Annotated in this window: 32 protein-coding genes and 4 pseudogenes (1 of these 36 running past the window's edge); 23 read left to right on the plus strand and 13 right to left on the minus strand. The window is 46.8% G+C overall.

The window, feature by feature from the left end; translation table 11 throughout:
• Positions 1-719 precede the first annotated feature (719 nt).
• A complete protein-coding gene (locus QUB51_RS17225) occupies positions 720-1,748 on the plus strand; it encodes a glycosyltransferase family 4 protein (RefSeq protein ID WP_333234344.1) in 1,029 nt (342 codons plus the stop codon).
• A gap of 55 nt (positions 1,749-1,803) precedes the next feature.
• Here QUB51_RS17225 and QUB51_RS17230 read toward each other — a convergent pair.
• The 3 genes and pseudogenes from QUB51_RS17230 to QUB51_RS17240 all read right to left on the minus strand — a co-directional run.
• Positions 1,804-1,942, minus strand: a pseudogene (locus QUB51_RS17230) (transposase); the annotation flags it as partial.
• 133 nt (positions 1,943-2,075) lie between these two features.
• Positions 2,076-7,943 (minus strand): protein kinase domain-containing protein, encoded by a 5,868-nt coding sequence (locus QUB51_RS17235; RefSeq protein ID WP_333262458.1) that lies wholly within the window; start codon positions 7,941-7,943, stop codon positions 2,076-2,078.
• Positions 7,944-8,167: 224 nt separating this feature from the next.
• The gene (locus QUB51_RS17240) at positions 8,168-13,564 is read right to left on the minus strand and encodes an AAA family ATPase (RefSeq protein WP_333262462.1); all 5,397 of its coding nucleotides are present in this window, start codon (positions 13,562-13,564) and stop codon (positions 8,168-8,170) included.
• Positions 13,565-13,767: 203 nt separating this feature from the next.
• Between QUB51_RS17240 and QUB51_RS17245 the strand changes: the two are divergent.
• Positions 13,768-14,463: pseudogene (locus tag QUB51_RS17245) on the plus strand (IS1 family transposase); the annotation flags it as partial.
• Between the two features lie 79 nt (positions 14,464-14,542).
• Here the strand turns inward: QUB51_RS17245 and QUB51_RS17250 are convergent.
• The gene (locus tag QUB51_RS17250; protein ID WP_333057711.1) at positions 14,543-14,935 is read right to left on the minus strand and encodes a hypothetical protein; all 393 of its coding nucleotides are present in this window, start codon (positions 14,933-14,935) and stop codon (positions 14,543-14,545) included.
• Between the two features lie 571 nt (positions 14,936-15,506).
• Here QUB51_RS17250 and chlP point away from each other — a divergent pair.
• A complete protein-coding gene (chlP, locus tag QUB51_RS17255) occupies positions 15,507-16,727 on the plus strand; it encodes a geranylgeranyl reductase (RefSeq protein ID WP_333057710.1) in 1,221 nt (406 codons plus the stop codon).
• Positions 16,728-16,874: 147 nt separating this feature from the next.
• Here the strand turns inward: chlP and QUB51_RS17260 are convergent, their stop codons facing one another.
• On the minus strand, positions 16,875-17,417 hold the full coding sequence (locus QUB51_RS17260; RefSeq protein ID WP_333208277.1) for a Dps family protein: 543 nt from the start codon (positions 17,415-17,417) through the stop codon (positions 16,875-16,877).
• 355 nt (positions 17,418-17,772) lie between these two features.
• Here QUB51_RS17260 and QUB51_RS17265 point away from each other — a divergent pair, with 355 nt between their 5' ends.
• The 3 genes from QUB51_RS17265 (at position 17,773) to QUB51_RS17275 (ending at position 20,341) form a co-directional block, all read left to right on the plus strand.
• Positions 17,773-18,018, plus strand: a complete 246-nt coding sequence (locus tag QUB51_RS17265; RefSeq protein WP_333057709.1) for an Asr1405/Asl0597 family protein — start codon at positions 17,773-17,775, stop codon at positions 18,016-18,018.
• A gap of 73 nt (positions 18,019-18,091) precedes the next feature.
• A complete protein-coding gene (locus QUB51_RS17270; RefSeq protein WP_333057708.1) occupies positions 18,092-18,754 on the plus strand; it encodes a (2Fe-2S) ferredoxin domain-containing protein in 663 nt (220 codons plus the stop codon).
• A 255-nt stretch (positions 18,755-19,009) separates the two neighbouring features.
• Complete coding sequence (locus QUB51_RS17275; protein ID WP_333262466.1) at positions 19,010-20,341, plus strand: hypothetical protein; 1,332 nt, start codon at positions 19,010-19,012, stop codon at positions 20,339-20,341.
• A 38-nt stretch (positions 20,342-20,379) separates the two neighbouring features.
• Here the strand turns inward: QUB51_RS17275 and QUB51_RS17280 are convergent, their stop codons facing one another.
• Entirely contained in the window at positions 20,380-22,542 is a 2,163-nt protein-coding gene (locus tag QUB51_RS17280) for a flavin-dependent dehydrogenase (RefSeq protein ID WP_333208274.1), read from the minus strand.
• A gap of 181 nt (positions 22,543-22,723) precedes the next feature.
• On the opposite strand from QUB51_RS17280, the gene QUB51_RS17285 reads away from it, so the two are divergent.
• Positions 22,724-22,963: a hypothetical protein gene (locus tag QUB51_RS17285; protein ID WP_333057703.1), complete on the plus strand. Its 240-nt coding sequence runs from the start codon at positions 22,724-22,726 to the stop codon at positions 22,961-22,963.
• Positions 22,964-23,004: 41 nt separating this feature from the next.
• A complete protein-coding gene (locus QUB51_RS17290) occupies positions 23,005-23,568 on the plus strand; it encodes a Uma2 family endonuclease (protein WP_333057701.1) in 564 nt (187 codons plus the stop codon).
• A gap of 77 nt (positions 23,569-23,645) precedes the next feature.
• Here QUB51_RS17290 and QUB51_RS17295 read toward each other — a convergent pair whose 3' ends face one another.
• Positions 23,646-24,725: a M23 family metallopeptidase gene (locus tag QUB51_RS17295; protein ID WP_333234031.1), complete on the minus strand. Its 1,080-nt coding sequence runs from the start codon at positions 24,723-24,725 to the stop codon at positions 23,646-23,648.
• A gap of 160 nt (positions 24,726-24,885) precedes the next feature.
• Between QUB51_RS17295 and QUB51_RS17300 the strand changes: the two genes are divergently transcribed.
• The gene (locus QUB51_RS17300; protein ID WP_333262469.1) at positions 24,886-25,587 is read left to right on the plus strand and encodes a phosphatase PAP2 family protein; all 702 of its coding nucleotides are present in this window, start codon (positions 24,886-24,888) and stop codon (positions 25,585-25,587) included.
• 11 nt (positions 25,588-25,598) lie between these two features.
• On the opposite strand, the gene QUB51_RS17305 is transcribed toward QUB51_RS17300, so the two are convergent.
• On the minus strand, positions 25,599-26,483 hold the full coding sequence (locus tag QUB51_RS17305; RefSeq protein WP_333057695.1) for an aspartoacylase: 885 nt from the start codon (positions 26,481-26,483) through the stop codon (positions 25,599-25,601).
• A gap of 126 nt (positions 26,484-26,609) precedes the next feature.
• On the opposite strand from QUB51_RS17305, the pseudogene QUB51_RS17310 reads away from it, so the two are divergent.
• From QUB51_RS17310 to QUB51_RS17320, 4 genes and pseudogenes are all read left to right on the plus strand, one after another.
• Positions 26,610-27,011 (plus strand): annotated as a pseudogene (locus QUB51_RS17310) (IS4 family transposase); the annotation flags it as partial.
• A 944-nt stretch (positions 27,012-27,955) separates the two neighbouring features.
• Positions 27,956-28,207, plus strand: a pseudogene (locus QUB51_RS30435) (IS4 family transposase); the annotation flags it as partial.
• Between the two features lie 362 nt (positions 28,208-28,569).
• A complete protein-coding gene (locus tag QUB51_RS17315; protein WP_333262473.1) occupies positions 28,570-29,463 on the plus strand; it encodes an isoaspartyl peptidase/L-asparaginase family protein in 894 nt (297 codons plus the stop codon).
• Positions 29,464-29,852: 389 nt separating this feature from the next.
• Positions 29,853-31,121, plus strand: coding sequence for a carbamoylphosphate synthase large subunit (locus QUB51_RS17320; RefSeq protein WP_333054826.1), 1,269 nt, complete (start codon positions 29,853-29,855; stop codon positions 31,119-31,121).
• A 439-nt stretch (positions 31,122-31,560) separates the two neighbouring features.
• On the opposite strand, the gene QUB51_RS17325 is transcribed toward QUB51_RS17320, so the two are convergent.
• The 3 genes from QUB51_RS17325 to hisD all read right to left on the minus strand — a co-directional run bounded on the left by QUB51_RS17325 (position 31,561) and on the right by hisD (position 36,051).
• The gene (locus QUB51_RS17325) at positions 31,561-33,600 is read right to left on the minus strand and encodes an ATP-binding protein (RefSeq protein ID WP_333262476.1); all 2,040 of its coding nucleotides are present in this window, start codon (positions 33,598-33,600) and stop codon (positions 31,561-31,563) included.
• A 366-nt stretch (positions 33,601-33,966) separates the two neighbouring features.
• Positions 33,967-34,395: a universal stress protein gene (locus QUB51_RS17330; protein ID WP_333262480.1), complete on the minus strand. Its 429-nt coding sequence runs from the start codon at positions 34,393-34,395 to the stop codon at positions 33,967-33,969.
• Positions 34,396-34,737: 342 nt separating this feature from the next.
• On the minus strand, positions 34,738-36,051 hold the full coding sequence (hisD, locus tag QUB51_RS17335; RefSeq protein ID WP_333262483.1) for a histidinol dehydrogenase: 1,314 nt from the start codon (positions 36,049-36,051) through the stop codon (positions 34,738-34,740).
• Positions 36,052-36,932: 881 nt separating this feature from the next.
• Between hisD and rpsT the strand changes: the two genes are divergently transcribed.
• The 7 genes from rpsT (at position 36,933) to QUB51_RS17370 (ending at position 49,933) form a co-directional block, all read left to right on the plus strand.
• Entirely contained in the window at positions 36,933-37,238 is a 306-nt protein-coding gene (rpsT, locus tag QUB51_RS17340; protein ID WP_333262486.1) for a 30S ribosomal protein S20, read from the plus strand.
• A gap of 294 nt (positions 37,239-37,532) precedes the next feature.
• A complete protein-coding gene (locus QUB51_RS17345; RefSeq protein WP_333262489.1) occupies positions 37,533-38,312 on the plus strand; it encodes a TatD family hydrolase in 780 nt (259 codons plus the stop codon).
• Complete coding sequence (locus QUB51_RS17350; protein WP_333054818.1) at positions 38,281-38,463, plus strand: hypothetical protein; 183 nt, start codon at positions 38,281-38,283, stop codon at positions 38,461-38,463. Before QUB51_RS17345 ends, QUB51_RS17350 begins: the two co-directional genes overlap by 32 nt.
• Before the next feature lie 452 nt (positions 38,464-38,915).
• Positions 38,916-42,302: a DNA-directed RNA polymerase subunit beta gene (gene rpoB / locus QUB51_RS17355; RefSeq protein ID WP_333054817.1), complete on the plus strand. Its 3,387-nt coding sequence runs from the start codon at positions 38,916-38,918 to the stop codon at positions 42,300-42,302.
• 162 nt (positions 42,303-42,464) lie between these two features.
• On the plus strand, positions 42,465-43,553 hold the full coding sequence (locus QUB51_RS17360; protein ID WP_333054816.1) for an HNH endonuclease: 1,089 nt from the start codon (positions 42,465-42,467) through the stop codon (positions 43,551-43,553).
• An 83-nt stretch (positions 43,554-43,636) separates the two neighbouring features.
• Positions 43,637-45,511 carry a DNA-directed RNA polymerase subunit gamma gene (locus QUB51_RS17365; protein WP_333054814.1) on the plus strand — a complete coding sequence of 625 codons (1,875 nt, stop codon included), beginning with the start codon at positions 43,637-43,639 and terminating at the stop codon, positions 45,509-45,511.
• 291 nt (positions 45,512-45,802) lie between these two features.
• On the plus strand, positions 45,803-49,933 hold the full coding sequence (locus QUB51_RS17370; RefSeq protein ID WP_333208268.1) for a DNA-directed RNA polymerase subunit beta'': 4,131 nt from the start codon (positions 45,803-45,805) through the stop codon (positions 49,931-49,933).
• 310 nt (positions 49,934-50,243) lie between these two features.
• Here the strand turns inward: QUB51_RS17370 and QUB51_RS17375 are convergent, their stop codons facing one another.
• Positions 50,244-50,639: a response regulator gene (locus QUB51_RS17375; RefSeq protein WP_006632892.1), complete on the minus strand. Its 396-nt coding sequence runs from the start codon at positions 50,637-50,639 to the stop codon at positions 50,244-50,246.
• Positions 50,640-52,716: 2,077 nt separating this feature from the next.
• On the opposite strand from QUB51_RS17375, the gene QUB51_RS17380 reads away from it, so the two are divergent.
• The 3 genes from QUB51_RS17380 (at position 52,717) to QUB51_RS17390 (ending at position 57,187) form a co-directional block, all read left to right on the plus strand.
• Positions 52,717-55,269, plus strand: coding sequence for a DNA topoisomerase (ATP-hydrolyzing) (locus QUB51_RS17380; RefSeq protein ID WP_333054812.1), 2,553 nt, complete (start codon positions 52,717-52,719; stop codon positions 55,267-55,269).
• Positions 55,270-55,421: 152 nt separating this feature from the next.
• Complete coding sequence (locus tag QUB51_RS17385) at positions 55,422-56,909, plus strand: ATP-binding cassette domain-containing protein (protein WP_333208267.1); 1,488 nt, start codon at positions 55,422-55,424, stop codon at positions 56,907-56,909.
• Between the two features lie 125 nt (positions 56,910-57,034).
• Positions 57,035-57,187: a chlorophyll A-B binding protein gene (locus tag QUB51_RS17390; RefSeq protein WP_333054810.1), complete on the plus strand. Its 153-nt coding sequence runs from the start codon at positions 57,035-57,037 to the stop codon at positions 57,185-57,187.
• A gap of 212 nt (positions 57,188-57,399) precedes the next feature.
• On the opposite strand, the gene rpoD is transcribed toward QUB51_RS17390, so the two are convergent.
• Positions 57,400-57,671, minus strand: the end of a protein-coding gene (rpoD, locus tag QUB51_RS17395) for an RNA polymerase sigma factor RpoD (protein WP_333054809.1). It continues 895 nt past the right edge of the window; the window shows 272 of its 1,167 coding nt (coding positions 896-1,167); the start codon falls outside the window, past its right edge; its stop codon occupies positions 57,400-57,402.

The raw sequence follows: 57,671 nt of genomic DNA on the forward strand, positions 1-57,671 counted from the left end.
TAACTTACAATTTTAATTGTTATTGTGGGATGGGCGTCCCGCCCGTCATGAGTGGACGGGCGGGACGCCCATCCCACAATCTTGTGGAAGTTATTTAATTCTCATTCCTTAACCCAAGCGTATTGGGTAATGATTGGGAGCTCGCTTTAATTAAACATAAAATCCGATCGCTTTTAGAGTCCCGACAACTAGGCGCGAAGTTGAGGTTCTCCGTATTCTGTTTTTATATGTGGTATTACTTAGCAAATCCGGCTTAATACCCGGTCGGTTATCTTAGTGCGTAAGAGCCGGGATGAGAGTATGTGTAGCAGCCATTTAAATCACCACGTTATCTAAAACGCTTGGAAAACCCTATTTAGTAGGACGCCAAACATATGGGAAAAATTATTAGTGCGTTTTGGATGCTCCTGTTTTATTCTTTACAGTAAAATTACATAATTTTTGGTTCAGGGTCTTGTCAGTGAATTCACTTAAATGTTATCTTATCAGCATACAACCACTGTCAGACTGCCGAATCTACTTTTCAATCAAACGAGACTGGTCTCTAAACCGAGCCGGATTATTCTATATCCGTGTTTAGAAACAAGTAAAAAAACTTTACTTAACTCAAGATGAATCCCATGTTAAAACTGAGTGCTTTATTCCCAATCCATTGCAATGACCGAGCCATCAGCCACGTATTTTTTTCAGTGTGCAAACAATGGCAAAACCCTGAGCTGATGGCTCGCATGGTTGTCCCGAGTTGCGATAGCTCCTGTCGCGACTCAAATATAGTTGAAGCAATTCCGTCATTGCTGAAAAAACTGTATTACAGCAGCCATAGTGCTCCCAAAATTAAGGCAGAGAAGCGTTTTCTCAAAGATATCAAAAATTTTGATGTTGCCTACTTGTGGCCCGGTCTCTCAGTAGATACTGTAAAGAGCGTTAACAAGCAGAGTAAGCCGATTTTTTTGGAGCGAGTTAATACTTGTCAAAGGCAAGCTAAGAGTATCCTTGACGATGCTTACTCTCGCTTGGAATTGCAACCTCAACACACAATTACCCCAGAAACAATTAAGAACGAAGAGCAAAAACTCAAGCTAGTTGACTTCCTGTTTTGTCCCAGTCCGGCAGTAGTAAAATCGTTTCAAGACGCCGGAGTTCCTGAAGAAAAACTGCTGTTAACCACTGAAGGTTGGTCGCCAGAGCGTTTCCCCAATTATCAATTCCAAAAACCGCCTTCAGAGGAAGTTAACGTCCTTTTCCTAGGCTTTGCCTGCGTCCGCAAAGGGGTTCACCTACTGTTGCAGGCTTGGGAGCGAGCTGGGATTAAGGGAAAGCTGACTATTTTTGGCAGACTCGAACCGGCGATCGCTCAAACTTGCAGCCATTTGCTGGAACGTTCTGATGTAGTTCACTTTGATTATGCTTTGGACTACAGTTCTGCCTATCGCCAAGCTGACTTTTTTGCCTTACCCAGTCTCGAGGAAGGTAGCCCACTCGTCATCTATGAAGCGATGGGTCATGGTTTGCCTATTCTGGCTTCACCGATGGGAGGAGGCGGTGTTGTGCGTGATGGCATTGACGGCATAATTCTTCCTCCCTACGATACTGACGCCTGGGTGGAGGGACTGCGCCAACTATCTAATTCTCCTGATTTGCGCGCTAAAATGGGAGCCGCCGCCCGCCAGCGAGCTTTGGAGTTGACTTGGCCACAAGTTGCTGCTAGGCGCGGAGAGCAGATTCGGCAAAAAATGCAGGCAAAATAAAAACTAAATAGGAAAGGACTGACCAAAAAAATGGGATGCAAGCCCCTTCTTCTGTGGCCGGCTTTTCTTGATTTCTGATATACTCCTTCAAAACTTCTTTCTTACGCACCTCCAGCAGAAACAGCAAAATAACTAGGACTCCATAATGCTTCTTTGTGGGGTTTTTTGTGTCTAGCCTGCCCGTACCGACGGCTTAAAGGTTGAGTCGAATTTAGGTGATAGGTGGAATGAATCGGCTAATGAGCAGTGCGTTGAGCTAAGATTGCACCCAGCCATAGAAAAGGGGTAAAACTTTTGACTATGACATAAAATTATTTTGCAATAGGTCTAATGTAAATTGTGTAGCCTGTCTTTGATTTTTGTGCGAGTCAACAATGCAGACTCACAGCGTTCCCAGTAAATTTTAGCAACGCGATCGCCCTGATTCTGACGCCAACACTCTTCAAAAAGCCGCGCCGCTTCAAAGAACTTCCCTTCCGAGTAAAGTGCCCTAGCTTCTGCAAACAATTCCAGCGTAGCTAACTTCGCCTGTTTAATTTCTGGTGAATCTGCATCAAACACCTCATAAATCGTCACAGCTTCAGATTTTCCCTTGACTTTTACCGTATCGAGAGTGCGGATTGCGTACTGGGAAGGATTTTTCAGGCGCCCATAAGTGGGCTGCGTAATTAACAGCGCCACCCCATAATTTTTTGTCAAACTTTCCACACGAGAAGCTAAATTCACCGCATCGCTGATGACCGTCCCGTCCATGCGATTTGGTCCTCCCACAGTTCCCAGCATCAAAGAACCCGTATTAATCCCAATCCCAATCTGAATCGTCGCACAGCCAGCGTTAGCGCAGTATTCATTGTATTCAGCGAGGCGGTGCAGCATAGCAATTCCCGCTTTCACCGCATTATCCGCCTCGCCGCTAAACAGCGCCATAATCGCATCGCCAATATATTTGTCGATAAACCCGTGATTTTCATTAATGACTGGTTCCATGCGAGAAAGATAAGAATTTATAAATTTGAAATTATCCTCCGGCGTCATAGTTTCCGAAAGCGTGGTGAAGTCGCGAATGTCGGAAAACAACACCGACATTTCTAACTGCACTTGGTCGCCCAATTCCACATCAATAATGCTTGATTTCTCTAAAAACTGGAGGAATTGATTGGGAACGAAGCGCTCATAAGCTTTGTTGAGTAGAAACAGTTCAGCGGTAAATCTGATTCGCTCTGTTTCCGCTTTTTTGCGATCCGTGATATCTTGAAAGGCTACAATTGCATAAGAAATATTGTCCTTTTCATCATAGATGGGAGTACCCCAAGCCTCGATCGGAATAATCTTGTTGCCTTGGTGGATTTCCATATCCTCAGCGGTGGCACTTTCGCCCCTCAACGCTCGCACAATCGGCAATTCAGCAGAGGAATATTCCCGATCTGTACCAGCTTTATACACTTGATAAACCTCGGATATTTGTTCGCTGGTGACGTTAGGAATAACTCCTTTACCTAATAATTGAATAGCAACACGATTATTATAGTAAGGTTTGCCAGAAGCATCCAGCACTGACACCCCGACTGGAATTGCTTCTAAAAATTGAGTCAGCCTGTTTTCACTTTCGCGGATTTCTGTATAGAGTTGAGAATTTTGAATCGAGATAGCCGCTTGTCCCGATAACAGTTTTAATAGTTCGACTCTTTCAGGGGTAAAAGCTCCGGCTGTTAGGTTATTTTCTAGGTAAACAATACTAATAATTTGAGATTGGTTAATCAGCGGCACGCATAAAATTGATTTGGGCTGATTTTTTCGGATGTAGGGGTCGTTGGTAAATTGTCCCTCTCGGACAGCATCATCAAGTACCACGCTTTCTTGAGTACGACTCACATAATTGACAATTGCGGAGGAAAGTTCTTGACAGGTTTCAACGGGGATTGACTGCAACACGGTGACGAGTTCGGAGTTTATGGATCCTTCAGCTTCAACTAATAGCTTTGCCTGGTTTGATAAAATGAGATATCCTCTTTGCGCCCCCGCATTCTCAATCAAAATTTTCATCAAGTTAGACAGTAGTTTATCCAGCAAAATTTCACCTGAAATTGCGGTTGCTGCTTTCATTACTGTGGTTATATCTAAGTTAGTAGCCAAACCAGTGGTCGTAACTTTTGCGCTAGCTTTAGTGTTTTTTGTTCCCACCTGAATAGGTTTTAATAAGGGGGAGTATCGCCTTTCTAAATCTTTTATTTTAGCAGTAGATCCCCATTGGATATAACAATAATACGCCTCAATCATGTAGAGTTGAGCCAATTTTTCTTTATCCCATTCTAGGTAAAATTTGGCTGCGAGTTCGTTGGCAAGGGCTTCTTCGTTGAGAAATTGATTTTCTTTAGCGAGGAAGATGGCGCGATCGTACATTTCAATCGCCTCAGCTTTATTACCCAACACCCGTTGCCGTTCTGCCTCAACTAAATACCATTTATGCAGATAATTCATCGGAGCATTTTGCGCCCACTCTTCGAGGGTGGTTCGATCAATTTCTACTAAGCCAAGAATTTCTGTTTGCTCAATTGCTGGCTGTGTGGGGAAGAGTGCCAAGTGTGTCAGAGCTGCATAGAAATGGAAAATGGGAACAAGAACTAATCCCGATACTGCCATTAAATACTGTTTGGCTTGAGCAATGTAATCGATCGCAGCCGTGTAATTGCCATAGCAGTAAGCAAGCAGCAGTTTGTAGATGTAGGCAGTAGCGATCGCCGTGAATTCATTAACCTCATGGTGTTTAGGAATCATCACCGTTTCATCGTAGGCAGAGCCGATTAAGCAATCCGACAGAATCCCGTCTTCCCTCAAGTTCAACACCATCTGCTGCGTCATATCTAAATAAACCTGAGCAGAATATTGCTTTACCTGCGCCATGACAGCACTGTAAGCTGCTATTTCGGGTTCCCAGGTATCCAGTTCTACCCCACTGAAAAAGTTGGTATGAAAGTAAAAACCTAGGTTGTTGCCAGCGTGTAGAAAATCGCCAGTTTCTATGCTAGCCGTATAGCCCTCTTTCAGTGTTGATATCGCTGCTCTCATAGCTTCCTGATGATGCTGAATCATGGCCCCAAACAGAACTAAAATGACGGGCTTGAATTCCTGAATATTAAAGTGTTCGAGCAATGAGAGTGCTAATTTGCCAAAGGCATAGCCAGTTTCTACTTGTTTCAAAAAACTACACAACACTATACCGTGAATTCCATACCCCTCGCTTGATGCCGGTGCATTTCCAAAAGAGAGCGATAAACTCACCATTGTCGAGCTAAGCAGTGGTAGTAATTCTGGCAGTCCCTGGTAAATGGGTGAAATTAACATTCCTAACAGTTGCATAGTTGCCTGAGTATGAAGATCGGTCATCACAGGCAGGTTAATCAATTCTTCTACCCTTCTTCCCTGGAGTTGACTGGCAAGGGTTTGTAGAGCTTTGTTAATCAAAGCTTCGTCAGGTTCGGGAGGCAGTTCAACTCCTAATTGCAAGAGTGCATCTCTACCCACTGCGATCGCCTCCAACATCTTGCCCTGGGCTGCATGAGTAGCGATTTGAATTTCGTAAATTTTAATTTTGTCTAAAATCGTCTTAGCTTCTTGCAATACCAATGCTGCCATCTGTTCCATACCCTCAAAGTCAGCATTCAAATAGGCAGCTTCGGTAGCAGCAACATAGAGATTCAGGGTCAATTCATACTGAAGAAGCCAGCAGTTGGCTGTTAGTAGATCAATCCCTGTTTGCAGATAGACCATTGCGGCTGCGTAGGCGGTAGAATTTCTGGCCTTACCTCCCGCTTCTAAGTTGAGTAGGGCTAAGGCTTCTCGTTCGCTTAATTGATTGATTAACTCAATTCCTTGATTTAAATGCCCCACAATATCAAAGAGTTTTTCTTCTCTTTCTATGTCCGAATATTTGTGTAGGAGTAACTGTCCAATTTTGAGATGAGTAGCTTTTTTTTTGTTTTCGGGTATTAGGGAATAAGCTGCTTGCTGGACGCGATCGTGCAGGAACTTATAAATTGGGTTAGCCACAGACTCAGTAGGGGATTGAGCATCTGTTTGAAGGAAGTTATAGCCTTCTTTGATCAGTATAATAAGTCCTTCTTGCAAGGCTTTCCAGAGTGCTGATTCCGTTTCTTCGGGTAATTCTTCGCTGACTATTGCCAATGTCTCTAAATCAAACTGTGCCCCAATGCAAGCCGCCAACTTGAGAACATTCTGAGTTTCTTTCGGCAACTTCTGCAATTGCGCCGCCATAAACTCCACCACATCCGAGGCGTGGGTAAGTCTAGCTTGAGCAATATCGCACTGCCACCCCCCTTTACTTCCCCCCTTAGTAAGGGGGGACACAGGGGGGTCAAAGATAATTTGACCATCTTCATACAGCGACTTGAGGAATTGAGTCGAGAAAAAGGGATTACCTTGGGTTTTTTGATAAACCAATTCTGTCAAGGGCCCGGCCAAAGATAAATCGCAAATCAGCGTATCTGCTACCAACTGATTGAGATATGCTAAACTCAACGGTTGCAGGGTAATCGTATTCACCACTGCCCCAGACTTCACAATCTCATCCACAGTCAACATAAACGGATGAGTCGGTGATACCTCATTATCCCGATAAGCACCCAATACTAACAGATGCCCCCTATCCTCCATTAACAGTTGTAGCAACTTCAGGGATGCCGAATCCGCCCACTGCAAATCATCTAAAAATATCACTAAGGGATGTTCGGCGGTGGTAAATACTTGCACAAATTTCTGCATCAGCAGATTGAAGCGATTTTGGGCGGCACTCCCGGACAATTCTAGTGCAGGACTTTGAGCGCCAATGATGTGTTCTAATTCAGGAATTACGTCAATCAAGACTTGCCCACTCTCGCCTACTGCGGTGAGAATCATGGTTTTCCATCTGTGTAACTGAGCGTCACTTTCTGATAATAATTGCCCCATCAATTCCCGAAATGCTTGCACAAATGCACTAAAGGGAATATTTCGTTGAAATTGGTCGTATTTGCCTTTGATAAAATAGCCACGCTGTCGGGCGATCGGCTTGTGGACTTCATTAACTACTGCGGTTTTACCAATCCCAGAAAATCCAGCTACTAGCATCATTTCACTGCCGGATAAATGCGATCCCCCCCCGCCCTGGGCGGGCACGGGGGCACCGCCCCTACTAACGGAGTCACATGAAGCCCCATTTATTAAGGGGGGCTGGGGCGATCGTCTTGATGCAATCCGTTCAAAAGCAGCTAATAGATTATCAACTTCACTTTCCCGGCCGTATAACTTTTCGGGTATCAGGAAACGGTCTGTAATATCTCGCTTTCCCAAGTCAAATTCTTCTATGCTATCGGTTTGTTGTAATTGAAGCAGACACATTTCTAAATCATGCTTTAGCCCCCCGGCTGTTTGATAGCGGTTTTCTGCGTTCTTCGCCATCAGTTTACTGACAAGTTGAGACACAATTAGGGGAATTTTTGGCTCTATTTCGTGCGGAGGAACTGGCTGTCTAGCAATGTGGCAGTGAACAAGTTCTAAAGTATCTTCAGTCTCGAAAGGTAGTTTTCCTGTCAACAATTCGTAGAAGGTGACACCGAGGGAGTAAAAGTCAGTACGGTAATCGAGAGTGCGATTCATTCTCCCCGTTTGTTCTGGTGAAATATACGCTAATGTGCCTTCTAAAATGTTGGGGTTTTTCAGGGTGGGCGTTTCTCGCGTTAGCTGAGTGGATATGCCAAAATCAATAATTTTTAATTGTTCTGTTTCCGGGTTGTAAACAATATTTGAGGGATTAATATCTTTGTGGATGATGTTGGCGCTGTGAATTTGCCCTAAAATTTCAGTTGTGGCGATCGCAATTTGTAAAAATTCTTCAAGAGTAAAGGATCGCTGCTGCATCCAAATTGTCAAGGATTCCCCGCCAAAGTCCTCAACAAACATCACGAGGCTATTTTGGTATTTTTGCAAGTCATAGACTCGCACGACTCCCGCCTCTTTCAACTCTTGGGTGATGCGGTATTCGGTGCGGTAGCGCACCAATTCTTGAGGTGTGGGGTAGCTTTCTTTGAGGAGTTTGAGGATAATTGGCTCTTTATCTGCTTCCCGAATGGCCCGGTAAACCAGAGAGTTGGCGCTTTCATAGAGAAGTGTCTGGACGGCAACGCCTGGAATCGAGAGCATATTGGTTTTTTTTGCTAAAAATTAAAGCTAACTCAAAACGCACCAGCTTTCTGTATACAATAGCGCGTTAGAAACGAAAAATTTTTGTTTTTGTAACAAATGTTTAGTTTTTCCGGTAGCACCCTGCAAATACTTTGTGGTAGCCCCGATCGCGATCGCCTAGTTTGTAGAGTGTCTCAACAGTCGATCGCACTTTTGGTGTAATTTTCAGGTATAGCAACCGCTTAATGTAAATTGTGTAGCCTGTCTTTGATTTTTGTGCGAGTCAACAATGCAGACTCACAGCGTTCCCAGTAAATTTTAGCAACGCGATCGCCCGGATTCTGACGCCAACACTCGGAAAACAGTCGCGCCGCTTCAAATAACTTCCCTTCCGAGTAAAGTGCCCTAGCTTCTGCAAACAATTCCAGCGTAGCTAACTTCGCCTGTTTAATTTCTGGTGAATCTGCATCAAACACCTCATAAATCGTCACAGCTTCAGATTTTCCCTTGACTTTTACCGTATCGAGAGTGCGGATTGCGTACTGGGAAGGATTTTTCAGGCGCCCATAAGTGGGCTGCGTAATTAACAGCGACACCCCATAATTTTTTGTCAAACTTTCCACACGAGAAGCTAAATTCACCGCATCGCTGATGACCGTCCCGTCCATGCGATTTGGTCCTCCCACAGTTCCCAGCATCAAAGAACCCGTATTAATCCCAATCCCAATCTGAATCGGCGCATAGCCCGAATTAGCGCGGTTTTGAGTGTATTCAGCGAGACGGTGCAGCATAGCAATTCCCGCTTTCACCGCATTATCCGCCTCGCCGCTAAACAGCGCCATAATCGCATCGCCAATATATTTGTCGATAAACCCGTGATTTTCATTAATGACTGGTTCCATGCGAGAAAGATAAGAATTTATAAATTTGAAATTATCCTCCGGCGTCATAGTTTCCGAAAGCGTGGTGAAGTCGCGAATGTCGGAAAACAACACCGACATTTCTAACTGCACTTGGTCGCCCAATTCCACATCAATAATGCTTGATTTCTCTAAAAACTGGAGGAATTGATGGGGAATAAATCGCTCATAAGCTTTGTTGAGTTGAGCCAGCCTGCTTTCATTTTCGCGTACTTCTGTATAAAGCTTAGAATTTTGAATCGAGATAGCTGCTTGTCCAGATAATACTTTTAATAGTTCCACTCTTTCAGGGGTAAAAGCTCCCGCTGTCAGATTATTTTCTAAGTAAACAATACTAATGATTTGAGATTGGTTAATCAGTGGCACACATAAAATTGATTTGGGCTGATGCTTTCGGATGTGGGCGTCGTTGGTAAATTGTCCCGATCGCGCAGCATCATCTAGTACCACGCTTTCTTGAGTGCGACTCACATAATTGACAATTGCGGAAGAAAGTTCTTGACAGGTTTCAACGGGGATTGACTGCAACACAGTGACGAGTTCGTCATTGATGGTTCCTTCAGCTTCAATGAACAGTTGTCCCTGGCTTAACAAAATTAGATAGCCTCGTTGCGCCCCTGCATTTTCCATCAAAATTTTCATCAAGCTAGACAGTAGCTTATCTAGCATAATTTCTCCAGAAATCGCCTGAGAAGCCTTCATGACTGCGGCAATATCTAGGTGATTTCCCGAACCAGTCGTTGTCATTGCTACGGTAGTTTGAGTGTTTTTCCTTCCCGGTTGAGTTACCGCGAATAAGTGAGGATATCGCGTTTCTAAATCCGTTACCTTAGCAGTGGCTCCCCATTCAACATAACAATAATACGCCTCAAATATGTAGGCTTGAGCAACTTTTGTTTTGCCCCATTCCGAGTAGAATTTGGCTGCTAGTTCGTTGGCCAGGGCTTCGTCATTAACATATTTGTTTTCTTTGGCTCCCGAAATTGCGCGATCGTACATTTCAATCGCCTCAGCTTTATTGCCCAAAACTCGATAGCGTTCTGCTTCCACTAAATACCATTTATGCAGATAATTCATCGGAGCATTTTGCGCCCACTGTTGCAGCGTGCTTTGATGGGTTTCCACTAAGCCAAGAATTTCAGTTTGCTCAATTGCTGGCTGTGTGGGAAAAAGTGCCAGGTGCGTCAGGGCAGCATAAAAATGAAAAATGGGAACAAAAGCCGATCCAGATACTCCCATCAAATACTGTTTGACTTGGGAAATATGGTCTAGGGCAGCCGTATAATTGCCATAGCAGTAAGCAAGCAGCAGTTTGAAGATGCAGGCACAGGCGATCGCCGTAAATTCATTATCCTGATAGTGCTTGGGAATCATCACCGTTTCATCGTAGGCAGAGCCTATTAACAAATCCGGCCGAGTATGGGTTTCCCTCAAGTTTTGCACCGTCTGCTGAATCATATCCAAATAAATCTGAGCAGAATATTGTTTCAACTGCGCCATGACAGCCCTGTAACCTGCTATTTCTTGTTCCCAAGTGTCTAGTTCTACACCAGCGAATAAATGAGTATAAAAGCAAATATATATGTTGTAGCCAGCATCTACAAAGTCGCCGGTTTCCATACCAAACCTATAGCCCTCTTTCAGCGTCGGTATCGTTGCCAAAAGAGATTCTTGGCGATGCTGAATCCAGCCACCAAACAAAAGTAGAACTGTGGACTTGAATTCGGGTACATTCAACCTATCCAGCAATGAAAGTGCCAATTGCCCAAAGCCATAGCCCGTTTCCACCTCTTGTAAAAAGGCACAGAAAACCATCCCGTGCATCGCATAACCCACCGTCGATGGGGGCGCATTTCCAAAGGAGAGTGATAAACTCACCATCGTGGAGCTCAGCAGGGGCAGCAAACCGGGCATTCCCTGGAAAATGGGTGGAAACAACATACCAGACAATTGCATAGCTGCCTGAGTCTGTGGATTTGTCATCACAGGTAGATCAACCAATTCCTCAATCTTTCTGCCGCCGAGGAGAGCCGCAAGGGCTTGTAGCGCTTTGCCAATCTTGGCTTCATCAGGTTCGGCAGGGAGTTCAATCCCCAATTGTAAGAGTGCCTCTCTTGCTACTGCGATCGTTTCTAACACCTTGCTCTGAGCTGTCTGAGCGGCAATTTTAATTTCGTAAATTTTAACTCGATCTAAAATTGTTTGAGCTTCTTGCAAAACCAGTGCTGCCATCTGTTCCATACCATCAAAGTCACCATTCAAATAGGCAATTTCAGCAGCAGCAACATAAAGATTTAGCGCCAATTCATATTGACTTTGCCAGCAGTTTGCTGTCAGTAACTCAATTCCCGTTTGTAGATAGATATTAGCCGCAGCGTAGGCGGTAGAATTTCTAGCCTTACGTCCAGCTTCTAAGTTGAGTAGGGCTAAGGCTGAGCGTTCACTTAATTGATTGATTAACTCAATTCCTTGATTTAAATGCCCCACAATATCAAATATTTTTTCTTCGATTTCTATCTCAGAAGAACTTTGTAGCACTAACTGTCCTATTTTCAGATGAGTGGCTTGTTTTTGCTCGTCGGGAATCAATGAATAAGCCGCTTGCTGGACGCGATCGTGCAGAAACTTATAAGTGGGATTAGCAACAGACTGATTCAGGGATTGAGCATCTGCTTGAATAAAGTTATAGCCTTCTGAAATCAATAAAATGAGTCCTTCTTGCAAGGCTTTCCACAGCGTTGATTCCGTTTGTTCTGGTAATTCTTCGCTGACTATTGCCAATGTCTCTAAATCAAACTGCGCCCCAATGCAAGCCGCCAGTTTGAGGGCATCCTGAGTTTCGGCAGGCAACTTTTGCAATTGCGCCGCCATAAACTCCACCACATCCGAGGCGTCGGCAAATTTAACTTGATTAATATCGCACTGCCACCCCCCTTGTACCCCCCTCTGTCCCCCCTTGGTAAGGGGGGATGAAAGGGGGGTGGGGGATTGAGGAGGGTTAAAAATAATTTGACCATCTTCATGCAACGCTTTGAGGAATTGAGTCGAGAAAAATGGATTTCCTTGAGTTTTTTGATAAACCAATTCTGTCAGGGGCCCGGCTAAAGATAAATCGCAAATCAGCGTATCTGCTACCAACTGATTTAGATCTGCTAAACTCAACGGTTGCAGGGTAATCGTATTCACCACTGCCCCAGACTTCACAATCTCATCCACAGTCAACATAAACGGATGAGCCGGTGATACCTCATTATCCCGATAAGCACCCAATACTAACAGATGGCCCGTATCTTCCATCAACAGTTGTAATAACTTCAAAGATGCGGAATCTGCCCACTGCAAATCGTCCAGAAACATCACTAAGGGATGTTCGGCGGTGGTAAATACTTGCACAAATTTCTGCATCAGCAGATTGAAGCGATTTTGGGCGGCACTCCCGGACAATTCTAGTGCAGGAGGTTGAGCGCCAATGATGTGTTCTAATTCAGGAATTACGTCAATCAAGACTTGCCCACTCTCGCCTACTGCGGTGAGAATCATGGTTTTCCATCTGTGTAACTGAGCGTCACTTTCTGATAATAATTGCCCCATCAATTCCCGAAATGCTTGCACAAATGCACTAAAGGGAATATTGCGTTGAAATTGGTCGTATTTGCCTTTGATAAAATAGCCACGCTGTCGGGCGATCGGCTTGTGAACTTCATTAACTACTGCGGTTTTACCAATCCCAGAAAAGCCAGCTACTAGCATCATTTCGGCACTAGCATTACGAACTCTTTCAAAGGCTTTTAATAAATTATCAACTTCAGTTTCTCTGCCGTATAACTTTTCGGGAATCAGGAAATGGTCTGTAAGATCCAGCGTTCCCAAGTCAAATTCTTCTATGCTATCGGTTTCTTGTAATTGAACCAGACAGATTTCTAAGTCCTGCTTAAGACCCAATGCAGTTTGATAGCGATTTTCCGCATTTTTTGCCATCAGCTTGCTGACAATTTGCGAGAGAATTAGGGGAATTTGTGGATCGATTTCGTGCGGGGAAACTGGTTGTCTGGCAATGTGGCAGTGAACTAGCTCTAAAGCGTCTTCTGTTTCAAAAGGGAGTTTTCCTGTCAGCAATTCGTAGAAGGTGACACCGAGTGAGTAAAAGTCAGTGCGGTAATCGATAGAGCGATTCATCCTACCAGTTTGTTCCGGCGAGATGTAAGCGAGGGTTCCTTCTAAAATGTTGGGGTTTTTCAGGGTTGGCATTTCTCGCGTTAGCTGAGTGGAAATGCCAAAGTCGATAATTTTGAGCTGTCCGGTCGCTGGATTGAATACTATATTAGAAGGGTTAATATCTTTGTGTATAATATTGGTGCTGTGAATTTGCCCTAAAGTTTCAGTGGCAGCGATCGCAATTTGCAGAAATTCCTTGAGGCTAAACTTTCGCTGCTGCATCCATATTTTCAAGGATTCCCCGCCAAAGTCCTCCACAAAAATCACCAGGCTGTTTTGGTATTTTTGCAAGTCATAAACTTGCACGACTCCCGCCTCTTTCAGCTCTCTGGTGATGCGGTATTCGGTGCGGTAGCGTAGCAATTCTTGAGGTGTCGGGTAGCTCTCTTTGAGAAGTTTGAGGATGAGCGGTTGGCGATCCGCTTCCCGAAGGGCCCGGTAAACCAGAGAGTTAGCACTTTCGTAAAGCAGCTTCTGGACGGCAATGCCTGGAATGGAGAGCATATTTATTTTTCTTGTAATAATTAACGCGAAGTCAAAACACACCGGGTTCGTTGTATCGAGAATAGCGCTTTAGAAAGGAACAAATTATGTTTTTATAACACACTCTTAGTTTTTCGGCAGCGAAGTGGCTTTCAGGTTGTCTGGCATAGTAAGGGTAAGGAGTTATCATGCGACGTACCTAAGCCTTGTTAATTCTCAACTCCATGAATTGTCACCGTTTCGGTTATCCAAACATCGTTAAAAATTGTCCCACCCCCAGCGCTAAGCAAAATTTTGAATGTATATATTGTCACAGGCAGTTTGTTTAAAACCCCAGACATCAAAGGATTTCAGAAGAAACAAAAAATTGAGCGATCGGCTTTTATTAGAAAAAATATCTTGAGTGGCGATTGTCAAATTCACGAGGGTGTCCCCCCGCTGGTTCCAATACTTGTTTTTCAACAATTAGCATGAGTCCCCCGGAAAGTTCAAGTAAAGTCAAAAAAACCAGGCAAGCTAACGATCCAATGTGATGAAATGTAGTCGTTTTTAGGAAATAAGGGGAACAAGCACTGGAAAGAGCGGGCCAATTGATGCCTTAAGCAAAGAAATTCTAGGGGTGTATATAGGAAGTCGAGTTGAAATGGGTGCTAAAGGTTTTTGGGATTCCCTCCCAGTAGTGGACAGACAATGTGCCGTCTATTATACAGATTTTTGGGCAGGCTCAAAAAAAAATCCCCAGCGACACAAATCTCTGGGGGAAGATACTGGCAAAACTTCTGATATGGAAAGATTCAATAACACCCTTCAGCAAAGGATATCTCGTTTGGCAAGAAAGACTTTGTTTTCATCTATCTATAAAGATATCCAATCATGTGAGTATCTTCTGGTATTTTATCCATGATTACAAAGTTTCTTTACCCCTAAAAATGTTTAGGATTTTTCGTTGGTATGCAGGACTACCAGACTTTGTTCTCATGATTTTGGAGAGTCATTGATCTACTTCCGCTTACCCTTCCCGGCTACAAACTCCCGCAGCCGAAGTAAACTAGCAGTTTGCCCCAAATTCAGAGGCAGCAGCGAAACTCCTTCCAACCGAGACTGCACCCAACCATCGCCCCAATACCACTCGTGAAATCCGTCAATTCCCTGACTCAATAACAGCCGCAGACAATTGTGCTCAACAATATCAACGTGATGCTGAACTGCCACGGGGCCTAGCCAACTTGTAAAGGTCAAACCTTGAGCAAATTCTTCTGGCAAACCGCTAGACAACTGCTGCGGCCACAGCCACTGCTGCAATTGACTCGGACGCAACAAGCTGTCTCTAATCGCTGTTTCGGAAGCTTCAAGCTCAATCCGCAGGTTGCTTTGTTGAAAATTACCGAGCATAAGAATTTTAGATATAACTGCAAGTAACTTTAATGTAACTTATTGGAATGCTTCTAAGTAAAATGTTGCACCATTCGGGTAAAGTAGGGGCGGGTTCACCAACCATCTCTAACTCTCACCAACAATTAAAATAAACCCGCCCCACCCCACTAAAAACCCCCAATTGACATTGGTGCAACATCTCAGTTCTCACCGAGTATCCCGATCGAACATCATATCAAGTCCGGTTGATTAACCGCGATCGGCGAGGTCGGGGCGGGTTTACGAGATTATTAGTTTTAGGCACTGATGGTTGGCGAACCCGCCCCTACAGTGGTTTGACGGAGGGTGCAAAATGTTCGATCGCACACCAGCGCACACCACTGCACATCACCGTCCATCCACCTTCATCTACACTGAAAGATTTAAGATATTCGATCGCACCTACTGCCCGAAACCCGATTTTCGTATCGAACTGTTAAGCTCTGTTTCATTTCATTGAAATCTCCCCTGCTTCACCCCACCGCATCCAAACTCCGTGATACCATCACACCTGAGTAATGCCTATAGAAAAAAACTGGAGAGAAAAGCTTTGACACTAAGGGTTGCAGTAGTAGGTTCAGGCCCTGCGGGTTCTTCCGCCGCCGAAACACTGGTAAAAGCAGGCATCGAAACATACCTATTCGAGCGTAAATTAGACAACGCCAAACCCTGCGGTGGGGCGATTCCCCTGTGCATGGTCAGCGAATTTGACTTGCCGCAAAGTATTATTGACCGCCAAGTCAGAAAAATGAAAATGATCTCCCCCTCCAACGTCGAGGTGGACATCAATATTGAAAACGCCCACGAATACATCGGTATGTGCCGCCGCGAAGTTCTCGATGGCTTCATGCGCGATCGGGCCGCTTCCTTGGGTGCAAAACTAATTAACGGCACCGTTCACAAATTAGAAATTCCCGGCAATAATACAGACCCCTATACTCTCCACTATGCCGACCACTCCGACGGCAGCGCAATGGGAATTCAGAAAACTCTGAAGGTGGATTTGGTAATCGGGGCTGACGGCGCTAACTCTCGCGTAGCAAAGGCGATCGACGCTGGCGACTACAATTATGCGATCGCCTTCCAAGAGCGCATCCGCCTGCCGGAAGATAAAATGGCTTACTACCACGACTTAGCCGAAATGTACGTCGGCGATGACGTATCTACCGACTTCTACGCTTGGGTGTTCCCCAAATACGACCACGTAGCCGTCGGCACCGGCACGATGAAAGTCAATCAAGCCAGTATCAAAAAGCTGCAAGCAGGCATCCGCGCCCGCGCTGCCAAAAAACTGATGGGCGGTGAGATTATTAAAGTGGAAGCTCACCCCATCCCGGAACATCCGCGTCCCCGCCGGGTTGTCGGCCGAGTTGCTCTCGTAGGCGATGCTGCAGGTTACGTTACCAAGTCTTCTGGCGAAGGTATCTATTTTGCCGCCAAGTCTGGCCGGATGTGCGCCGAAACTATTGTGGAGATTTCCAATAAAGGCGCGCGCATTCCGACTGAAGAGGAAATTAAGATTTACCTGAAGCGGTGGGATAAAGCCTACGGCATTACTTACAAAGTTCTTGACATTTTGCAGCGCGTGTTCTACCGTTCCGACGCTACCCGCGAAGCTTTTGTGGAAATGTGTGCCGATCGCGATGTGCAGAAACTCACATTCGATAGTTACTTGTATAAAACAGTGGTACCCGCTAATCCTTTCGTGCAGATGAAGATTACCGCGAAAACCATTGGTAGTCTGTTGCGCGGGAATGCTTTAGCGCCTTAATTCCCTGCGGATAAACGCACTTTGTATAAAAAAGCGGGCAGTCACAAAACTGCTCGCTTTTTTTTCGATCTAAGATAATGAACTGTCAAAATTCACAGGCGAGACGCCGGTGCCACGTGTGCTAAGGAAGAGGGAGAAGAAGAATTGTTAGTTCAAGTTCAACTGCACTAAGGTATCGGGGGCGAGGAAGTGGGAAATGTGATAAGCCCGCTCTTCTGTTTTTAGCAGGATTTTTTCGTAGAGGTAGCGCGTAGCTCGATCGCCCAAACTTTCTGCTTGCCCTGCTTGACGGCGCAGCAAACCGAGGATAGCTTGCTCCGCAATTAAATCGTGTTCTAGCATTTGGCGGCAGGAATATACGCCGTCGGCTTCCGGCTCAAAACAGCACAACTCAGCTAGCTTGCTAAAGCTAGCTGCTGGTATGCCGCCCAACCCGTTTAACCGTTCGCCCAACTCGTGGACGCTATCTTGAGCTTCTCCGTAGCTTTCTTCAAAGAATTTGTGCAAGGAGTAGAATTCTGCCCCTTCCACCACAAAATGATGTTTTTGATATTGCAGGTATAGAGCCTGAAAACTGGCCAGCAGCGCGTTCATTCCTTCACAAATCGGTGCTGTGACTGAATGTTCCAGTAGAACTGGGTTTTCGGCTATGTGGCCAAACGGTCTTAATGCACTCTGAGTCTCAGTCATGTGTGTTCTCCTCTCAATAGGCAGTTTTGTTGCCAATAGAGTCAGTCTAGCACCGTAAATTTACCAGTCAAGCAGAGTCTGCCTCAATAGTAGAAGATTTTATAGAGTAGGAATTTTTTTTTGTAAACCTATTGAGAATTATTAGCAGTTGGGTTATGCTTGAACAAGATCCTCGTTCTGAACGCTTCCTGAAAAGGGGGCGAACCTTCTGAAGGCAGAAGGCAGAAGGCAAAAGGCAGAATTTTTCAGGAAGGGCTTTTGATAATCCTTGATGTTCTGCTGAAATCTGGCTTTTAACTTCTACCCGCTACCAGTCAGGGTAAAAATTAATGCAAATTATTACTGTTGTTAAAAAATGAATCCAGCAGATCCAGAATTAGAAGTTTGTGACATTGTGCAAGTTAGTTGGCTAGATAGGTGGCAAGTTTACAAACGCTTGCAAGAACTAGAAATTCCCTGCTGGTGTGCGGTTGACCAACCTTTGCGGGCAAAAGTCAACACTGTTAAACAAGCGGCTCAGTTAATGAGCGTGTTGAGGCAAGTCAGTGCCCCTCGGTACGAACTGGTGCAGTGGCTGGAATACTGCTGGCAAAGGGGCTAAAGGTAGAAGGAAGTTCGGCAACGAGCAATGTAGAAGATGTAACGGATGTAACGGATTTAAAGGAGTTATAACAATGTATAAGTCTGGCAAGCAAGTTTCTGAATTCAGTTTAGAGGGAGAAATCCTCGGCCTGATTATTGAAGATGGCTGTAAACTTAAATATTTGCGAATTAGTAGCGATCGCGGAGTAGAATATCTTGTTAAACTTTGCAAGGAATTGCGGTCATTTCTGTCGCCTATTTTGACACCGGGGTTGAGAGTTCAAGTTGTAGGTGAGAAAGAACTCAATTTGAAAAACGGTAAAATAAAACTTAAAGCTCGCAGCCTCAAGCTGGCTCAAGGTCAAAATGATCGATCGCACGAACACCTTGACTCCACCAATGTACCTATTGGGTTATTGACATCGGACGATCGCGCGATCGGCAAAACCCAAGTAACCTCTCCCACAGCAGCTCAAACTGTAAAAGCTCCGGCAAAAACCCAAACCAAAATATTAGTATGTCAAAAATCAGACTGCCAGAAGCGGGGCGCTGGAGGAGTCTGTAAAGCTTTAGAAAATGCTTTGAATGCGCGCGGTTTAGAAGACAAAGTGACAGTACAGGGAACCGGATGTCTCAAACAGTGTAAAGCCGGCCCAAATATAGTGGTGATGCCGGACAAAACTCGCTACAGCCGCATTGCACCGGCAGAAGTTCCAGCAATTATTGACAAACATTGTGCAGTTGTTAAAGCTTAGGGATCGCCCGGATGCCGAAACAGTGCGTTAGAGATCGGGAAAAATTATTTTGATAGGACTCTGGGCGAAAAACTTACAGGCGCATCTTACGCCTGAATGTGAGTTCTGGTTGTAGTTCGATCGCGCCACTCGATTCAGAGGTTATTGTCCGAAAAAACCGGAAAAATGCCAAAACTATCACTTAGGGGCTTCCTTCTGTAGAATCTCTAAGGATAGACTGTATCTGAGACCCTGTGAGTATTGGGATAAAAAGCCATGTCAGAAGCTGATCTTCGAGCCCATCAGCACCAACCGCACCCTGCTGTTCCATCCGATACCGAACCATTGCATTCAGATTTTGCTGCTACTGGGGGTTTTGAGCCGATCGCCCCCGATGAGACAGACACTCCCGCAACCGTTCCCCAACAGCCAGAAGAAGACTGGCAAACAGTAGATTTTCCCAACGCCATCAGCGTAGATGCAATTCCCACAAAACCGGAAACAAAAAATTCGCAATCTCCGACACAGCCGACTGAGGCGGGCTCGCCCCCGATTTCAGACAATCTAAAAAATATGCTTGGGAATGCCGAACAGGCCAAGGGCAAAGGATCGACCCCAGTCACCCTTATGCAAGCGCTGCACGAATGCAACCGCGACCTTTTACAGCGCATCGCCCAGCTAGAAACAGCTCTCGAAGAGTCCCAAAAAACCTTGCAGAATCGCGAAACTTTGCTAGAACAGCGGACTGCAGAACTCGAAAATGCTCAAGAACAATTGACGCGGCTGTTTGGCAAAGTGGAAGTTTCCCATCAAACCCTCCAAAGTCAAGAAATTTTAGTCGAAAGTTTAAGAAATCAGTTGGCAACCAGCCAAGTCAGGCTAGCGACTGTTGAGCGAGAATGTGCGTCTACTGTGCAGCGCTACAACGAACAGTTACACCAGTTAGTAGCCACAGAAAATATTTGCAGGGAATTGCGAGCCCGCTTGCAGCGCCAGCAGCGCCACACTCTGCAATTCAAAGCTGCCTTGGAAAGAAGTTTGGACAGGCCGCAGGTAAAGTCGCCAAGGATGGAGCCGCCTGACAATAATCTCGACACCGCCAGCGCACAATTAGAATCTTTGCTCGCGGCGGTCAAAAGCTCTCAGATGCCGGTGCCGCCAGCCTTCAACGCTTCCCCTGTCCAACCTTGGTCGGAACCAGAAGAGCATCCAGAGGTAGCCACTGCTGTTGAGGCGATCGAGCCTGAATCCCCAGCCCCTCTAGAACTCAACAAATTAGCCGAAGTATCCGGCATTCAATTGCACAAGAGCGAAACCTACCAACCTGATGAGCCGGCACCTGAGTTGGCCGAACTGGTTGCGGAACCTGAACTGCCGATGGCTGAGTCTGAACCGGAAACTGCTACCAAAGAGGAGGCTCAAGAATTGGCTAGGGCTTTTCAAATTTTGAACTCTGTTGAAACCTTTGGCATTCAAGAAGTGCGATCGAGTGTGGCAAAACCTACAGCAGTCGCCCAACCAGACTGGCTGAGCTTGATTGCCAGTCCGCTGCGGGCTTCTAAAAAACGCCGATCGCTAGCTGAAATTGAATTGCCGAGTTTTCGATAGCGAATTGAAGTTGCTAGTTTTGAGTTAAAACTCAAAACTCAACACTCTTTTCTCCCCTTTCCCATGCCGTAGGTGAGAGCATAGCTGGTAGCCAACAGCCACAGCCAAACAGCCGGATACCGGGGCTCCAACCAAGGCTTTACCCTGCGGGCGAAGCTGGGAAGCCATCCGAATAGCAAACTGGCCAAAGCCAGCAGAGTAAAATTCAAGTAACTTCCCAGCCAGCGCCAAATATCCCCCAAGGTGACAAAATCTAAAATCCACAAAAGGAGAGAAGGGTTTTTTCCGGCTGCTTCGATCGCCAGTCGATTGAAAGTTAGCCAGTCGGTTCTATCTTTAATAAAAGTTTCGGCGACGGCGAGTTTTTGTGCTGCCAAAATACCGAAAAAGGTATTGAGCATTGAATTAATTCTTTGGGGTGGCAAACTGCTGCCGGTAGGAACCATCATGCCTTTAGAAAATAGCCAAGTTACTGAAATATTGCTCTGGTAGGCGCGAATTTGGTTTAAGTGATTTGCCGTCAACAAATTGTGCTTTAATGCTGTATCCAACAGGTCTGTTAAGCGGAAAAGATTGCGGACAAGAGAGCCGAAGCCTGTGAAAACGAGGGGAGATTGCAAGGATGCTGCGTCGCCGATCGAGACTAGGCGATCGATCGCCACGGAGCGATCGCTGCTGTTGCTGCTAAAATGCCCCGGAATATAACCAAAGGTCGGTTTTTTCCACACCAATTTATCGACATCGCAGCGACGGTATTCCGGTAAAATTGCGAAAAAATCCTCGTACATTTCCAGCAAAGAACCGGGGTTCTCTGGATGTACTTGGTGGTAGTGAAATAGATAAACTGTCAGTTCTGTGCCGGCGCCGGGAAACAACTCCCAAATGAGCTGGCGTCCGCGGGAAATGTCCCCGTGAGTGTGGAGTACATCCCCGTAATCGGAATCCCATATTCCCGGCTCAAATCCTCCGTCGATGACTGCTCCCACTGTCGGACAAACGCTGTCAAAAGTCCGCCCTTCGTTCAATTGCCAAGCGATGGGAGAAGCCGACCCCATTGCATCCACCAGCAGCCGTCCTAATGCAGTGCGATCGGCTTTTGTCGGCAAGTGGCGGCCCTGAACTACTACTTTTTCTGCTTCAACATCTGCTCTGATAAACTCAGTTTCGTCCCAGATTTCTCCACCAGCTTCTGTTAGCTTAACTCCCGCTAAATTCAGCAATTTCTCTCCGTCCAAAGCTACATTGAGTACCTTTGGTGTGTGCAGAACAGGCGCTTTAGCCACGAACGGATTGTTAGCATCAAAAAACTTGTTGTAGCCATCTTTGTATTCTCTGGCAATCAAAGTTTCGATTTCTGCAGCAGTAAATAAACCCAAATCAATTAAGCTTTGAATTTCGTCCCGCGAAATATTCCACTCGCGATTCATCCGCCCGAAAGGCATTCGCTCAACTAGCAGCACCCGGTAGCCCAATCTCGCCATGACTGCGGCGTGAATCACTCCCAAGGCCCCGCCAATATAAATTAAGTCGTAAAAAGTATCGCCAGAATCAGACACCGAAACTGTACTTTTTACCTTCTTCTTAACATCGGTTACATCCGTTAAATCCGTTACAGAATCCGTTGCCGAACCCTCTTCCTTCAAAAACACTACTTGTTTTGGCGTTTGAGGATTGCGAGTGCCTTCGCGCCAACGCTGTTCCCACCAGTAGACGCGCTTGAGGTCATATTCGCCATTAGGCATTTTTTGGAAGTATTTGACGGTCAAGGGGTAATAGGGGGCAAGAGCCTCAAAAATTGACTGCTTGGAGAGGTCTATGACAGGGGGTTCCCGGTAGCGATCGGGAAACTTGTTTCTTACAGCAAGATTCAGAGCTTCCAGGAACTTTTTTTCTCCCGCAGGCGCCTCTTCTAGACGAAAGACTTTTAAATAAGTGGTGCGTTGCAGTGACCAGACAAAGGTGGAAAGTTCTGTCGATCGCCAATTTTGGTTTCCTGAATTGGTGTCAGCCAAGGCGGGTTTTGGATTGGCATTTTGAGTTCCAGACTTCTGAACCTCGGCTGTTGTGGCTGGTGAAAGCAGGCGAAAGCCGTCAGCAGTAATAATTTTTTCTCCCATTCCGGGATCGAATTCGTGCTGCAACCAAGTGCAGACTGCTGCTGTATCCGGTGTCGGAACTTCTAGATAAAGAATTTCTTGCATGATTAGGCTCTCAATTCTGAATAAATTAATAAAGATGGGGGAGTTGACAAGGGAGCAAAGTAGGCTATACTCCCGAATACTTATTTAGTTTTAAATAAGTTTACAGTGTTCTCAGATTTTTAGCTGATTCGCCGGAAGCCCCACAGCGGCTGAACATCTACTCCCTTCGGTATGCACTCCTATGAATTATCCCATTCCTACGAATCCTCAAGAAATGATTGCTTTGCGGCAGCAGCCGCTGAATGAAGAATTGGTGGCGTCGGCGATCGCGGGTGTGATTCAAATAGCTCGATCGCGATCTCAGTCTTTGGATGAATTGAAGGCTGAGGTACTAGCCGACGACAATCTGCTCGATTTTGCTCAGAGGCTATGGCTGAGCGACATTGTGGCTCAAGCTTGGAACAATTTGCCTGATTACTAGACTGCTGCTAAAAGATCTACTTCATTAGAGGTGAACTTAAAATGGTACAAACAAGATTAAAATCCTTAACTTTAGAAGAGTTTCTCCAACTACCCGAAACCAAACCGGCCAGCGAATACATTGATAATCAAATTATTCAGAAGCCAATGCCACAAGGGAAACACAGTGCGACTCAATGTGAACTAATTATTTTCATTAACACTATATTAAAACCAAAAAAAGTTGCACGAGCATTTCCTGAACTCCGGTGTACCTTTGGCGGAAGGTCAACAGTGCCTGATGTTTCAGTATTTGTCTGGAACAGAATTCCCGCCGATGATAACGGCGAAATTGCTAATGTCTTTCCCATAGCTCCTGATTGGACAATTGAGATTTTGTCGCCTGACCAAAGTCAAACTAAAGTTACTAAAAATATTCTGCACTGCTTAAATCATCAAACTCAAATGGGCTGGCTGATCGATCCCGACGAACAATGCGTTTTTGTTTATGTTCCCCAGCAACAGACAGCAGTATTTGATGAACCCGAAATGCTGCTACCTGTGCCGTCCTTCGCTAGCGAACTGCGGTTGAGTGTCGGAGAATTATTTGGCTGGCTGCTGAAATAATCTTCGGAAGAATGTCCTATTTTTAATATTTTTTACTTTTCCCTAGTGACAACAGTCAACAGTCAACAGTCAACGGACTAACGCAACTCAACTTCTCGCTTGACTTCTGTCAAAACTCGATCGCCTCGCATCAACCGGTATTCGGCCCGCCAAACTCCCGGAATCAGAGGAGAATTTGTACTGTTTCTTTTGCCGACATAACCCAACCAAGTACGGCTGGGGGCTTTAATTTCATTGGTCTGATCGGCGATGGTTGTGCCGTTGGGTGCAAATAATTTGTATTGTTCCCGATCGCCCTTGAGCACTCCGTAACTTTGCACCCAAAACAACAAAGCTGGACTGTTTACAGGGAGTTGAGTTTCGGAAAATTGTCCTTCCCAGACAGCGTTGATATCGGGCGGCTTATTGGCAAAACCAGCCCTAATTAAACCTGTGGAAATATAGTCTAGAGGCTTGTCCCAAATTGGATTGCGGGCGATGTTGCAGCCTACCTTCGCGTCGGGTCCGACAAAGGGATCTACGGCTTTGCCTTGATAGCGATAAGTTACGTGTACGTGGGGGAAAGATGCCATCCCAGAGTTTCCCACCATGCCCAAAACAGTGCCTTTTTCTACCTGCGTACCCGGTTTGACGGCAACGCTGCCTTGGCGGAGGTGGCAGTATTGGGCTTCCCAACCACCGCCGTGGTCAATTACCATGCCGTTGCCGCATTCTGTGCCTGCGAGATTGGCTTTTTCTGTATCGTTTTGTAAACGCCGATCGACCACACCATCTCGTGCTCGCAAAACTTTGCCTGCTGCGGAGGCAATAACTGGAACTCCTTTTGCCATTGCTTTGGCATCGGGAATGGCAAAATCTGTGCCGTCGTGGCCGTCGTAGGTTTGGCGCCCGCAGCCAAAATCGACGGCGGTGGGGCCGGGTTCTCGATCGAAATACAGCAATACAAAACAGTCTTTGCCGAGGGTACAGTCGATCGGCTGACCGAATTGCGGGTTGTTGGGCTTTTGGGCGACTGCGGAAGAAACGAGACGCTGGGCGATCGTGTTGGCTTCGGTGATCGGGGCACTTACTCCGCTGTTAGTAGCACAGCTAGAAAGACTTGTCAACCCCAAGGTCAACAAAATTGCAGAAATGTATTTTGTGGAGAGTATAGTCATTCGCCGATTGGATGTAAAAGCTGAGGTGGGTAGTGAAAAATCAATTAATCATTCAGAATAGAGTTGCTCAAGAATCTAGACGATGGGTAAGGCGTTTTCGTTTCCTATCTTTGTTGTATTATTTTGAGTTAGAAATTTTAAAATTTTAATTAGTTCAAGAATGGGTTCTAAAATTCGATCGCTCATTTCGATAATTCGGCTTACCGGGCTTGCGGTTGCGGCTTTGGCGATGTGGGGATTTGCCACCATTGCCGAAGACGTGTTGGAAAAAGAAAGTTACGCTTTCGATACCTCTATTTTACTCGCTCTGAGGCAATTGCACACTCCCTTGCGCGATCAAATAATGCTGGGCTTTACCTTTTTGGGAGAGCCGAATTTGCTGCTAGTGATTTGTCTGACGTTGGGTATTGTTTTGCTAGCGCGCAATCACCGCTCGGAAGCTGCAACTATTGCGCTCGCGGCTGGTGGAGCCATCGGTTTAAATTTACTGTTAAAAAAACTTTTTGCCCGCGATCGACCTCAACTTTGGGAGCGTGTTGTTAATGTCACATTTTACAGTTTTCCTAGCGGTCATGCAATGATTTCAATGGTTATTTACGGTTTGCTAGGATATTTTTTGGGTGTACGATTTCCCAAGCAGCGCTGGTCGATTTACAGTTTGACAGTTGTCTTAATTGCTGCTATTGGTTTGAGCCGGCTTTACCTAGGAGTTCATTGGCCTACCGATGTTATTGCTGGTTATACTGCTGGTTTGGTGTGGCTAATTACCTGTATTATCACTTTGGAAATATGGAAGGACTTGCGTTCTTTTACTAGGGCTTCTAAAGAGGAGTTTTTGTCACAGGAAAAAAATCAAGAATAATTTGAAATTTTCTACTCAAAACTGACTATTTGCTTCTGGGTAAAACACATGGCAATTCCTTTTTCGTAGTAAGCAGCCTCGTTAATGAAAATGGGATATACGGTTGATTTACCTTCATACAAGACCGACTTACCATCAAAGGTCAAAAACATCGGTTCGCCGGGATTTAGGGCTTGATAATCTCTGGATTGCAGATGAGGATGAATCATTGCCTGAATTTCTCTGTTCTCGTTTCTGGGATAGTCGATCGCCCCAATGGTGTGATAAATAGTCAGGGGATTCTTGACCGCAGGCACTGTGCCTTGATTGTAGGCTTCTACGCAGTCTAATATCGTACCGACAACTTGCTCAGTTTCCTGAAATAAAGACGCATCTAATACGCTTTGTGGCACTGCACCAACTTCCAGCGTCCCGCCTAATTCCGAAAGCGATCGCAGCACAGGACTATCATGATTCTTGGTTGTAGAAGTGAGTACCTTGATGCGGGGATACACAGAGGTTAAATAAGCTGCTAGTTGCAGGTTAAATGGATGATGGCTGGCGAGAATAAATGTTAGCCCCATGTTGGATGTGGTGCTGTGCAAATCGATAATTACGTTGGGATGATGTGTGTTTTTTGAGCTAAAAATGCCGTAGATTTCTTTCGCCCGCTGGGCTTCATAGCTGGAGAGATGGGGATTTTCTAAATCTTGCTTTCTAAAGCAGCGGTTGAGGTCGATATCGATGTAGCGTGTCCCGATTTCGCAAGCTTTGGGATTGGCTAGCAGGGTGATAGTTTCAAAAGTCGATCGCCCCATTAACTCTGGCGCGCGATCGAATTTCTTCACGAGGTAAATTCCTGTGAGTTCGTTTCCGTGGGTTCCTCCCACTATGGCAACACGTTTAATTTGATTCATAAACAAATAATTTCCTATCCCAAGCCTGAGAGGTGAGAACCGAGGGAAAACCCAGAGGGGGCAATTGTTTGAGATAATGGAGAAGTCATAAAAAAGCGGGTGACTTTTGGAACGACCCCACAAAAAATGCTAAAGACATTATACCAAAAGTTATTAAGCATCCACTTGAGCGAGAGTCAACCACCCATCTTATAACTCTTAGTTCAGATGCTTCAAAGCCATCGACAACTCCGATGATCGAGATGAGCTAACATTTTTCCACAACCGATTCAATACAATAGTCGCGTCCGAAGTCTCCAGCTATTTCTTAATCTCCCCCAGCTTTCGACGCAGTGGCTGTGGTTTCCTATAACCCAAGCGGCTTTAAAGTCTGAATTTAGAGACCAAAGATTTAATATAGCACAACGGAGAAACAGTTCATAATTAACCTTAAAAACTAAAAAATATGTAGAATTTGCTCTCAACAGAACTCAATGGCGAGATCGAAATCTGCTGATAGTCACGATAATTTTTGGGAGTCAATCGATTTTAGATTTTAGATTTTAGATTAAAGAATTGACTTGCGCGAGATAAATGCTCTTTCTTGAGGATTTTCGATTTTCGATTTTGGATTGATTCCACGGATAAATCCGGGGGCTTGATACCACCTTTGAAATTCGTGGTCACGCTTTGCCAATATATTGGCAGTGAATGTCGAAATTGTCGAGGAGTTATTTCCCTGAAAAAAACTGGTAACGATCCCGATTTTGACACTTGAAAATCCTTATCCTGTCGTAGTAACCGGAGACCTAGAGTTTCATAGCGGGAAGCTCGCAAACTGTCTCATGACCGAAAGCATCCAGGATACAAGCCCCCGGATTCATCCGTGGAGAAATAAAAAACCTGTAAGCTGTTGCGGCATTTAAATTGTATGTCAAAAAATAATCAAACTATTGTGGGGAGTAGGGGCCCTAGCGTCCCGCCCGCCCTGAACCTACAATTTAAATGCGCGACAGCTTATCCGATAAACTTGCCCCCGAATTTATCCGTGGGGTCCATGCTTCAATCTAAAATCTAAAATCTAAAATCTAAAATCTAAAATCTAAAATCGATAGACTAAGGGTTAAGACCTAGCTTTGAATCAAGAAAAGAGTGTTTCTGTCGCGACTTCTGACCAGTCTAGCCAGCTTTTTACAAAACAATAATTTAAATCGAAATAATCTCATTTATTCAAAAATATAACCATTCATATATCTGCATTTGTTATTGACTACAATTAAAGTTATAATTAAAAATTTTGATTCAAATAGTAATTAAAATTTAAAATCAACTGATTTATTTTCAATATTTAAGCAAAACTATGAACTTGTTTAATCGCTATTTAGCACAACTTGATGATTATAAAATAGTAAAATAGAGGCTCTTATTCGGAAGAAAAGTTCGGTAACTTCACCCGATTTTTAGCTGGAGTTTTGTAGATTAGTTCTGCTTAGTGGCTAGCGACTATCGCCGGGAAGGAGTTCCAATATAACCACTTCGTAGCTTAGCTCGATCGCTCGGAAAAAACCCCTAATAATTTTCCCCATCACAGTATTTTTGGCCTCGGATTATCTGGTTGTGCTTGGAGTCAGTCCCTAGTTTTATGGCGAGATCAGATGTTAGCACTGATAGCCCTAAAGCCCCATAAAGCTCAGAACTTTCGCCAAGGACTAAATGCTCTATCCCTTTTACAGCAATCGGTCTAGCTCTCTTGTCACCCTCTCCGCAAAGTCTCATTCTTCAGGTTTAGCCATTTTGCCTGTTAATGTGTAGCGCATCGCCTTAAGTTTTACCCCATCTTTACTCCCTAAATATTTAAAACTCCTTAACTAAATCGAAGCCAAATTTACTCACACTATTGACATAATTTTGCCAAGTTTTTATTAAAAATAATTAAATACCTAGGTCGGTAGGAACACAAATATCGGCAGAACTAATTACATCTGAAGATAGAGGAACCCTCAATCAAACACCGCTAATCTATAAATTTATGAGAGATAAAAAACTACTTAAAAATTTATTAATCTAAGAAATGTTTAAGTAGTTATTAATGTAAAAAAGGAGATTTATGGTAATAAGCATTATTGTCCACGGTGGAGCAAAAACCATCACAGAAGAGAAAGTTGCAGCCAACAATGCAGGCTGTACCGCAGCAGCAGAAGCTGGTTGGGCAGTGCTCGCAAGCGGGGGTACCGCAGCAGAAGCTGTTGAGGCAGCTATCCGGGTTCTGGAAGCTGATCAGACATTTAACGCAGGCTTTGGATCGGTTCTCAACAATCAGGGAGAGGTAGAGCTAGACGCAGCGATGATGGAAGGCCGTTCATTAGCTTGGGGAGCGATCGCAAATGTTCAAGGCGTGCGCCATCCCATCTCAGTGGCGCGAAAGATTATGGATAAAAAACCCATGTTCTTAGTAGCGGATCATGCAGAACATTTTGCTGCAGAAAGTGGAGCCGAGATGTGTACAAAAGAAGACTTAATCGCGGATGAGCAACAGGAAGAGTGGGAGGAGGAAAAAGAAGTTCTTGACCGCCCCAATACCGTTGGTTGTGTAGCTTTGGATAGTAGTGGCACCTTAGTTGCCGGTACCTCAACAGGCGGCACTATGAATAAGCCCGCCGGTCGCGTCGGCGACAGCGCCATTATTGGCTCAGGCTTGTTTGCTGAAAATGAACAGGGCGGTTGCTCGACCACAGGCGATGGCGAGTCCATTATGCCAGTAGTTCTAGCTAAGAGGGCGATCGACATTCTAGCGTCCGGCAAGCACCCAGACGAAGCCGCGCAGATGGCCATTGAGACTCTGGCATCTAAGGTGGCAGGAGAAGCTGGGTGCGTCATCATAGACCCTCAAGGGCGGGTTGGCTGGGCGCATAATTCAACGGACATGGCTTGTGCTTATAGAACCTCAGAAATGGACAAGGTGGCTGTGTTCACTAAGAAAAAACAACTCGTCCATCGTTGAAATTATTGAGGCTGCATTCTCTCTAGTTGGAGAGAGTTAAAATTCCGCAACTAATATCTTGTTTCCTAGTTATTAAGTAGCTTGACATCAATTAATATCCCGGTCGGGGTGGGTTTTTGAGATTGTCAATTATGGGCAGATATTGTTGGTGAACCCACCCCTACAAAAATCGCGGTCGCTCGACCGGACATGATGTCAGTTGGTAGTTCCATTGCCTTCCAGGCTTGAAACCCTTATTCTACGGTTGGTAATCAAAAACAGTCCGAAGTATTGATCGATAAACACTTTGTCAATTTGTAGGGCGGGCATTGCCCACCCTACTTTTAATTATGTCGAGCTACTTAGTGGCAGGGAAAACAGTTCAATTCAAACTCGACTTGGATGTTTCTATGAACTCAACATACGACTTTCCTTACTTTCAAGGCAACTCTCTTTCCGATTTGTTTGCTCCAGACATCACAGATGCACGTTATGCGTTCATCCTAAATTACCCTGCCACCGCCAGTTGGGCTGCTTATCCCAACAGGAAAAAATACTTTATTCAAGACGGCAGCAGTGAAGCCACCAAAACTTCTTTCGACAAGATTGGTCAGAAGGAACCTTGGAAAAATCTGGCAGTGTTAGGTGATGCCATCCCAGGGATTGTAATTAATGAGCCGCCGAAGTCGCTGATTGACTATTGGCGGGAGCATTTGGGCTTCAGCAACAGCAGTATGGAGATGATAGACTGCTCAACTTATCTCGAAGATATCAGCATGAGCGATCGCTTTGACAAACTCCTGACTCTATTTCCCTTCGACAATCTCAAACCCGAAAAACACGCCGTTCATCCCGACATCCACTACCACTTACTCAGCAAAGCAACGCTAGCAGAATTAGGCGTGCAATGTCCGAAATACGAAACCTACAATCTGCACGAAGTCAATCTCGAAAGCATTCAGTTACCAGAGCAATTCCCCTACTTGATTAAAACATCTCACGGACTTTCTGGAGAAGGCACTTATATTATCAAAAGCGCCAGCGATATGAACTACTGCTTGCAGGAAGTGAGGAAATATCTCGATATTAAGTTGCTGGATACGATTATTGTCTCGGAATTCGTCAAGAATGAAGTGCAGAACTATTGCGTGCAGTTTTATGTAAGCAAAACGGGAAATATCACGCTTATCGGCACTACCGGCCAACTTGTCACTCCAGAGGGCAACTATTTAGGGGGACTGATTCACTACCGCGAAACCGACATGAGTAGGTTTTTTGAGATGATTGCCGCTATTGGTAAATATGCTCATCAACAGGGTTATTTCGGCGTTATTGGCTTCGACGTGCTGGAAGACTCGGAGGGACTGTTGTATGCTATTGATGCCAATTTCCGAGTTAATGGCTCGACTCCGCTTTGCTTACAGCGCCATACCTTACTGGGGCGGGGAAAGGAGGTGGCTAAATATTCCAGTGATTGGCGAATGGATGGGACTTTGGAGTCGATTCTTGTCACGCTGAAACCAGAACTCGATCGCAAGGACTTGATAATCCTGTCAGCTTTAGAGAAGGTTAAATACGGGAAAATCTACACGGAAATTTACGGGATAGTTGCGGGTGAGGATATGAAGGAAATGCAGCACATCGAGGAGAATTTGCACAGTAAGGGATTGCAGCAATAGGGTTAATATCTACTCTACCGATTGCAGCGGTTATGCGGTTTTCCCCCTCATCTCGCCCGCATGGTTCGGTGATATCGGGAAACGGGTCATCAAAAATCAAAATTGAATGTTCCACAGCTTTGAAGTAACCGAAAGCATCGAGGATACAAGCCCCCGGATTCATCCGTGGAGAAATAAAAAACCTGTAAGCTGTTGCGGCATTTAAATTGTATGTCAAAAAATAATCAAACTATTGTGGGGAGTAGGGGCCCTAGCGTCCCGCCCGCCCTGAACCTACAATTTAAATGCGCGACAGCTTATCCGATAAACTTGCCCCCGAATTTATCCGTGGGGTCCATGCTTCAATCTAAAATCTAAAATCTAAAATCTAAAATCTAAAATCGATAGACCGGATTCATGGGTTCGGCAAGATAATACCACAGTTCGCGAATATCCTCAACTAAATAACACTTTGAGTTAGGGGAATTTCGATCCAAAACTCTGTTCTTTCTCCGGGTTCTGATGTACACCACAGTTTCCCTTTATGCTTTTGGATCACAATTTGATAACTTATAGACATCCCCATTCCCGTACCTTTTCCTACCGGTTTGGTTGTAAAGAATGGGTCGAATAGCCGTTTTTTGACTTCCTCTGTGATGCCACACCCATTATCAGCAATACAAATTCTGACCAATTCTGAGTTATACAGACTCGTACTAATCCGAATTGTCTTTTTCTCCACCCGATGCTCATCTAAAGCATCCAGAGCATTTGTCAGAATATTCATAAATACCTGGTTAAGCTGTCCTGCATAACACTCGATCGGTGGCAGATTACCGTACTCTTTGATCACTTCAATCTCTGGATGTGTGTGTCTGGGCTTGAGACGATTTTGCAGAATCATCAGGGTGCTTTCAATGCCTTCATGGATATCGACAGCTTTGAAATCTGCTTCGTCCAATCGAGAAAAATTCCGTAGAGATTTAACAATATCGCGGATACGTTCTGAACCTACTTTCATAGAGTTGAGCAGTTTTGATAAGTCTTCGCTCAAAAATTCGATCTCAATATCTTCCGACTTGGCTTGAATCTCCGATACCGGCTGGGGATAATACTTTTGATAAAGCTGTACTAGCTCTAGTAAATCTTGGGTATATTGGCTAAGATGAGATAAATTACCGTGAATAAAATTCGCGGGATTATTCACTTCATGGGCAATCCCGGCTACCAGTTGCCCCAGAGATGACATTTTCTCACTTTGGATGAGTTGGGCTTGAGTCTCCCGTAGTTCTTGAGTGCGTTCTTCTACTTTTTGTTCAAGGGTGTGGTAAGAGTTCTTTAATTCGTGACTCATTTGATTAAAAGATACTGATAAACTTACCAATTCCTCTACGAGAGTGTCGGGAACATTTTGCTCGAAATTTCCACTGGCGATCGCCTGACTGGCTTGACTCAATCGCCGAATAGGTTTAGCTATCCATTGTGAAGTGATAATTGCTAATCCTGTTGCGATTACCAGTGATAACAGACAAAGGATAATCGTCGTATTTCTATTATAATTTATTTGCTCCATAAAATCAGATTCAGGCACGACGAGTACAATTAGCCAATCGATGCCTCTACCATCATTCAGCGGTAGCAACTGAACAAACTGCCGCTCACTTTTGAGGGTAAATTCTAACTGTTCTGATTTATGAATTTGGTCAAAGTTACCAAAATATTTCAGCAAATATTTGGCTGTCTCCCGCACAAATGGTTCCCTACTTTCCACGGCGTCAATCATTTTCTGAGCTTTACCTTGTCCTTTGATTAGTGGCTCTGTTGTGGAACTAGAAATCATTGAACCCGATCGCTCCATCACAAAAGCCTTACCTGTTTTACCAATAGACAAACTTCCCAGAAATTCCCTTAAATTTTCTGAGAGGACAACAAGAGTGGCACAGACACCCAGAAGTTTACCTTCTGAGTCATAGACAGGTTCGCTGGCAGTAATTGCAGGCTTACCATTGTTGACAATATTCACAAAAATATTGCTCCAAGTAGGCCTCCCTGCTTTCACAGCAGAAAGATACCAGGGGCGTTGGCGAGGATCGTAAGGGGCGTTTACCTTTTCTAGGAATTTTTGCCGATCGCCCCTATTATCCATTTCATAAAAATAAAAATGATAGTTTGTTTCTTGATTACTCGCAGTCATCGCGATTTTTGACCCTCGACGAGTGGCACCTAGATAATATCCTTGAGCATCGCCACAATAGGATGAAAAAACAAAAGGGGAGATTTGCACTTGGGTTAAAAGTTGCTTAGCGTTGCGGCCATTCACCATGTCCATGTGGCCTTGTGCAAAAGCGACTGAATTCACACGATTGATATCATGAGGTTTGTTGATATATTGCTTGAGTTCTCCTTCAATGCGTGCTATTAGTTCCTGACGAAGTTGAGCCGCCACATCGTTAACCGCTTTTTGTCCATTGCGTAAGGAAAGCCAACCTGTTAAGCTCACTGCTGTAAAGATTTGTAGAACAAATGGAACAACAAGAACACCGCGCAGAGGAATTTTTAGACAATTCGCAGTTGGAGGCATAAATGATAATGCTTAGCCAATGGTTCTTTGTCTATCATAATATCAATTCCTCCAAGCAGCCTGAAGCGGAGCTATCCCGAGCGTGAATCGCCCTTTTTGTAGCCCCGTTAATCTGCGGTTAAAAGCGATCGCTTATTGGAAGTTTTTTATTTATCCGTTGGTCGGTAAATTGACAAAATAGCATATATTTGATAGGTCGTTAATTTTTGCATTCAACTAACAAATGGTATTAATAGCTATATTGGTTTATGTAAATGCAATAGTCGATCGCATTTACCAGCCTACTTACTTCGCGCGCACCACCAACACCGAACAAGCAGCCTCCGCCACAACCTCCGCACTCACCGAACCCTCCAAAATCCGCTTTACACCAGTCAAACCCCGACAGCCGATCGCAATTAAATCGGCTTTATAAATATTAGCCAAACGCAAAATTTCCTCGGCAGGGTCCCCGGACACAATTTCTAAATCGCTCTGGCAAGGCAACTTTTCCTGATAAGATTGCAGTAACTTCTCCACTTCTCGGTAAGCAATCTCATTTCCCTGAGCGTGAGGTCGATCGACAACCGCGTCAAAATCCGACGTAGCATAACTTACAACATGAACTAGAATCACCTTTGCCGTCGGTTCTAGCTGAAATTGTCCTACAACTTGCAATACCTGAGTCGCTAACTCTGAATTGTCGATCGCTACCAAAACTGTATTCAATACCATGCACCTTTAAATCTCAGATACTAGACTTTAAATTTCTTGTTGATTGTCGCCTACTTTCCACAATTTCGCGCTTCCCACCAACATCATCATTGCCTAGGCAGAAACCCGGTTTCCTAACATAATTGCGTCATTTCAGCAAGATACTTGAAGAAACCCGGTTTCTGAAGCCCGGAGTGCGTCAGTAGGTAGGTGGAAATAAACTTTGCCGCTTGTCACAGAATGTAAAGCTAGGATAATCGCCAGCGAATTGCTTCGTTTTACTGCGTTTCACTGGCTTTTGACTAATTATGTATTTTGGCGCTCATCTACTTAAATCTCGATCGCCAATCTCAAATCTACCATCTAAAACTCACCCTTTCCCTCATTTTCAGTCCGCAGCCGGACCGAATCAGCGTGAGAAGGAAGCCCCTCAGCTTCGGCTAACACATTAATCGCCCTACCCACCTTCTTAAGTGCCGCAGGCGAATATTGAATCAAACTCGAATGCTTCATAAAAGTCTCGACACCCAGCGGCGACGCATAGCGAGCAGCCCCAGAAGTCGGCAAAGTGTGATTCGGGCCAGCCAAATAATCGCCCACAGCTTCCGGCGTCGAGCAGCCCAAGAAAATCGCCCCAGCGTGGCGAATTTGGTCGAGCAAAGCCCAGGGATCTGCAACTTGCAATTCCAAGTGTTCCGGGGCAAACTCGTTAGAGAGTTCCGCCGCCGCTTTGAGCGAGTCAACTACTACGACTAAACCATAGTTGGCGATCGCCTTTTCTGTTAAAGTTCGGCGCGGGTGATTTGCCAACTGTCTGTCCACCTCAGCCACCACTTTCCTCGCCAGCACCGAATCCGCCGTCAGCAAAATTGCCGACGCCATCGAATCATGTTCAGCTTGAGCCAACATATCTGCAGCCACGTGCACAGAATTTGCCGAGCCGTCTGCTATGATCAGCACCTCGGACGGGCCAGCCAGAGAATCGATCCCCACAGTCCCGTAAACCAGTTTTTTAGCCAGAGTGACGTAAATATTTCCCGGCCCAGTAATTAAATCCACCTTCGGAATAGTTTCCGTACCGTAGGCTAAAGCTGCGATCGCCTGCGCCCCGCCTACCCGATAAATCTCATCAACTCCCGCTTCCTGAGCCGCTACGAGCACAGCAGGATTCATTTTCTTCTCCTGTCCGGGGGGAGTACACATTACCAGTCTCGGAACCTTGGCGACCTTCGCTGGCACCGCATTCATGATCACCGAGCTTGGATAGGACGCCTGACCGCCTGGAATGTAAATTCCCGCTCGATCGACCGGGGTGTAGCGTTTGCCCAAAACAATCTCGTCATCACCAAACTGCACCCAAGACTTCGGGACGCGCTGTCGGTGAAACGCCTCTACCTGTTTGCAAGCTAAGCGGATTGCATTTAATAATTCTTTCGACACCTGCTGGTAAGCAGCATCCAATTCGGCGCCGCTGACCCGTAATTCTTCCACATTTAGGGTCATGCGGTCAAATTCAGCAGTGTAGTGCAGCACAGCCTGATCGCCTCTGCGCCTTACAGCTTGCAGCACCTCCCGGACGGTGGCTTCTTTGTGAACGACAAGTTCGTCATGGGTGCGATCGCAGATTCGTCGCAGTTCAGCTTGTGCCTCAACCCACTGAGTAATGATTCGCAGCATGGAGATTAGGAATGCCGTCTATAATTCACTAACATTTGCTTGACAATTGGGGATTTTTGTGGCTATCTCCTGCTGAAGTAGGCCACCACCAGTCCACAAGCTTAAACCGCGAGACTCGCGGCATTTTCAAAGGCTTCAGTGCAGCGTTTAAATCTCTGTCGAGGATTTTGCAACACCGAGGACAAGTCACAACCTTTCTGAGGAATTGTGCGCCAGAGAACCGGGTGCTGCGGGAGAGGGTTCGATATCAGACGGGGAGAGTGTCCGAGCCCGAGTGTGTGAGGGGGAGAGTGTGCAAGCGGGAGAATGTTGATTCTGCCTTCTACCTTCTACCTTCTACTCAGGCTACCTTCTACCTTCTACCTTCTGCCTTCTGCCTTCTACCTGCGGTAAGTGCTTCTTGCCGAAGCCCCAATAACCCGTACTCTTTGTTATAGCTTAACTTGGATTTTTCAGGGAATCACATTCTTTGCAGAATAGATGCTATATTAGTTTTTCCAACACCTGATAATTTTTTTATAAAAACGCCAAATTATTGTATAATGGAAAGTTGGGCGCCAGAAACCGTGAATTTAACAGGTGACGGTGGAAACCACGCAAGAGGCATCCGTAACATCCGTGTCATACCTTTGGGTATAGTCAGGGGCAAAAAATGGGCCGTTAAATAAGTCAATAAAAAATTATTGCGCGGGCGATCGCCAAAAAATAGCCACAGACTCAGATTGCTCTGAGCGAGTGGAAAGTGGCTGTCTGACTCAGCCTTTTAAAATCAAGCTTTTTGCGGATCGCTCCCGAAAAGGTTGTCCTTCAAAATCCCCGTGTCTTGAGACTGTCTTGAGACTAGGGTGTATCAATGAATACCTACTTCCAGCAACAGAACTATGGCAAATATTAAGTCCGCCGTCAAACGAGTCAAAATCGCCGAACGTAACCGCTTGTACAACAAATCTTACAAGTCAGCGGTCAAAACTTTGATGAAGAAGTATTTTGCGGCCGTTGACAAATACGCCGCAGCTCCGAGCCCTGAATTAATGCAAGAAGTCCAGCAGCGAATGTCTGAGGCCTACAGCAAAATCGACAAAGCAGTCAAAAAAGGTGTACTCCACCGCAACAACGGCGCTCGCAAAAAGTCCCGCTTGGCAAGAACTCTCAAGCCACACGAAGTATCATCATCGGTAGCATCTTAAGACAGTAAGAGAGAAGGAACAAAGGCAACGAATTGTGTACGGGATGGGACGGATTTAAGGGATGGATGTTGAGGGAAGAAGTCAAGCGTGAAGTTCGGAAACGGATTGTGTACGGGATTTAACGGAGGGATACTGAGGGAAAAAGGAACAGGAAAGATTTTTCCCACTCGCACCCTCCCCCCTCTCCCACTCTCCCACTTCCTCCCAGTCTCCCAGTCTCCTACTCTCGGTTTTTCGACCCCTGATACCTCACCGACAGGGATTCTCCCGTATCACCTCTAATCTGCTTCCCCCATGCAGCTCATCGACACTCACGTTCATATCAACTTTGAGACCTACAAATCTGAGTTAGAAGCCATTCGAGAACGCTGGCGCGAAGCTGGTGTAGTTCGGCTGGTTCATTCTTGTGTAGAGCCAGAAGAGTTTGCCGGCATTCAAGCAATCGCCAATCAGTTCGCAGAAGTCTCGTTTGCGGTGGGACTCCACCCCTTAGATGCCGACAAGTGGAAAGATGAGACTGCGATCCAGATTAGGGAATTAGCGAATTCGGACTCTAGGGTAGTGGCGATCGGCGAAACCGGACTGGACTTTTATAAAGCTGACGATCGAGAACACCAGTTTAAAGTGTTTGAGGCACAGCTTGAAATCGCCCAGGAACTTGACAAACCAGTCATTATCCACTGTCGCGACGCCGCAGCCCCAATGGCCGAAATGCTGAGGAACTTTTGGCAAACACGCGGGCCCGTGCGCGGGGTCATGCACTGCTGGGGAGGCACACCCGAAGAAACCCAGTGGTTTTTAGACCTAGGTTTCTACATTAGTTTTAGCGGAACAGTCACCTTTAAAAAAGCCTTGCAAATACAAGAATCAGCTTGTATGGTAAATAGCGATCGCATCCTAGTCGAGACAGATTGCCCTTTTCTCGCCCCCGTACCCCAGCGGGGAAAACGCAACGAACCAGCCTATGTCTACTACGTAGCCGAGCAAGTTGCTAAATTGAGAGGAGTTTCTCTCTTAACTTTGTCCCAGCAGACAACCGAAAATGCCTGTCAGCTATTCGGCTTTTCTGTTTAGTTATAGCAGAGCACAGAAAGGAGAAAAACAGGTTGATTTAGGAGCCAGCGATCGGGATAATCCCATTTCTATCCTGCCAGAAAAACCGGATTCATCCTTTATTGGAGATTCTTTTGGCGTTGCCTGTTGCGATCGGATTTGCGTCCTATAATAAAAAGAACCGACCGATCGGGCGTTGGCTTAGTATCCGATCCTGCGAGGTCGCCCAGGAACTACCAACACAACGCGAGTACGCTAAACTTCGGGATCGGTCAAAACTTCAGGCAATACCTCAAACTTACACACTCAAACTTACACATCAGAAGAAACTTGGAACCTCAGCAATTTGGCAATAGCTGTCAAGTCAATTTTAGGAGTCAAAAGTGTAGGGAATTCACCCCGGGATACCACGAGATCAGAGCTAAAAGCATCTCGATCGAAACTAAAATCCGCACAAAAATACTGCGAGCCCCAAGCAATAATAACCGTTGCAGCAGTTGGCAGGCGATCGAAAACATCATATAAATTCTCTCACACAATCCATCAAAAAAACGCAACAAGGTAAAAAAAACCCAGCCTTGGCGCCATGTAAAAAGCTAGAGCCACTGCGGAAAAAGGACACCCATGACCACTAAAGATTACACAGAATTCGCCTTCACCTTGCCCGATTTGATCGAAATCCAGCGGGCAAGTTTTCGCTGGTTTCTAGAAGCCGGGCTGATCGAAGAACTCGACAGCTTCTCCCCGATTACAGACTACACGGGCAAGCTGGAACTCCACTTCATGGGCAAAGACTTCAAACTCAAGCGCCCCAAATATGATGTGGACGAAGCCAAGCGCCGGGACAGCACCTACTCGGTGCAAATGTACGTCCCCACCCGCCTGATTAACAAAGAAACAGGGGAAATCAAAGAACAAGAAGTCTTCATCGGCGATTTACCCTTGATGACCGAGCGCGGCACATTCATCATCAACGGCGCGGAACGGGTGATTGTCAACCAAATCGTGCGTTCCCCCGGCGTGTACTACAAATCGGAAACCGACAAAAACGGTCGGCGTTCCTATAACGCCTCGCTCATCCCTAACCGGGGCGCGTGGCTCAAGTTCGAGACAGACAAAAACGATTTAGTCTGGGTCAGAATCGACAAAACCCGCAAACTATCGGCTCAGGTGCTGCTCAAAGCCCTCGGACTTACAGACGGCGAAATCTACGACTCACTCCGCCACCCGGAATACTTCCAAAAAACGATCGAGAAAGAAGGACAATTCGGCGAAGAAGAAGCTTTGATGGAGCTCTATCGCAAACTCCGTCCAGGCGAACCCCCCACCGTGGCGGGCGGCGAACAGCTCCTCAACTCGCGCTTTTTCGACCCCAAACGCTACGATTTGGGCCGAGTCGGCCGCTACAAACTCAACAAAAAATTGCGATTGACAGTCCCCGATACCACGCGGGTGCTGACATCGCAAGATATCTTGACCGCGATCGACTACTTAATTAACCTCGAATTCGACATCGGTTCCACCGACGACATCGACCACTTAGGCAACCGTCGCGTCCGCAGTGTCGGAGAACTGCTGCAAAACCAAGTCCGAGTCGGCCTCAACCGCTTAGAACGGATCATCCGCGAAAGAATGACAGTCTCGGATGCCGACTCCCTCAGCCCCGCCTCTCTGGTAAACCCCAAACCGCTGGTAGCAGCAATCAAGGAATTCTTCGGTTCCTCCCAGCTATCGCAGTTCATGGATCAAACCAACCCTCTGGCAGAACTGACGCACAAACGTCGGCTTTCCGCCTTGGGCCCTGGAGGTCTGACTCGCGAACGCGCCGGGTTTGCAGTACGGGACATTCACCCGTCCCACTACGGCCGGATTTGCCCGATCGAAACACCAGAAGGCCCCAACGCCGGTCTGATCGGTTCCTTAGCAACCCACGCCCGCGTCAACCCCTACGGCTTCATCGAAACTCCTTTTTATCCAGTAGAAAAAGGACGGGTGCTGCGCGACAAAGCCCCTGTTTACATGACAGCCGACGAAGAAGACGATTTGCGCGTCGCCCCCGGAGACATCAGCCTCGACGAAAACAACAACCTCTTGGGCGAAACCGTAGCCGTCCGCTACCGCCAAGAGTTTACTACCACCACTCCCATGCAGGTGGACTACATGGCGATTTCGCCCGTGCAAATCGTCTCCGTCGCGACATCGCTGATTCCGTTCTTGGAACACGACGACGCCAACCGAGCTCTGATGGGATCGAATATGCAGCGGCAAGCTGTGCCGCTACTGAAACCAGAACGGCCCCTCGTCGGTACGGGCTTGGAAGCTCAGGCGGCGCGAGATTCGGGGATGGTTGTGGTTTCCCGGATCGACGGCGAGGTGATATACATCGACGCTACCCGGATTATTGTCAAACCCCTGGCTGTAGATGCCGAATCGAATTCCAGCGAAGAACATTTCCTGATTAAGGAATACGACGATCTCAAAGTCAAACAGCCCTCGGTTTGGAAGCAAAAATATGCTGGCTGCATCGAACACGAACTGCAAAAATATCAGCGTTCTAACCAGGATACTTGTTTAAACCAGCGTCCGCTGATTTATGAGGGCGATCGAGTCGTAGCAGGTCAAGTGCTCGCCGACGGTTCCTCCACCGAGGGGGCAGAACTCGCTCTGGGTCACAACATCCTCGTAGCTTATATGCCCTGGGAAGGCTACAACTACGAAGACGCGATGCTAATTAGCGAGCGTTTGGTGTACGAAGATGTCTACACTTCGATCCACATTGAAAAATACGAAATCGAAGCCCGTCAAACCAAACTCGGCCCCGAAGAAATCACCCGCGAAATTCCTAACGTCGGCGAAGACGCGCTGCGCCAGCTAGACGAACAGGGGATTATCCGCAAAGGTGCCTGGGTAGAAGCCAGCGACATCCTAGTCGGCAAAGTCACCCCCAAAGGCGAATCCGACCAACCGCCGGAAGAAAAACTGCTGAGGGCAATCTTCGGCGAAAAAGCCCGCGACGTGCGCGACAATTCCCTCCGCGTCCCTAACGGCGAAAAAGGCCGCGTGGTGGACGTGCGGGTGTTTACCCGCGAACAGGGCGACGAACTGCCCCCCGGCGCCAACATGGTCGTCCGCGTCTACGTGGCTCAAAAGCGGAAGATTCAAGTCGGCGACAAAATGGCCGGCCGCCACGGGAATAAGGGTATTGTGTCCCGGATTTTGCCGATGGAGGATATGCCCTACTTACCCGACGGGACTCCGGTTGACATAGTGCTCAATCCCTTGGGCGTACCGTCGCGGATGAACGTGGGTCAGATTTTTGAGTGCTTGCTGGGATGGGCCGGCGAAAATCTGTCGATGCGGTTCAAAATGGTGCCTTTTGATGAAATGCACGGCGCTGAAAAGTCTCGCGAAACCGTACACGGCAAGCTACAGGAGGCACGCGAAAAAACCGGCAAGCCTTGGGTGTTCAACGAAAAGCACCCCGGCAAGACTATTGTCTACGATGGCCGAACTGGGGAACCGTTCGATCGCCCGATCACAGTCGGCATCGCTTATATGCTGAAGCTGGTTCACTTGGTAGACGATAAGATCCACGCCCGTAGCACAGGCCCTTACTCGCTGGTAACGCAGCAGCCTTTGGGCGGCAAAGCGCAGCAGGGGGGTCAGCGGTTCGGAGAAATGGAAGTCTGGGCTCTGGAAGCGTTCGGCGCCGCTTATACTTTGCAAGAGTTGCTGACTGTCAAGTCGGACGATATGCAGGGGCGGAATGAAGCGCTGAATGCGATCGTCAAAGGCAAAGCTATCCCGCGCCCCGGTACGCCGGAATCTTTCAAGGTGCTGATGCGGGAGTTGCAGTCTTTGTGCTTGGATATTGCTGTGCACAAGGTGAATACGTCCGACGAGGGCAGCGAGCACGTTGAGGTGGATTTGATGGCAGATGCTGGGGGCAAGCGATCGCCCTCCCGGCCTACTTACGAATCGCTTTCTCGTGACGAACTTGACGAGGATTAGGGATTTTAGATTTTAGATTTTAGATTTTAGATTGAAGAATTGTTTGACAGCATTCAATCTTACATCTCACATCTAAAATCGAGAAGTCCCAATTAAAATGCCTCAGCAGTGGTACGAACACTGGTGAGGCGAATCAACGCTCTTAAGAGGAGAGACGCTGACATGACTATTGTAACAGTTGTCCCAGGAATAGAAGGAGAATTTGACCGGGCGACAGGCTGTATTAACTGGCAAGGGAGCAAGTTTGGCAACGGTTACGGGCGCAAGTGGCTCGATGGCAAAACGGTATTAGTCCACCGATTAGTCCTCGAATCAAAAATAGCAGGATTCCTTGGTTCCGGTTATTTTGCTTGCCACACCTGCGACAATCGAAGCTGCATCAACCCAGCACATCTCGTAGCGGGAACTGCGGCTGAAAATACCGGGCAGATGATGGGGCGCGATCGCAAAACTCCCAGACGCAAAAGTATTCCCGGTATTGGCATATTGTCGATCGCACAACTACGGGAAATTCAGACTAAATATTTATCTGGAACCATCAAGAACCACCTAGCAAAAGAGTATGGAGTACAACATGAAACTATTATTAAGATACTTCAGACAAATATTCCCGATAACTTCACTACAGTTTCACCCAATTTTTTAGGAGAAATTCAAGACAGCGGCTGCATCATTTTCTCAGGTGGAAAGGATGGTCAAGGTTATGGCAGATACTGGAAAAATGGGAAATTAAAATCAGTTACCCGTGCTGTTTTAGCCGAGAAATTAGGATATGAACTTCCGACTTCGATGGATGCTTGTCATACCTGCGACAATCCCAGTTGCATCAATCCAGAACACCTTTGGGCTGGTACTCGCACTCAAAATTTGTTAGATGCTTCTAAGAAAGGACGCACTCAAGGCAAAAGTCATCCTCTTTCCAATGCCAAATTAGATTGGGAAAAGGTGCGAGAAATTCGACAAAAGCTAGCAGCAGGAGAGAGGATGAAGGATGTAGCACAGGAATACAGTGTCGGCCGCAAAACCATACACGATATTAAATATCACGTCACTTGGAAGGAAGCAGGTCAACAGGTTCCACTTCCTCGCATGGGTGGACATCTCGATCGCAAATTTACTTTTGCTCAAGCTCTTGAAATCAGAGAACGAATTCAAGCCGGAGAATCCATTGCTAAAATTGCTCAGGAATTTGAGGTGTCCAGAAATGTCATTTCTGATATCAAAAGGAATGTCACATATAGAGGAGAATAAAATTGATTTAAGCCGCAAAACAAGCAAACAAAAAAGATAAATTACCACAAATAATCGACTGTAAATCATCAATTGGAGTCAAAATGGCTAAGATAGAACAACGCTTTGATTACGTCAAGATAGGGTTAGCTTCACCAGAAAGAATTCGACAGTGGGGAGAGAGAACTTTACCCAACGGTCAGATAACCGGCGAGGTGACAAAACCCGAAACAATTAATTATAGGACATTAAAACCTGAAATGGATGGCTTGTTTTGCGAGCGCATTTTTGGGCCTGCCAAAGATTGGGAATGTCATTGTGGGAAGTACAAACGAGTTCGCCATAGAGGCATTGTTTGCGAAAGATGCGGTGTTGAAGTCACTGAATCTCGCGTCCGCCGCCATCGCATGGGCTTTATCAAATTAGCAGCTCCAGTCGCTCACGTTTGGTATCTCAAAGGCATCCCGAGTTACATGGCAATTCTGTTAGATATGCCGCTGCGAGATGTCGAACAAATCGTGTATTTCAATGCCTACGTTGTCCTCAATGCAGGTAATGCAGAGAAGCTGCAATACAAGCAATTGCTTACAGAAGATGCTTGGCTGGAAATAGAAGACGAACTTTACAGCGAAGATTCCACACTCACAGGTGTAGAAGTAGGGATTGGTGCTGAAGCTTTGCAAGTTTTGCTGCAAAATATTCCGCTAGAAAGTGAAGCGGAAAAGTTGCGGGAAGATATTGCTAATGCTAAAGGTCAAAAACGGGCGAAGTTAATTAAACGCTTGCGAGTGATTGACAACTTCATCGCTACGGGTTCTCAACCCGATTGGATGGTGCTCAATGTGATTCCGGTGATTCCCCCGGACTTGCGGCCGATGGTGCAGTTAGACGGCGGGCGTTTTGCAACGAGTGACCTCAACGACCTTTATCGGAGAGTCATCAACCGCAATAACCGCTTGGCGAGACTGCAAGAAATTCTGGCGCCGGAGATTATCATCCGCAACGAAAAGCGGATGCTACAAGAAGCTGTGGATGCGCTGATTGACAACGGTCGCCGGGGCCGGACTGTGGTGGGCGCAAACAACCGCCCGCTGAAGTCGCTGTCGGACATCATTGAAGGGAAACAAGGGCGCTTCCGGCAAAACTTGCTCGGGAAACGAGTTGATTACTCCGGGCGTTCGGTGATTGTGGTGGGGCCGAAACTGAAGATTCATCAGTGCGGTTTGCCGAGGGAAATGGCGATCGAACTTTTCCAGCCTTTCGTCATCCACCGCTTGATCCGCCAAGGATTGGTCAACAACATCAAAGCTGCCAAAAAACTGATCCAGCGCAACGATCCCAGCGTTTGGGACGTGCTTCAGGAGGTGATTGAAGGACACCCGGTCATGCTAAACCGGGCGCCGACCCTCCACCGTTTGGGGATTCAAGCCTTTGAGCCGATTTTGGTGGACGGGAGGGCAATTCAGCTTCACCCGCTAGTCTGTCCGGCTTTTAACGCTGACTTTGACGGCGACCAAATGGCCGTGCACGTGCCTTTGTCTTTGGAATCTCAGGCGGAAGCGCGCTTGCTGATGCTGGCTTCTAACAACATCATGTCGCCGGCAACCGGAAGACCGATCGTTACTCCTTCTCAAGATATGGTGCTCGGTTGCTATTACTTAACAGCCGAAAATCCTGACGCTCAAAAAGGAGCCGGTCACTATTTCTCCAACCTTACCGACGCGGTTGTAGCTTACGAACAAGGAGTCGTTGACTTGCACTCCTATGTGTGGGTGAGGTTTCAAGGCGCTATCGAAAACATAGAACCTGAAGGAGAACCACTGAAGGTAGAACGCTCTACCGACGGTATCGTGACGAAAGAATACAAGTTCCGCCGAGTTCGGGAAGACGGAGACGGCAAGGTGCTCAATCAGTTCATTCGCACTACTCCGGGCCGGATTATTTATCACCAAACTATTGAGTCGGTGATAAATAATTAGGAGGTAATGGGTAAGGGGTGGTGGGTAATTACTAATAAGTAATCGCTAATAAATAATGGTGATTTAAGTTAGGAAATTTACCCATTACTGCTTACTAATTACTAATCAATACGGTTGGGTTAATGTTGGGTGGGTGAAATGTTGGGTGGGTGAAATGTTGGGTGGGTGAAATGTCGGGTTTCGTTCCTCAACCCAACCTACTTACTACTGCCCTCTGCCTCGCAGCAAGAGAGCCTCCTGCGTCAATATTCCAATTACCAATTACTACTACTACTACTACTACTCAGAAAAATGACAGAAAATAAGGAAATTGTTTTTCGCAATCGAGTTGTTGACAAAGGTCAGCTCAAAAAATTAATCTCTTGGTCTTTCATGCACTACGGAACGGCCCGTACAGCGCAAATGGCAGATAAACTCAAAGACTTGGGTTTCCGCTTTGCGACACGGGCCGGAGTTTCGATTAGCGTAGATGACTTGCAGGTGCCACCGTCGAAACGATCGCTCCTAGATGCAGCCGAAGAAGAAATCCGCATCACCGAACAAAAATACACCAGAGGCGAAATCACCGAAGTAGAACGGTTCCAAAAAGTAATCGACACCTGGAACAGCACCTCAGAAGACCTCAAAGACGAAGTAGTCAAAAACTTCCGAGCCACAGACCCCCTAAACTCCGTCTACATGATGGCCTTCTCCGGGGCGCGGGGAAACATTTCTCAAGTGCGGCAGTTGGTGGGAATGCGCGGATTGATGGCAGACCCGCAGGGGGAAATTATTGACTTGCCAATTAAAACCAACTTCCGCGAAGGACTCACCGTCACCGAATACATTATTTCTTCCTACGGCGCGCGCAAAGGCTTAGTAGATACAGCCTTGCGGACAGCAGACTCTGGCTATCTTACTCGCCGTTTGGTGGATGTGTCCCAGGATGTAATTGTGCGCGAAGTAGACTGCGGCACCCAGCGGGGAATTCGAGTCCGGCCGATGACGGACGGAGCAACAGTGCTGATTCCCCTCAAGGACAGGCTGCTAGGGCGCGTGTTGGCGAGGGATGCGGTGCACCCCAAAACCGGGGAAATCGTGACTTACGGCAGCGAAAAAGCCGTCCGAAATCAGCCAATTACCGATGAGTTGGCCACAGAAATTGGTAAAGCTGGGGTGGCAGAAGTGTATTTACGATCGCCCCTGACTTGTGAATCAACCAGATCGGTTTGTCAGCACTGCTATGGCTGGAGTCTAGCCCACTTGAAAATGGTGGACATGGGAGAAGCGATCGGGATTATTGCGGCTCAGTCGATCGGGGAACCGGGAACCCAGCTCACCATGCGTACCTTCCACACCGGCGGCGTATTCACCGGAGAAGTCGCCAAACAAGAACGCGCCCCTACAAGCGGCGTAGTGAAATTCAAGAACCTGCGTACTCGCTCCTTCCGCACCAGACACGGCGAAGAAGCACTGGTAGCCGAAAACAACGGCAAACTCGTATTTGAAGGCGACGGATTTGAAGAAGGAAAATCCGGTGCCAAAAATCAAAAACTGAAAATCGAATTGGCGATCGTCCAGGGTTCTACTCTGATGGTCAAAGACGGACAGCGCGCCATTCCCGGTCAAGTTTTGGCAGAAGTGCCGATCGTCGGTCGCGCCGCCCGCAAAACTACGGAAAAAGTGACTACAGACGTAGCTTCCGACTTAGCCGGAGAAGCCAAATTTGCTGATTTGGTGCCAGAAGAAAAAACCGACCGCCAAGGGAACACAACCCGCACAGCCAGCAAAGGCGGGCTGATTTGGATTCTCTCAGGAGAAGTCTACAACTTACCCCCCGGCGCCGAACCAGCAGTGAAAAATGGCGATCGCATTCCAGCAGAAAGCGTGATTGCCGAAACTAAACTCGTCTCCGAACACGGTGGCGTAGTCCGCATCGCTGACCCCAGAGAAATCGAAATTATCACCGCCCAAGTCCTGCTCGACCAAGCAGTCGTGCGGGCCGAAAGTGCAGGCGGCCGCGACCACTACACGATCGAAACATCTTCCAAACAGCGGTTTTCCCTCAAGACAGCCCCAGGAAGCAAAGTCATCAACGGAGAAGTCGTCGCCGAACTGCTCGACGACAGCTACCGCACAGCTACAGGAGGCATCGTCAAGTACGGCGGAGTCGAAGTCCACAAGCGCGGCAAAGCTAAACTTGGCTACGAAGTCGTGAAGGGGGGGACTCTGCTCTGGATACCGGAAGAGTGCCACGAGGTCAATAAGGATATTTCTCTACTGCTGGTGGAAGATGGCCAGTACGTAGAGGCCGGTACAGAAGTCGTTAAGGATATTTTCTGCCAAACCAGCGGGGCAGTGGAAATCACTCAGAAAAATGACATCCTCCGGGAAATTGTGATCAAGCCGGGGACGCTCCATGTAGTTGACCGCCCGCCGCTAACTTTCGGGGAAGGTCAAATCGTCAACGCCGGTCAAGAGATTTCCCCAGGCTTGATTGCCGAAGAGTTGGGCTATGCCGAGTATATCGAAACTCCCGAAGGCCCGGCTTTGCTGCTGCGGCCGGTGGTGGAGTTCCCGGTGCCGGATAAGCCACCAGTGCCTTCTCAGACGGCGCTGAATGAGTCGATCTCTTTGAAAGCAGTGCAGCGACTCCCTTATAAGGATGGGGAGCGCGTCAAATCTGTCGAGGGATTGGAACTGCTGCGGACTCAGCTTATTTTGGAAATTGGTTCGGGAGCTCCGCAACTGGCGGCGGATATCGAGCTGCTGCCGGATGAGGACGATGCTATGGCTTTTGGAGCCGACGGTTCGGGCCCGGCTTGGGGTTCGCCTGAAGACGTTAGTGCGTCGCAAGAGTTGGCCATGGCTGTGGCTGATGGGGGCGATCGAGTTTCCAAGACTTTCCGCTTGCAGCTAGTCATTTTGGAATCGCTAGTAATTCGGCGGGATGTGTCTGCTGATCCGACTCAGGGCAGCACTCACACGCGGCTGTTGGTGGAGGATGGGCAGTCGATCGCGCCCGGGGCAGTAGTCGCCCGCACAGAGATTCTCTGCAAAGAAGCGGGTATCGTGCGGGGCATCCGTGAGGGCCAGGGCGAACCAGTGCGCCGACTGTTGGTGATGCGAGATGCGGATTCTATTTCCATCTCTGTCGCCAGCACGCCGGATGTAAGTCCGGGTCAACTGCTGGTAGCTGGTACCGAAATAGCTCCAGGCGTCGTTCTCGAAGAATCCGGCCAAGTTGTGAAGGTTGTCCCTGCCTCAGAGACAGAACCGGCCAAACTCTTGCTCAGAATAGCTCGTCCTTACCGAGTTTCCGCCGGTGCCGTGCTGCACGTAGACGACGGCGACTTGGTGCAGCGGGGTGACAACTTGGTGATTCTGGTGTTTGAGCGGGCAAAGACTGGGGATATCATCCAAGGTTTGCCACGGATTGAGGAACTTCTGGAAGGACGGAAGCCCAAGGAAGCCTGTATTTTAGCCAAGCGGCCGGGGACGGCTCGCGTGGTTACGGATGACGACGTTGTGGAACTTGCGGTGATTGAGGATGATGGCCGGATTGAGGAGTATCCTTTGTTGCCCGGTCAAAACCCGATCGTTTCCGACGGACAGCGCGTAGGCGTCGCCGAAGCTTTGACCGATGGGCCTGCTAACCCCCACGAAATTCTGGAGGTGTTCTTCCACGTGCTTAAGGAGCGGCAGTCTACTTTTGAGGCGGCTTTGGAGAGTTTCCAACAGGTGCAGACGTTTTTGGTGAATGAGGTGCAGTCGGTTTATCAGTCTCAGGGCGTGGATATTTCCGACAAGCACATTGAGGTAATCGTCCGCCAGATGACCAACAAAGTCAGGATGGAGGATGGTGGCGATACTACCATGCTCCCCGGCGAGTTGGTGGAGTTGCGGCAGGTTGAGCAGGTGAATGAGGCGATGTCAATTACTGGTGGAGCACCGGCGGATTATACTCCGGTGTTGCTGGGGATTACTAAGGCTTCGCTGAATACTGATAGCTTTATTTCCGCTGCTTCGTTCCAGGAGACTACGCGGGTGTTGACTGAGGCTGCGATCGAGGGTAAATCCGACTGGCTGCGGGGCCTGAAGGAAAATGTGATTATCGGCCGCCTGATTCCTGCGGGTACTGGGTTCAATGCCTATGAGGATGCTGGGGTGCAGGATGCGGGTTTTGATGGTGCTGTTTTTGATGACGATATCCACGATTTGCAGGAGGATGTGGTGCTTGACGATCGCACTGCGCGTCGTGCTTATACGATCGAGAGCGGTTATGAGATTGGGCGTCCGTCCGATCTTGAGCCTGATGAGGATTTTGAGGAAGTTGAGGTTGATGAGGACGATTTTGTCGCTGAGACTGAGGATGATGCTTTGGGCTCGGATGTTGATGATGAGGATGATATTGGTTTTGATTTTGATGAGGATGAGGATTAATCGCAGTTTTGAGGCTGCATGAAGTGAGTGAATGGTGTTGCGATCGCTGAGGATAATTTGGTTCCACGGGCGCCGCACACTTCGATTTCATGACTTGAAAAATCTCAAATTATCCTCACTAATTAACAGTCCGAACTCATAGCATTGTGCGATGAGACATCCAAAGGAAGAAGGAAGAAGAAAGATTCAGAGTTTAAACAAACTTTGTAAATAAGAGAGTTTTAATTGTTTGTTGGTTTAAACAAACAATTCTTTCTTCCTTCTTCCTTTTTCCTTTTTCCTTCTTATTCCTTTTTCATGTATGGTTCACTCAATCAGGTAGCAAAGCCTTGATTTGATTCACAAACTCTTGATGGTCTACCACAGGCTTAGAGATGTAACCGTCGGCACCGCTTTGATCTAGAAATGTTTCTTTATCACCAGCCATCGCGTGAGCAGTCACCAAAATAATCGGCAGCGAGGCTGTTTGCGGGTCAGCTTTGAGCAGTTGAGTAATCTTAATGCCGTCAACAGATTTGCCCTGGTACACGCTGCGGGAAAGAGACACATCCATTAAAATCAAATCAGCTTCGCCGTTGGCAGCAATCTGCATCACCTCTTCAACATTTTCCGTGTGTTTCACGGCTAAGCCCCCCCGCTTAGTCAGAATTTTGGAAAAAACCCGAGCATTAACCAAATCGTCCTCTACAATCAGAACGGTTTTCATAAATAAATATGGGAAGTATAGAAACTTTGTGACTTTAGTCCAAAGAGGAACACGACACGGGGACTACATTCCCCGTCAAAAATGCAGAGTTTTTAGCGCCATCAGCCGGGAACCCTGCAAAACCCGTATGTATATCCTTGAGCCACTAGCTGTCAGAGGGTTTACAGATGCCTAGAAGCATCCAGTACCATCATTTAGACTACTATACACAGACAGTTTAGTTCTTTTTTATAACTAGACCTGCTACTGGTGACAGTCTCAAGATTCTCAGGTAGCAGGTTTCTAGTACAATCCTGGACGCATGGACGACGCCTCGCAACCAGGTTTTTGCTAGTTTTGGCGGGCTATAACGAACTATTGCTATGAAAAAACCCGGTTTGTGACTACCCGTGAGTCCTGCACTTATAGTACCCTCTCTTTCGGTCAAGCCTCCAGCTTCTACCATTTTAGATTTTAGATTTTAGATTTTAGATTTTAGATTTTAGATTTTAGATTTTAGATTTTAGATTTTAGATTTTAGATGGGAACTGATTGACTGGATATCAGTTTGGATCACGGATATACAGTTTCACTATTTTTTGAACTGGTATTAGATTCGGGAATGTGTGATAATTATTTTCCTTCTTCCTGATTAGAATCAAGCCATGTTTATTCACATACTCCCGTCGCCACCGCATTCAAAGTAGCGAATCTAGCGGGGATTGTTGGAGATTTTTAATTCTCAGTTTTAACCCCTCAAAACGGCTGAAAATATCGACGCTTCCGTTCATCTAGTGGATGTCAGACTAGGAGATAGCGCCAGGAGAGCTTTTGACTGATGAATTATATTAATATGGCATTTTTGACACTCTCAGCGAGTCACGACCACGCTCTATGGTTGAATAAGCCCAAAAATGGGAGTTCACTCATCAGAAAAAATGGGTAGAAACCCCGTGCTTCTAGCACGGCTTTATATTTTTGATTTACTACCGCCTTGGGATTGGTTAACGGGAGTGTACTTTTGTATTGCACTTTCAACGGGACAATTACCGCTTCCAATCTTCCAATCCTGTACGCATAGTATTTTGCACGGGTTGTACCTCCCATGAATGGGGTAATGTTAGCTTCGACAATGTTTCGAGAGCTTGTTAGACCTGCAACACTGTTCCTGTTACCTTAGAACTGTTTAATTGCTTCGGACAGAGCAGGGGACTAGCTACGCATCCACAGGGTGTCGTGACTCTCAAAACGTAGGCAATTAAGCCTTAGTCTGGTCAGTACGGCTTGCCAGATTTCTCTTGCAAGCCCCGTGTCTTTAGACCGGGGTTACTGACAGTCCAGTCGCCTCTACACGATCGGAACAAGTACCAGTCCCAGAGATATTCCAATTCTGCTTACTTTTCTTTTTTAATACTTTCGGAGTCCATCACGCTTCCAAAATACGGTAGGTAAGCTCGATCGTCTACCATTGCTGCTTGATCCACGCTACGGCTGTACCGAGACGAGCTCAATCTGGGGTTTCTCCTGAAGAGAATATTTCTTCGTGTAGATGGTTATTCCTAATTGCAATTAAATTCTATCATAGATTGACGGGGACTCAAGTCCCTCGTGACCGAAAGCATCGAGGATACCCGCCACGTGATTCATCCGTCCAGAAATAAAAAACCTGTATCCGATCAAGGAGCCCCCGAATTTATCTCGCGCAAGTCAATGCTTCAATTCTTTAATCTAAAATCTAAAATCGCGCAATCGATTGACGCTTTCCTAGGAAGAGCTAAAGCCTCACTAGGTTCTGAGTTTATGGCCTTCCGTGTACTCCTGTGAATCAACCTTCTCACGGCAGAAGGTAAATAGACAGGTAGGCGCAAATGAAGGCAACATAGAGGTTAGGGTAAGAGTGGAGAGTAAGAGGCAAGTGTTGCCCGTCTTCGGGACTCTGATTCTGCTTTCACAAGTTAAGTTTATTTTTATTCTTCAACTGGCCGCTTTGGTCGAACTTTCGGTTCGTCTGGGGCAAAGGCTTTTCAATCGAGACAGGAAACCTCGGCATTATTGACAGAGGCTGTTTTCACTCAGGAATTAACGGACACAAGGACTCATGGCTAAACAACTCAACCTACTTTCCGGGCAAGTAATTTCTACGCCTCTGCACGCCGAGATGCAGCAATCGTACCTCGAATATGCCATGAGTGTGATCGTCGGGCGAGCTTTGCCTGATGTCCGCGACGGTTTAAAACCAGTTCACCGTCGAATTTTATATGCGATGCACGAACTCGGTCTGACGCCAGACCGACCTTACCGTAAGTGTGCCCGGGTAGTTGGAGATGTTTTGGGAAAATATCACCCCCACGGCGACCAATCGGTTTACGACGCTCTGGTACGCATGGTTCAGGAGTTTTCGAGCCGCTATCCTTTACTGGCGGGTCACGGCAATTTCGGTTCGGTGGACAATGATCCGGCGGCTGCTATGCGGTATACGGAAACGAGGCTGGCACCGATCGCCCACGAAGCTATGCTAACCCAAGTCGGCGATGCAACTGTTGATTTTACTGGTAATTTTGACAATTCCCAGCAGGAACCGACGGCGCTGCCTGCTCAGTTGCCGTTTCTGTTACTCAACGGCTGTACGGGCATTGCTGTGGGGATGGCAACTAATATCCCGCCGCACAATTTGGGGGAGGTGGTAGACGGTTTAATTGCTTTGATTGAAAACCCGGAACTATCCGATGAGAAGTTGATAGAACTGATTCCAGGCCCGGATTTTCCAACCGGGGGGGAAATCGTCGCTACAGAGGGCATTGTTGACGCCTACACTAAGGGTCGAGGCAGCATTGCGGTCAGGGGTGTGGCCGGAGTGGAAGAGGTGCCTGGTAATCGCAAGGTGCGTACTAAAACGGCGATCGTGGTGACGGAGTTTCCGTTTCAGGTAAATAAGGCGGCTTGGATTGAAAAGGTGGCGGAGTTGGTTAATGCTGGCCGCCTCGACGGTATTTCTGATTTGCGTGACGAGAGCGATCGCGAAGGGATTCGAGTGGTGATTGAACTCAAGCGGGAATTTACTCCAGAAGCGGTTCTCGCTCGCCTTTACCAACAAACTGACCTGCAAACAAATTTTGGGGCGATTTTGCTGGCAATTGTCAACGGTCAACCGCGACAGTTGACGCTGAGACAATTGTTGCAGGAATTTCTGGATTTCCGGGAAGTGACTCTTACCCGCCGCTACAATTACGAGTTGCAGGCTGCGGAACGCCGGTGTCACATTGTCGAAGGCTTAATGTTGGCTTTGACAAATCTCGATACAGCGATCGACATTCTCAGAAATTCTCCTGACGGCTCTACTGCTAAGCAAACTTTCCAAGTTCGCCTAAATTTGAGCGAAAGTCAAGCTGATGCGATTTTGGCGATGCCGATGCGTAGGCTGACTGGTTTGGAAAGGCAAAATTTGCAGTCTGAGTTTGATGAGTTGATGGCTAATATTCAAGAATTGCAGCGGTTGTTGAGCGACAGGCGCGAGCTTTTGAAGGCTTTAAAGAAGGAATTTCGATCGCTCAAACGCAAGTACGCTGACCCCCGCCGCACTAAATTCGCCAATGGAACTGCACGCGCAGCAAACGCCGAATCACAATTTGCTGGTAAGAAAAATTCTGGGGTGAAGCAGTTGTCGCCGGCAACGATTCAGCCGAACTTATTGCCCGTTCTAGAGCCAGAGGAAACTATTGTTGAATTTTCGCACAAGCAGTACGTGCGACGCTTGCCTGCTGGGGAAAAGCCACGCTCGAAAAGTCGCGAAAAATCGGTTTCAGCTTTAGAAAAAAATGAAGATTTTATTGTGACGGCAAATCTGACGAAAACCGATCGCACTTTGGTCGTCTTAACTCCTAACGGCAAAGCTTACCCGCTGAAAGTGGCGGATATTCCTAGTAGTAGCGCCAAAGACCGGGGAAGGCCGATCGTTAGTTTGTTGTCGCCGAGTGCTACTAAAGACAGTGCCGATCGCGCTTTGTCGGAAATCACAGTTGCACACTTTATTTTGCCGGAAAATTCGGAGGCGGCGGATTTAGTAACTCTGACTCAGCAAGGAAAAATTAAGCGCTTGGCGATGCAGGAATTTGCTGATTTGACTAATCGTGGCGTTACTGTTGTTAAACTCAAGGAGGACGATCGGCTGCGCTGTGCGAGTCTGGCTAAAGTCGGCGAGCAAGTGGCGATCGCAACTTCAGGAGGCCGAGTCCTCCGGTTTGAGATTGATGATGAACAACTGCCGCCAATGGGCCGCGCGGCCCAGGGTTCTCAAGTAACCAGGTTGCGGAAGCAGGAACAGTTGGTGGGCTGCATCACTCTCGACCCGAACGACAGTCTGGTGCTATTTTCCGAGTTGGGTTGGGCAAAACGAATGCCGGCAGGTTCTGTCAGACTTACTAACCGGGGCGAAATTGGCACTCAAGCTTTTCGCTTCTCAGAGCCTAAAGATGCTTTAGTTGGCTTGCTGCAGGCTGTTCCGGGTACGGATGTCAAACTTTTTACTAATTCTGGCCGCCTGCTGCGATCGACTATTGATGCTATAGCTTTTTGGGGGAAAGATGCTGCGGGCGATCGAGTTTTTGACCTGAATCCAGGTGAAAAAATTATCAAAGTTATCAGCAGTCAGTAGTCATTAGTCATGGGTCATTGGTAATGGGGAATTATTCTTCTTGCAGGACTTCTTAAGCCTTGTTCCCAGGCTATGCCTGGGAATACATACTCGGAGGCTCTGCCTCCAATTCCCCAATCTAAAATCTAAAATCTAAAATCTAAAATTGTTTAATGGCGCAAGTTGTATTAGAAAATATCTACAAAAGCTTTCCTCTCCGCCAAGGAGAACAGGAAAAAGAAGCAAACACCGTCGCAGAAAGTGTCTCGCATCTAGCCGAGCGCCCTGCGTCTAACAGCGTTTTGCGGCGCATTAACCTGACGGTCGAAGACGGGGAGTTCATGGTGCTGGTGGGCCCTTCTGGCTGCGGAAAAAGCACTTTGCTGCGATCGATCGCCGGTTTGGAAGTTTTGACGGCCGGCAATATTTGGGTTGGCGATCGACTCCTTAACGATTTGCCTCCTAAAGACCGAGATATCGCTATGGTATTTCAAAATTATGCTCTCTATCCTCACTTAACAGTTTACGATAATCTCGCCTTTGGATTGCGCCGCTCGGAAAGGGAGAAGGAAGAAGGAAGTTCGGCAACGGATTCTGTAACGGATGTAACGGATGTAACTGATAGAAGGAAGAAGGAACAAGGAACAAGGGAAAAGGGAGCAGCTAGAAGGAAGCAGCTAGAAGGGAGCAGAGAGAAGGGAGAAGAGACAGAAAAAGAAAAAGGAAGCAGGGAGAAGGCAGAAAAAATCAGGAATCAGGTAAAAGAGCTTATTAATTATTTAGCTTCTAATACTTTAAACAACGAGCGAATATATGCTTTATGGGAGGATTTTTTGGTAGGAGCTACTCGCAAGTTGCCTCCAGGTTTGCGCTATTTGTCGGAACGGGAAAAGGCTGTAGGGAAACGAGTGCGGGAGGTAGCTGAATTATTGCAAATAGAATCTCTTTTAAATCGCTTGCCGAAACAACTTTCGGGAGGGCAAAAGCAGCGGGTAGCTTTGGGTAGGGCGATGGCTAGGAATCCTGAAGTTTTTTTGATGGACGAACCGCTATCGAATCTGGATGCAAAATTGAGGGCCCAAACGAGATCGCAAATTGTGCAGTTGCAGCGACAGTTGGGAACTACAACTATTTATGTAACTCACGACCAAACTGAGGCGATGACTATGGGCGATCGCATTGCTATTATGAAGGTCGGCCAGATTCAGCAAGTAGCTCAACCTCTAGAGCTTTACAACAAGCCGGCTAATCTGTTTGTGGCTGAGTTTATCGGTTCTCCGCCGATGAATTTTTTGTCTGTGGAATTTAGTGCTCCGCTGTTGATTTCTCACCCGCAATTTCGCTTTACTTTACCCGATATTTGGGCAAAAAGTCTACAACAATATGACGGGCGAAGGCTGATTTTGGGCATTCGGCCGGAACATCTGAGCATTAACCCTCCGGCTACCAAAAATCTTTCGGTACAAGTGGAAATTGTAGAGGCTTTGGGACACGAAACTTATTTGGGGGTTTGTTTGACGGATGCTCCGGCGGTGAGGATGCAAGTGCGGGTTCCTCCTGAGCGATCGATCCGAGTTGGCGAAGAGCTTTGGTTGGCTATCGCCCATGACAAGATTCACTTGTTCGACCCTGATACCGAGTTGGCTATTTTTCCTAGTTAGGCAAAATCCTCAAGGTCGATCGACCGTTGTGACCGATATCACCAATCACAAGCTTGCATTTTTATCAAGGAATGTTATATTTATTTACATAAGCCTTACAAAAGTTAACGAAGGGAGTTCGCACTATGCAAGAACAAAAACGCAATGCTTGGAACTGGGGCTTCACCGAAGGCGCCGAAAATTGGAACGGTCGTTTGGCGATGATTGGTTTCTCTGTCGCTGTCATCATCGAATTGGTTTCCGGTCAAGGTCTGCTTCACTTTTGGGGCGTGATGTAATTTTCTAGTTAAGACTTTTTTGACAATGCAAAGCTTGGGAGTTCCGTTACGGACTCCCAAAATTTTGACAGCGCGATTTGGGCCACAAATAGGCAATTGCTCCCGGCAGTTAGCAGCACAAAATTTAACAGCTATAGCTCAAACCGGGTCGGGGGGTTCCCCCCCCCCAAAAGAGTGATAATCACTCTTTCGGGTGATGCTAGCAAATTACTCTAGCGGATATATTCTTTCAAGATGCTGTTCCGGTTGGGATGGCGCAACTTCCGCAAAGCTTTAGCCTCGATTTGGCGAATCCGCTCGCGGGTGACGTTAAAGATTTGACCAATTTCCTCCAAGGTCTTCATCCGTCCGTCATCTAAGCCGTAACGCAGCCGCAGTACATCCCGTTCGCGGGGGCTGAGAGTATCCAAAACGCTTTCCAAGTCTTCCCTGAGCAGGTTTTTGGAGACTTGATCTTCTGGTGTTTCCCCGTCAGATTCAATAA

Source organism: Microcoleus sp. AT8-A3 (assembly GCF_036705675.1).
Classification (GTDB): Bacteria; Cyanobacteriota; Cyanobacteriia; order Cyanobacteriales; family Microcoleaceae; genus Microcoleus.

Coding starts and splice junctions, on each gene's coding strand:
- QUB51_RS17270 (WP_333057708.1), top strand. CDS start 18,092: ATGTATAAGTCTGGCAAGCAAGTTTCTGAATTCAGTTTAGAGGGAGAA.
- QUB51_RS17375 (WP_006632892.1), bottom strand. CDS start 50,639: ATGAAAACCGTTCTGATTGTAGAGGACGATTTGGTTAATGCTCGGGTT.
- QUB51_RS17345 (WP_333262489.1), top strand. CDS start 37,533: ATGCAGCTCATCGACACTCACGTTCATATCAACTTTGAGACCTACAAA.
- QUB51_RS17320 (WP_333054826.1), top strand. CDS start 29,853: ATGAACTCAACATACGACTTTCCTTACTTTCAAGGCAACTCTCTTTCC.
- QUB51_RS17365 (WP_333054814.1), top strand. CDS start 43,637: ATGGCTAAGATAGAACAACGCTTTGATTACGTCAAGATAGGGTTAGCT.
- QUB51_RS17315 (WP_333262473.1), top strand. CDS start 28,570: ATGGTAATAAGCATTATTGTCCACGGTGGAGCAAAAACCATCACAGAA.
- QUB51_RS17370 (WP_333208268.1), top strand. CDS start 45,803: ATGACAGAAAATAAGGAAATTGTTTTTCGCAATCGAGTTGTTGACAAA.
- QUB51_RS17225 (WP_333234344.1), top strand. CDS start 720: ATGGCTCGCATGGTTGTCCCGAGTTGCGATAGCTCCTGTCGCGACTCA.
- rpsT (WP_333262486.1), top strand. CDS start 36,933: ATGGCAAATATTAAGTCCGCCGTCAAACGAGTCAAAATCGCCGAACGT.
- QUB51_RS17235 (WP_333262458.1), bottom strand. CDS start 7,943: ATGCTCTCGATTCCAGGCGTTGCCGTCCAGACACTTCTCTATGAAAGC.
- QUB51_RS17390 (WP_333054810.1), top strand. CDS start 57,035: ATGCAAGAACAAAAACGCAATGCTTGGAACTGGGGCTTCACCGAAGGC.
- QUB51_RS17385 (WP_333208267.1), top strand. CDS start 55,422: ATGGCGCAAGTTGTATTAGAAAATATCTACAAAAGCTTTCCTCTCCGC.
- QUB51_RS17280 (WP_333208274.1), bottom strand. CDS start 22,542: ATGCAAGAAATTCTTTATCTAGAAGTTCCGACACCGGATACAGCAGCA.
- QUB51_RS17260 (WP_333208277.1), bottom strand. CDS start 17,417: ATGACTGAGACTCAGAGTGCATTAAGACCGTTTGGCCACATAGCCGAA.
- QUB51_RS17350 (WP_333054818.1), top strand. CDS start 38,281: ATGCCTGTCAGCTATTCGGCTTTTCTGTTTAGTTATAGCAGAGCACAG.
- QUB51_RS17265 (WP_333057709.1), top strand. CDS start 17,773: ATGAATCCAGCAGATCCAGAATTAGAAGTTTGTGACATTGTGCAAGTT.
- QUB51_RS17295 (WP_333234031.1), bottom strand. CDS start 24,725: ATGACTATACTCTCCACAAAATACATTTCTGCAATTTTGTTGACCTTG.
- QUB51_RS17290 (WP_333057701.1), top strand. CDS start 23,005: ATGGTACAAACAAGATTAAAATCCTTAACTTTAGAAGAGTTTCTCCAA.
- QUB51_RS17275 (WP_333262466.1), top strand. CDS start 19,010: ATGTCAGAAGCTGATCTTCGAGCCCATCAGCACCAACCGCACCCTGCT.
- QUB51_RS17330 (WP_333262480.1), bottom strand. CDS start 34,395: ATGGTATTGAATACAGTTTTGGTAGCGATCGACAATTCAGAGTTAGCG.
- QUB51_RS17285 (WP_333057703.1), top strand. CDS start 22,724: ATGAATTATCCCATTCCTACGAATCCTCAAGAAATGATTGCTTTGCGG.
- QUB51_RS17380 (WP_333054812.1), top strand. CDS start 52,717: ATGGCTAAACAACTCAACCTACTTTCCGGGCAAGTAATTTCTACGCCT.
- hisD (WP_333262483.1), bottom strand. CDS start 36,051: ATGCTGCGAATCATTACTCAGTGGGTTGAGGCACAAGCTGAACTGCGA.
- QUB51_RS17305 (WP_333057695.1), bottom strand. CDS start 26,483: ATGAATCAAATTAAACGTGTTGCCATAGTGGGAGGAACCCACGGAAAC.
- QUB51_RS17250 (WP_333057711.1), bottom strand. CDS start 14,935: ATGCTCGGTAATTTTCAACAAAGCAACCTGCGGATTGAGCTTGAAGCT.
- QUB51_RS17300 (WP_333262469.1), top strand. CDS start 24,886: ATGGGTTCTAAAATTCGATCGCTCATTTCGATAATTCGGCTTACCGGG.
- QUB51_RS17360 (WP_333054816.1), top strand. CDS start 42,465: ATGACTATTGTAACAGTTGTCCCAGGAATAGAAGGAGAATTTGACCGG.
- rpoB (WP_333054817.1), top strand. CDS start 38,916: ATGACCACTAAAGATTACACAGAATTCGCCTTCACCTTGCCCGATTTG.
- QUB51_RS17240 (WP_333262462.1), bottom strand. CDS start 13,564: ATGCTCTCCATTCCAGGCATTGCCGTCCAGAAGCTGCTTTACGAAAGT.